The 55,426-nt window shown below is 63.8% G+C and carries 64 protein-coding genes, 3 tRNA genes and 1 pseudogene (1 of these 68 only partly in view); 64 read left to right on the forward strand and 4 right to left on the reverse strand.

Features of this window, described 5'->3' with window-relative positions; all coding sequences use genetic code 11:
- Together H5T73_04470 and H5T73_04475 are read left to right on the forward strand one after the other, a co-directional pair.
- On the forward strand, positions 1-946 hold the 3' portion of the coding sequence (locus H5T73_04470; GenBank protein MBC7247021.1) for a hypothetical protein. The gene continues 452 nt to the left of window position 1, outside the view; only the last 946 of its 1,398 coding nucleotides appear in the window; the start codon falls outside the window, past its left edge; it ends in the stop codon at positions 944-946.
- A 28-nt stretch (positions 947-974) separates the two neighbouring features.
- Positions 975-2,276, forward strand: a complete 1,302-nt coding sequence (locus tag H5T73_04475; GenBank protein ID MBC7247022.1) for a hypothetical protein — start codon at positions 975-977, stop codon at positions 2,274-2,276.
- Positions 2,277-2,361: 85 nt separating this feature from the next.
- Here H5T73_04475 and H5T73_04480 read toward each other — a convergent pair whose 3' ends face one another.
- Both H5T73_04480 and H5T73_04485 read right to left on the reverse strand, forming a co-directional pair.
- The gene (locus tag H5T73_04480) at positions 2,362-3,243 is read right to left on the reverse strand and encodes a DMT family transporter (protein MBC7247023.1); all 882 of its coding nucleotides are present in this window, start codon (positions 3,241-3,243) and stop codon (positions 2,362-2,364) included.
- 88 nt (positions 3,244-3,331) lie between these two features.
- Complete coding sequence (locus H5T73_04485; GenBank protein ID MBC7247024.1) at positions 3,332-4,789, reverse strand: CoA-binding protein; 1,458 nt, start codon at positions 4,787-4,789, stop codon at positions 3,332-3,334.
- A 549-nt stretch (positions 4,790-5,338) separates the two neighbouring features.
- On the opposite strand from H5T73_04485, the gene H5T73_04490 reads away from it, so the two are divergent.
- The 50 genes and pseudogenes from H5T73_04490 (at position 5,339) to truA (ending at position 41,765) form a co-directional block, all read left to right on the forward strand.
- On the forward strand, positions 5,339-5,917 hold the full coding sequence (locus H5T73_04490) for an SCP2 sterol-binding domain-containing protein (GenBank protein ID MBC7247025.1): 579 nt from the start codon (positions 5,339-5,341) through the stop codon (positions 5,915-5,917).
- Between the two features lie 449 nt (positions 5,918-6,366).
- Positions 6,367-6,442, forward strand: a tRNA-Thr gene (locus tag H5T73_04495).
- A 57-nt stretch (positions 6,443-6,499) separates the two neighbouring features.
- Positions 6,500-6,576: transfer RNA gene (locus H5T73_04500), tRNA-Met, on the forward strand.
- Positions 6,577-6,802: 226 nt separating this feature from the next.
- Positions 6,803-8,005 carry an elongation factor Tu gene (gene tuf, locus H5T73_04505; protein ID MBC7247026.1) on the forward strand — a complete coding sequence of 401 codons (1,203 nt, stop codon included), beginning with the start codon at positions 6,803-6,805 and terminating at the stop codon, positions 8,003-8,005.
- Between the two features lie 231 nt (positions 8,006-8,236).
- Positions 8,237-8,386: a 50S ribosomal protein L33 gene (gene rpmG / locus H5T73_04510; protein ID MBC7247027.1), complete on the forward strand. Its 150-nt coding sequence runs from the start codon at positions 8,237-8,239 to the stop codon at positions 8,384-8,386.
- Positions 8,387-8,460: 74 nt separating this feature from the next.
- Positions 8,461-8,537: transfer RNA gene (locus H5T73_04515), tRNA-Trp, on the forward strand.
- A 26-nt stretch (positions 8,538-8,563) separates the two neighbouring features.
- Positions 8,564-8,857 carry a preprotein translocase subunit SecE gene (gene secE, locus H5T73_04520; GenBank protein MBC7247028.1) on the forward strand — a complete coding sequence of 98 codons (294 nt, stop codon included), beginning with the start codon at positions 8,564-8,566 and terminating at the stop codon, positions 8,855-8,857.
- A 13-nt stretch (positions 8,858-8,870) separates the two neighbouring features.
- Positions 8,871-9,398 (forward strand): transcription termination/antitermination protein NusG, encoded by a 528-nt coding sequence (gene nusG, locus H5T73_04525; GenBank protein MBC7247029.1) that lies wholly within the window; start codon positions 8,871-8,873, stop codon positions 9,396-9,398.
- 16 nt (positions 9,399-9,414) lie between these two features.
- Positions 9,415-9,840 (forward strand): 50S ribosomal protein L11, encoded by a 426-nt coding sequence (rplK, locus tag H5T73_04530; GenBank protein ID MBC7247030.1) that lies wholly within the window; start codon positions 9,415-9,417, stop codon positions 9,838-9,840.
- A gap of 99 nt (positions 9,841-9,939) precedes the next feature.
- A complete protein-coding gene (gene rplA, locus H5T73_04535) occupies positions 9,940-10,662 on the forward strand; it encodes a 50S ribosomal protein L1 (protein MBC7247031.1) in 723 nt (240 codons plus the stop codon).
- 285 nt (positions 10,663-10,947) lie between these two features.
- A complete protein-coding gene (locus tag H5T73_04540; GenBank protein ID MBC7247032.1) occupies positions 10,948-11,445 on the forward strand; it encodes a 50S ribosomal protein L10 in 498 nt (165 codons plus the stop codon).
- 93 nt (positions 11,446-11,538) lie between these two features.
- Positions 11,539-11,925 carry a 50S ribosomal protein L7/L12 gene (gene rplL / locus H5T73_04545; GenBank protein ID MBC7247033.1) on the forward strand — a complete coding sequence of 129 codons (387 nt, stop codon included), beginning with the start codon at positions 11,539-11,541 and terminating at the stop codon, positions 11,923-11,925.
- Positions 11,926-12,921: 996 nt separating this feature from the next.
- Positions 12,922-16,245, forward strand: coding sequence for a DNA-directed RNA polymerase subunit beta (gene rpoB / locus H5T73_04550; GenBank protein ID MBC7247034.1), 3,324 nt, complete (start codon positions 12,922-12,924; stop codon positions 16,243-16,245).
- A gap of 55 nt (positions 16,246-16,300) precedes the next feature.
- A pseudogene (locus tag H5T73_04555) lies at positions 16,301-19,978 on the forward strand (DNA-directed RNA polymerase subunit beta').
- Positions 19,979-20,387: 409 nt separating this feature from the next.
- Positions 20,388-20,765, forward strand: coding sequence for a 30S ribosomal protein S12 (locus H5T73_04560; protein ID MBC7247035.1), 378 nt, complete (start codon positions 20,388-20,390; stop codon positions 20,763-20,765).
- Positions 20,766-20,795: 30 nt separating this feature from the next.
- Positions 20,796-21,266 (forward strand): 30S ribosomal protein S7, encoded by a 471-nt coding sequence (gene rpsG, locus H5T73_04565; GenBank protein ID MBC7247036.1) that lies wholly within the window; start codon positions 20,796-20,798, stop codon positions 21,264-21,266.
- Position 21,267: 1 nt separating this feature from the next.
- The gene (fusA, locus tag H5T73_04570) at positions 21,268-23,394 is read left to right on the forward strand and encodes an elongation factor G (GenBank protein MBC7247037.1); all 2,127 of its coding nucleotides are present in this window, start codon (positions 21,268-21,270) and stop codon (positions 23,392-23,394) included.
- A 170-nt stretch (positions 23,395-23,564) separates the two neighbouring features.
- On the forward strand, positions 23,565-24,767 hold the full coding sequence (tuf, locus tag H5T73_04575; protein ID MBC7247038.1) for an elongation factor Tu: 1,203 nt from the start codon (positions 23,565-23,567) through the stop codon (positions 24,765-24,767).
- A gap of 49 nt (positions 24,768-24,816) precedes the next feature.
- Positions 24,817-25,131, forward strand: a complete 315-nt coding sequence (rpsJ, locus tag H5T73_04580; GenBank protein ID MBC7247039.1) for a 30S ribosomal protein S10 — start codon at positions 24,817-24,819, stop codon at positions 25,129-25,131.
- A gap of 74 nt (positions 25,132-25,205) precedes the next feature.
- Entirely contained in the window at positions 25,206-25,868 is a 663-nt protein-coding gene (rplC, locus tag H5T73_04585; protein ID MBC7247040.1) for a 50S ribosomal protein L3, read from the forward strand.
- Between the two features lie 15 nt (positions 25,869-25,883).
- Positions 25,884-26,522 carry a 50S ribosomal protein L4 gene (gene rplD, locus H5T73_04590; GenBank protein MBC7247041.1) on the forward strand — a complete coding sequence of 213 codons (639 nt, stop codon included), beginning with the start codon at positions 25,884-25,886 and terminating at the stop codon, positions 26,520-26,522.
- Complete coding sequence (rplW, locus tag H5T73_04595) at positions 26,506-26,799, forward strand: 50S ribosomal protein L23 (protein ID MBC7247042.1); 294 nt, start codon at positions 26,506-26,508, stop codon at positions 26,797-26,799. The genes rplD and rplW overlap by 17 nt, the downstream gene beginning before the upstream one ends.
- Before the next feature lie 21 nt (positions 26,800-26,820).
- Positions 26,821-27,648: a 50S ribosomal protein L2 gene (gene rplB, locus H5T73_04600; GenBank protein ID MBC7247043.1), complete on the forward strand. Its 828-nt coding sequence runs from the start codon at positions 26,821-26,823 to the stop codon at positions 27,646-27,648.
- Between the two features lie 17 nt (positions 27,649-27,665).
- On the forward strand, positions 27,666-27,950 hold the full coding sequence (rpsS, locus tag H5T73_04605; protein ID MBC7247044.1) for a 30S ribosomal protein S19: 285 nt from the start codon (positions 27,666-27,668) through the stop codon (positions 27,948-27,950).
- 56 nt (positions 27,951-28,006) lie between these two features.
- Entirely contained in the window at positions 28,007-28,429 is a 423-nt protein-coding gene (gene rplV, locus H5T73_04610) for a 50S ribosomal protein L22 (GenBank protein MBC7247045.1), read from the forward strand.
- A gap of 7 nt (positions 28,430-28,436) precedes the next feature.
- Positions 28,437-29,234: a 30S ribosomal protein S3 gene (gene rpsC / locus H5T73_04615; protein MBC7247046.1), complete on the forward strand. Its 798-nt coding sequence runs from the start codon at positions 28,437-28,439 to the stop codon at positions 29,232-29,234.
- Positions 29,235-29,239: 5 nt separating this feature from the next.
- Positions 29,240-29,662: a 50S ribosomal protein L16 gene (rplP, locus tag H5T73_04620; protein ID MBC7247047.1), complete on the forward strand. Its 423-nt coding sequence runs from the start codon at positions 29,240-29,242 to the stop codon at positions 29,660-29,662.
- A 2-nt stretch (positions 29,663-29,664) separates the two neighbouring features.
- Complete coding sequence (gene rpmC / locus H5T73_04625) at positions 29,665-29,871, forward strand: 50S ribosomal protein L29 (GenBank protein MBC7247048.1); 207 nt, start codon at positions 29,665-29,667, stop codon at positions 29,869-29,871.
- Between the two features lie 29 nt (positions 29,872-29,900).
- The gene (gene rpsQ, locus H5T73_04630) at positions 29,901-30,161 is read left to right on the forward strand and encodes a 30S ribosomal protein S17 (GenBank protein MBC7247049.1); all 261 of its coding nucleotides are present in this window, start codon (positions 29,901-29,903) and stop codon (positions 30,159-30,161) included.
- 29 nt (positions 30,162-30,190) lie between these two features.
- Positions 30,191-30,559 carry a 50S ribosomal protein L14 gene (rplN, locus tag H5T73_04635; GenBank protein ID MBC7247050.1) on the forward strand — a complete coding sequence of 123 codons (369 nt, stop codon included), beginning with the start codon at positions 30,191-30,193 and terminating at the stop codon, positions 30,557-30,559.
- Positions 30,560-30,597: 38 nt separating this feature from the next.
- Positions 30,598-30,909 (forward strand): 50S ribosomal protein L24, encoded by a 312-nt coding sequence (locus H5T73_04640; GenBank protein ID MBC7247051.1) that lies wholly within the window; start codon positions 30,598-30,600, stop codon positions 30,907-30,909.
- 29 nt (positions 30,910-30,938) lie between these two features.
- Positions 30,939-31,484, forward strand: coding sequence for a 50S ribosomal protein L5 (gene rplE, locus H5T73_04645; protein ID MBC7247052.1), 546 nt, complete (start codon positions 30,939-30,941; stop codon positions 31,482-31,484).
- 12 nt (positions 31,485-31,496) lie between these two features.
- Positions 31,497-31,682, forward strand: coding sequence for a type Z 30S ribosomal protein S14 (locus H5T73_04650; GenBank protein ID MBC7247053.1), 186 nt, complete (start codon positions 31,497-31,499; stop codon positions 31,680-31,682).
- A gap of 15 nt (positions 31,683-31,697) precedes the next feature.
- The gene (gene rpsH / locus H5T73_04655) at positions 31,698-32,096 is read left to right on the forward strand and encodes a 30S ribosomal protein S8 (GenBank protein MBC7247054.1); all 399 of its coding nucleotides are present in this window, start codon (positions 31,698-31,700) and stop codon (positions 32,094-32,096) included.
- Between the two features lie 48 nt (positions 32,097-32,144).
- Entirely contained in the window at positions 32,145-32,681 is a 537-nt protein-coding gene (rplF, locus tag H5T73_04660) for a 50S ribosomal protein L6 (protein MBC7247055.1), read from the forward strand.
- A gap of 35 nt (positions 32,682-32,716) precedes the next feature.
- Positions 32,717-33,079: a 50S ribosomal protein L18 gene (gene rplR / locus H5T73_04665; GenBank protein ID MBC7247056.1), complete on the forward strand. Its 363-nt coding sequence runs from the start codon at positions 32,717-32,719 to the stop codon at positions 33,077-33,079.
- Positions 33,080-33,107: 28 nt separating this feature from the next.
- A complete protein-coding gene (gene rpsE, locus H5T73_04670) occupies positions 33,108-33,620 on the forward strand; it encodes a 30S ribosomal protein S5 (GenBank protein ID MBC7247057.1) in 513 nt (170 codons plus the stop codon).
- The gene (rpmD, locus tag H5T73_04675; protein MBC7247058.1) at positions 33,617-33,814 is read left to right on the forward strand and encodes a 50S ribosomal protein L30; all 198 of its coding nucleotides are present in this window, start codon (positions 33,617-33,619) and stop codon (positions 33,812-33,814) included. Before rpsE ends, rpmD begins: the two co-directional genes overlap by 4 nt.
- Positions 33,815-33,823: 9 nt before the next feature.
- Positions 33,824-34,261, forward strand: a complete 438-nt coding sequence (gene rplO, locus H5T73_04680; GenBank protein ID MBC7247059.1) for a 50S ribosomal protein L15 — start codon at positions 33,824-33,826, stop codon at positions 34,259-34,261.
- A 1-nt stretch (position 34,262) separates the two neighbouring features.
- Positions 34,263-35,540 (forward strand): preprotein translocase subunit SecY, encoded by a 1,278-nt coding sequence (gene secY, locus H5T73_04685; protein MBC7247060.1) that lies wholly within the window; start codon positions 34,263-34,265, stop codon positions 35,538-35,540.
- Positions 35,541-35,567: 27 nt separating this feature from the next.
- Positions 35,568-36,209, forward strand: coding sequence for an adenylate kinase (locus H5T73_04690; protein ID MBC7247061.1), 642 nt, complete (start codon positions 35,568-35,570; stop codon positions 36,207-36,209).
- 87 nt (positions 36,210-36,296) lie between these two features.
- Entirely contained in the window at positions 36,297-37,043 is a 747-nt protein-coding gene (map, locus tag H5T73_04695; protein MBC7247062.1) for a type I methionyl aminopeptidase, read from the forward strand.
- Between the two features lie 207 nt (positions 37,044-37,250).
- On the forward strand, positions 37,251-37,472 hold the full coding sequence (gene infA, locus H5T73_04700; protein MBC7247063.1) for a translation initiation factor IF-1: 222 nt from the start codon (positions 37,251-37,253) through the stop codon (positions 37,470-37,472).
- Between the two features lie 27 nt (positions 37,473-37,499).
- On the forward strand, positions 37,500-37,613 hold the full coding sequence (gene rpmJ / locus H5T73_04705) for a 50S ribosomal protein L36 (protein MBC7247064.1): 114 nt from the start codon (positions 37,500-37,502) through the stop codon (positions 37,611-37,613).
- A gap of 19 nt (positions 37,614-37,632) precedes the next feature.
- On the forward strand, positions 37,633-38,007 hold the full coding sequence (gene rpsM / locus H5T73_04710; GenBank protein MBC7247065.1) for a 30S ribosomal protein S13: 375 nt from the start codon (positions 37,633-37,635) through the stop codon (positions 38,005-38,007).
- Between the two features lie 78 nt (positions 38,008-38,085).
- Positions 38,086-38,484, forward strand: coding sequence for a 30S ribosomal protein S11 (rpsK, locus tag H5T73_04715; GenBank protein ID MBC7247066.1), 399 nt, complete (start codon positions 38,086-38,088; stop codon positions 38,482-38,484).
- A gap of 12 nt (positions 38,485-38,496) precedes the next feature.
- Positions 38,497-39,123, forward strand: coding sequence for a 30S ribosomal protein S4 (gene rpsD, locus H5T73_04720; GenBank protein ID MBC7247067.1), 627 nt, complete (start codon positions 38,497-38,499; stop codon positions 39,121-39,123).
- A gap of 36 nt (positions 39,124-39,159) precedes the next feature.
- The gene (locus H5T73_04725; protein MBC7247068.1) at positions 39,160-40,092 is read left to right on the forward strand and encodes a DNA-directed RNA polymerase subunit alpha; all 933 of its coding nucleotides are present in this window, start codon (positions 39,160-39,162) and stop codon (positions 40,090-40,092) included.
- A 44-nt stretch (positions 40,093-40,136) separates the two neighbouring features.
- Positions 40,137-40,487, forward strand: coding sequence for a 50S ribosomal protein L17 (rplQ, locus tag H5T73_04730; protein ID MBC7247069.1), 351 nt, complete (start codon positions 40,137-40,139; stop codon positions 40,485-40,487).
- Positions 40,488-41,021: 534 nt separating this feature from the next.
- Positions 41,022-41,765, forward strand: coding sequence for a tRNA pseudouridine(38-40) synthase TruA (gene truA, locus H5T73_04735; GenBank protein ID MBC7247070.1), 744 nt, complete (start codon positions 41,022-41,024; stop codon positions 41,763-41,765).
- Positions 41,766-41,823: 58 nt separating this feature from the next.
- Here the strand turns inward: truA and H5T73_04740 are convergent, their stop codons facing one another.
- Together H5T73_04740 and manB are read right to left on the reverse strand one after the other, a co-directional pair.
- Positions 41,824-42,531 (reverse strand): hypothetical protein, encoded by a 708-nt coding sequence (locus tag H5T73_04740; protein MBC7247071.1) that lies wholly within the window; start codon positions 42,529-42,531, stop codon positions 41,824-41,826.
- Complete coding sequence (gene manB, locus H5T73_04745; protein ID MBC7247072.1) at positions 42,528-43,871, reverse strand: phosphomannomutase/phosphoglucomutase; 1,344 nt, start codon at positions 43,869-43,871, stop codon at positions 42,528-42,530. Before manB ends, H5T73_04740 begins: the two co-directional genes overlap by 4 nt.
- A 117-nt stretch (positions 43,872-43,988) precedes the next feature.
- Here manB and H5T73_04750 point away from each other — a divergent pair, with 117 nt between their 5' ends.
- The 12 genes from H5T73_04750 to H5T73_04805 all read left to right on the forward strand — a co-directional run bounded on the left by H5T73_04750 (position 43,989) and on the right by H5T73_04805 (position 55,385).
- Positions 43,989-45,116 carry a bifunctional phosphoglucose/phosphomannose isomerase gene (locus H5T73_04750; protein ID MBC7247073.1) on the forward strand — a complete coding sequence of 376 codons (1,128 nt, stop codon included), beginning with the start codon at positions 43,989-43,991 and terminating at the stop codon, positions 45,114-45,116.
- A 79-nt stretch (positions 45,117-45,195) separates the two neighbouring features.
- Positions 45,196-46,035 (forward strand): purine-nucleoside phosphorylase, encoded by an 840-nt coding sequence (locus tag H5T73_04755; protein ID MBC7247074.1) that lies wholly within the window; start codon positions 45,196-45,198, stop codon positions 46,033-46,035.
- A gap of 68 nt (positions 46,036-46,103) precedes the next feature.
- Entirely contained in the window at positions 46,104-46,538 is a 435-nt protein-coding gene (gene rplM, locus H5T73_04760; protein MBC7247075.1) for a 50S ribosomal protein L13, read from the forward strand.
- A gap of 22 nt (positions 46,539-46,560) precedes the next feature.
- On the forward strand, positions 46,561-46,953 hold the full coding sequence (rpsI, locus tag H5T73_04765; protein MBC7247076.1) for a 30S ribosomal protein S9: 393 nt from the start codon (positions 46,561-46,563) through the stop codon (positions 46,951-46,953).
- A gap of 321 nt (positions 46,954-47,274) precedes the next feature.
- A complete protein-coding gene (locus H5T73_04770; GenBank protein MBC7247077.1) occupies positions 47,275-48,633 on the forward strand; it encodes a phosphoglucosamine mutase in 1,359 nt (452 codons plus the stop codon).
- A 1-nt stretch (position 48,634) separates the two neighbouring features.
- Entirely contained in the window at positions 48,635-50,461 is a 1,827-nt protein-coding gene (gene glmS, locus H5T73_04775; protein MBC7247078.1) for a glutamine--fructose-6-phosphate transaminase (isomerizing), read from the forward strand.
- 79 nt (positions 50,462-50,540) lie between these two features.
- Positions 50,541-50,930: a holo-ACP synthase gene (locus H5T73_04780; GenBank protein MBC7247079.1), complete on the forward strand. Its 390-nt coding sequence runs from the start codon at positions 50,541-50,543 to the stop codon at positions 50,928-50,930.
- Positions 50,924-52,486, forward strand: a complete 1,563-nt coding sequence (locus H5T73_04785) for an NAD(P)H-hydrate dehydratase (GenBank protein MBC7247080.1) — start codon at positions 50,924-50,926, stop codon at positions 52,484-52,486. Before H5T73_04780 ends, H5T73_04785 begins: the two co-directional genes overlap by 7 nt.
- Positions 52,483-52,944 (forward strand): CBS domain-containing protein, encoded by a 462-nt coding sequence (locus H5T73_04790; protein ID MBC7247081.1) that lies wholly within the window; start codon positions 52,483-52,485, stop codon positions 52,942-52,944. Before H5T73_04785 ends, H5T73_04790 begins: the two co-directional genes overlap by 4 nt.
- 129 nt (positions 52,945-53,073) lie before the next feature.
- A complete protein-coding gene (gene alr / locus H5T73_04795; GenBank protein MBC7247082.1) occupies positions 53,074-54,264 on the forward strand; it encodes an alanine racemase in 1,191 nt (396 codons plus the stop codon).
- Between the two features lie 117 nt (positions 54,265-54,381).
- On the forward strand, positions 54,382-54,966 hold the full coding sequence (locus H5T73_04800; protein MBC7247083.1) for an NTPase: 585 nt from the start codon (positions 54,382-54,384) through the stop codon (positions 54,964-54,966).
- Positions 54,963-55,385: a hypothetical protein gene (locus H5T73_04805; GenBank protein MBC7247084.1), complete on the forward strand. Its 423-nt coding sequence runs from the start codon at positions 54,963-54,965 to the stop codon at positions 55,383-55,385. The genes H5T73_04800 and H5T73_04805 overlap by 4 nt, the downstream gene beginning before the upstream one ends.
- Positions 55,386-55,426: the final 41 nt, after the last annotated feature.

Genomic DNA, 55,426 nt, shown 5'->3' on the forward strand with positions numbered 1-55,426 from the left:
CCCACATTATATGATGTATTTCGCAGAAGGATATTCTGGGCATGATGTATATATCAGCATTTTTAATACTTCTACTAGTAGCAGGAACTATGATCTAACTTTTTATGGCGAATCGGGACCAATAAGAATGGTGACAATATATGGTATTCCGCCGCAAAGAAGAGCTACAGTCAAAGCGGATGATTATATTCCTGGATATCAAGGTTTCAGCACAATAGTAAGCGATCGAGGAATGAACTCTGTATTGGTTGCGGAGAGGTCGTCTTATGTCGGTACAATCGCGATGAGTAGTAGCGGGACATATAGCCCATTTGTCATAGGTGACCCTCAATATCCATCATTTTGTGCAGAAGGATATACGGATTTTGATAACTTTATAGCGATACAAAATCTTGGGCCGCTGAGCGGAACATGGAGGGTTGAGTATAGGAAAGATTCAGGTAATGCGGAAATCCAGTATGCTCACATCCAGAAATGGTCTAGGGGTACTACATCGGAACAATATCAGAATAGCAAACCGCATACTGATATATCGGAGGTTGTATACCAGCAAACACAGTATATCGAACCTTGTTGCGATTATTCGGCAGAGAGAGCGAGCTATTTTGGATCTTGGGGAACCAGCAACGAAGCACATCATTTTTTAAGACAGCGAGAAACATGGTACTTTTCCGAGGTATATTTAGGGCACGATGTATATTTCTCAATATATAATTATAATCCGGGACGCATTAAAATATACATAAGGTATTATACGGATCTTTTCGGGCCTTTGCCCATTAAATCTATATATGTTGATGGTGGTGCAAGATATACCATTCATGTTAATAGTGAAGCTATTAATGACCTTCGATGGGGATCATTCCCTTGTAGTTGTGGTGTCAAAATTTGGACAACGCAACCCTTAGGGGGTTTCGCAGTTGAAAGAACTTCTTATTTCAATTAGGAAACCACAAAGTTGAATAGGGGGCGACATGAGAGCTAGCAATGAGAAAAATTCAAAACACAAGAATTACAGAGGTGAGCAACATAAGCAAAAATTGTTAATTGCGTTTTTTGTCTGCATTGTATGTGCTTTTATGTTAGGTTCCATAGCATACATACTTGTAGTGGATGACAATAATAAGGCAATAGCATCGGGGATAAGAAAGAATGCATTTAGCACAATGAAAGAAATAAGAAGCTATCACGTTGTTCTAAAAGAGGAAAGTTATTCAGAAAAAGATAATATATCCAAGCCTGAAGTGTTGGGAAACAGTAGTGCTTTGAGCACTTTGAGCGAAGTATGGTTTAAGGGACCAAACCGATATAGAATCAACACCAAATCATCGGGTATGGAGGAATTGGAAATCGCGCAATCTGAGGTTACTATAACGCAAAATGGACGAACAATCTTGATATATAGCCAAGAGAGCGAGGTAATAATATATAATTCGCCACCGTTCGATGATTTGTATGGGAATTTGTACTGTCCATATGATATAGCAGGCGAGTTAAATGCTTTATGTAATGAAGATGAAATATCTATTGTGGGAGAAGAAAAACACAGCTGTGGGGAAGCATATAAGGTTGAGAAAAAAATAGAAGGGGATAAATCTGTATCTTCGAATTCAGTAGATCGTGAGATATTATGGGTAGCCAAGGATTCATCGTTATGTTTAAAGAAAGAGAAGTATATTCGCGGCAAGCTAATATCCAGTCTAGACATCCTTTCCTATGAACTAAACATAGATATACCGGAAGATTTCTTTTCTATCGAAGTCGGTAATGATAAGCATATAGAGGAACGTGATGGACGATATCGTGAATTGAACATTGAGAAAGCGAATGAAACATGTGGGTTTAATCCAATAGCTCCGGGTTATTTACCCGAAGGTTATTGTCTTTCATCAACAGGATGGCGCGATCCCAGACCTGCTGGAATACCATTGGATTGTCCACCGGAATATCAGCCTTTATGGTTTAAACCTATGTATATCACGTATGATAACGGCTTTTCTGAAATCAATATATGCGAGGCGAAGAAGAATGATTTTTATGCCGTCGGTGATAAAAGGAAGATTGACAAGAGGCAGATTGAGAGGGGTTTGCTTGATGTTGATATGTCGGGTGAGAATGAAGTATGGGAAATTCGTTTAAGAGGTGGTAATAATGCGTATTATAATGCGGATACAATTACACTATCCTTTATTTATAGTGATGTAAAAGTAAGGATAAAGGCTAAATTGCCCTTGGAGGAATTGATAAAGATTGCCGAATCTTTCAAGCCCTTATAGCGCTTCAGGGATTTCTTCTCCAAGATCCTATCGCACCTGTGAGGCCTTCTCCGCCCCGCGTCTCCGGACCGGTCCGCGGGCCTTGTCAGCGCCGCCTCTCCGGCCTGATCTCGGTCACCAACATCCCCGCCAGCATGAGGGCGCACCCCAGCCATCCCCTCCAGGTAAGCCTCTCGGCCAGGAGGAGCATGCCGAAGAGCACGGAGAAGACCGGCTCCATGATGAGCACCACCGAGGTGCGCACCGGCGAGATCTCCCGCTGCGCCCAGGCCTGGATGAAGAATGCCGCGGAGGAGGCGAGGACGCCGCAGACGGCGATGGTCGTCCAGGCGTAGGCGCCGCGCGGGAGGATGAAGTCCTCACCGGCGAGGGCGGAAAGCGCCTGCAGGAGGGCGACCACTCCCATCTGCACCAGGGTGAGCAGGAGCAGGTCATGTGCCGCCACGAAGCGGTCCATGAAGATGATGTGCAGGGAATAGGTGAAGGCGCAGGCCAGGACCAGCAGGTCCCCCGAGCTCACCCTGAGCCCCGGCTGCAGGGAGAGGAAGCCCAGCCCCACCACGGCCAGGGCCACCGAGACAAGGGAAAGCAACCCGGGCCTCTTTTTCAGCACGAGGGTGGAGAGGATGGGCACGAAGACCACGAATAGCCCGGTGATGAAGCCGGCGTTTCCCGCCGAGGTCCTTTGCAGGCCCAGGGTCTGAAAGGTATAGGCTCCGTAGAGGAAGAGGCCCAGCAGGCAGCCGGCGGCCAGCGTCCGGCGATCAAGGTGCCGCAGCGAACGACCGCACGCCGGGAGCATCACCAGGAAGGCGAGGGAGAAGCGGTAGGTCATGAAGACGAAGGGGGGCAAGGTCTCCAGTGTCCGTTTCACCAGGGAGAAGGTGAGGCCCCACACCACGGTCACTGCGAGGAGCGAGAGTTCCGCCTGCCTGGCTCGCGACAGCAGGCGCTTCCCTTTTCTCATGTACGGTTCCTGTTCCTTCCCGGTTGCGGTCCGAAGCGGAAATGCGCGGGGAGCGCGGACGGCACGGTGCGCGGGCAAAAAGCCCCGCTCAGCCCCTGGTTTCCAGGAACTGCCGGTAATCGGCCATGGCGCTCGCCGCGCGGCACGCGGCCTCCACGCTTTGAAAGATGAGGGGCCGGCCGCCGTTGTCCCCGTCTTCCCCCTCCCCGACCTCCAGCGTGGTGGAGATGTAGAGGGGCACGTCCAGCTCGCGCATTACGCCGTAGAGCTCGTCGAGGTGTTCCATGAAGTACCTGTCCATCGCGGACCATACCCCGGAGATATCCATGCCCCGCTCGCTTTCGATGCCGGGGTTCTTCCGCCGCGGCGCCCCGATCCACAGGAAGATGACCGCGTCCACCTCCCCGCTCTTCATGAGGGTCTCGATGATGGGCTTGATCACCGTGAAGTCGAGGCCCGCGACCAGGTCCACCGGGTTTCCCGGCACCCACCAGGAGGGGAGCATCTTCTCCAGCGTCTCCAGGGTGCGCGGGGAGAGGCGGGCCACCTCCAGCCCTATCTCACTGCAGAAGTCGGAGGCGATGACCCCCAGGCCGCCGCCGCCGGTGATGATTCCCACCCTCTTGCCGCGCGGGAGGGGGCGGTTGACGAACGCCGCCGCGGTGATGCCGCAATCCTCGATGGACTGGGCGACGATGACCCCGGCCTGGCGGCACGCGGCCTCGAAGAGGTCCCTGCTCACCGCCATGGCCCCGGTATGGGACCTGGCCGCCGCCACGCCGGACTGCGTGCGCCCACCCTTGAGGAGGACCACGGGCTTGCGCAGGGACACCTCGCGCACGCGGCGCACGAAGTCACGCCCGTCCTGCAGGCCCTCTACGTAGGTGACGATGACCTCGGTTTCCGGGTCCTCCGCCAGGTAGGAGAGATAATCCACTATGCGGAGGTCGGCCTCGTTGCCGCTGGAGACGGCCTTGGACACCCCGAGGCCGGCGTTATCCGCGTGGGCGATGAGCATGTTGAGGATATTGCCGCTCTGCGAGACGTAGCTCAGGCTGCCGCGCGGCGGGTGGTAGAGCACGGGCATCCAGGGATAGAGACGGTTGGCGGGGCAGCAGATCCCCTGGCAGTTGGGGCCGATGAGCACCATTCCCGCCTCCCTGGCTTTTCTTACCAGCTCGCGCTCCAGGGCTTCCCCCTCCGCCCCCAGTTCCTTGAAGCCGGCCGTGATGACCAGGGCCGCCTTCACCCCCCTGGCCGCGCAGTCGTCGAGAGCCTCCATGACCTGTTGAGAGGGGACGGTGAACACCGCCAGGTCGATCTCGCCCGGGATGTCCAACACGCGGGGATAGGCCTTGATGCCCAGGACGGTCTCTCGCCCCGGGTTCACCGGGTATATCTCGCCGCGGTAGCCCCCGGTCAGCAGGTTGTTGAGGATGAGGAAGCCCCACTTGCGCAGGGATTCCGTCGCTCCCACGAAGGCGATGGAGCGGGGATTGAATGCGCGATCGAGGTTTTTAAGCCTGGCGTTGGACATCTCTGCCACTCCTCCGTGTTTCGATGATGCTTCGTTGCCGCCGAAGCTCCTCCCGTTCTCTCGGCTCCTCGCGTAGAGCCCCAAGGTCCTCGATGAAACCCCGTCTCCGGAGCTCCATGAGCCGGAAACATATCATGGCTTAAGAACCATATGATCCAGAACCATATAATAATATATGAAATGTGGTAGCGGCGGGACCTCCCGGGACCCGATGAACCGCACGGGTTCGACGCGAACGCCATGGCATCTCCTCTATGCCCTCCCCGGAACATTCACCCGGCGCCTGTCCGCCCGTCACCCATCTCCATCCTTGCCCGTCGCCCACAAGCCGGCTCCCTGCCTTCGGACCGCCTGGCCCCGGGCATTGCGTTCCTCATTCTACAAGACAGCGGCGCCGGGAATATTCGGAAAAACGGTTGACTTCCCCCGCTTCCCCGTTTATAGTAATGACATGTCAGTACTATTTAGGGTATCATGGCTGTCGGGAGCAGAAAAAGGTAGAAGAAGCAGGGAAAGAGAGCAACATACGCGTAAGGGACCTGGTAAAAGGAGGTAAGGATGGATCCGGTGAGCGAGAACGTGACCGTGAAGGAGTATTTCGAGGAATACGTGCCCAAGCTGGTGGAAGAACAACTGGCCGGCTCGCCCATCTCCGGGATGGAGGGCACCGTGTTCACGGTGGAGTTCGATATCAAGGGCGACCAGGCTTACGTCTACGGCATCACCGTGAAGGATGCCAAGGACCTCACGGTGAGCGAGGGGCCCCTGGAGAACCCACTGATAAAGGTGGAGCTCTCCGAGGATGTATGGCGCAGGGCCGTGACGGGAAAGATGGAAGGCGCCATGGACACCTTCACCGACATGGGACAGGCGGCGAGCCGCAAGAGGTACGACGCCCTGGTGTCCACCAAGGGGACCATGAACGTCGAGCTCTCCCTTCCGGACGGGTCCACCGCCGACATCAAGGTGGTCTTTAACGGGGCCGACTCCCCGGCGGTCTCCTTCAAGGCGGCACTCGAGGACTGGGCGAAGATACAGTCGGGAGAGCTTCCGGGGCCCATGGCCTTCATGCAGGGAAAGCTGAAGATCGAGGGCGACATGTCCTTCGCCATGGCCCTGGGCAACCTCATGGCGTGATACGACCGGGAGGGATTGGAAGAAAGAACCGGGAGGAAAGTTCGAGGACTTAAGGATAAGGGACTCCCTGGCGCGAAACCGCCGATATCCTGAAGGGGACGGGACTGCGGTCCCGTCCCCGCCCTGTTGCGGTGCATGAAGGAGAAGGCGAGCGCTCCGTCCTCCACCCTGTTTTTTTACGCCATCCGTCACTCCGCAGCGGCGGCAGGCCACGCCCCCGCCGTTCGTGATGAGCCTCGTGCGGTAAACCTTGCATGAAACATCAGGATCGGGAGGCGGCGGGACGAGAAAAGTACTCGATGAGGGCTTCCATGCTGAGCCCACGTGGCGGATTCCATGCGTAAGGAAGAAGGGATGACGTTACCGGAGACGGAGGCGAGAGACCACGAGATGCTGTTGATGGAGAAAAGCTCCTATAGTAACATTATGTTGCGCCGAGGCGCCCACGAGCCCGCTTAGCTCAGTTGGTAGAGCACATCCATGGTAAGGATGGGGTCAGCAGTTCGAGTCTGCTAGCGGGCTCCATTGCTTGCGAGCCGTCTTCTGGCATAATAGATATAGGCGTTAATAAACGTTACTTGCGGCGGTGTAGCTCAGATGGTCAGAGCACACGGTTCATACCCGTGGGGTCAGAGGTTCGAGTCCTCTCACCGCTACCAGGATAACCGGGGTATCCCCGTTTAACGGTCATATACGGCAGGATCGCGGATGGTGGCGAGTGCAAGGAGCCCGCTTGCGGGCTTCTCATCCATTTAGCGGAGTTGTTGCGGCGGTCAAGGTGTGCCGGTTCGGGCCGCGGGCGGCGAGGAAGCCGCCCCGCCTTGCGGGTGTGTTTCCGGCCTGAGGCGCGGGAAGCGCACGCGTGACGAGAACAGGAGGGTCAAAATGGCCAAGAAGAAGTTCGAGAGGACCAAGCCCCACGTCAACGTGGGCACCATAGGTCACGTGGACCACGGCAAGACCACCCTGACCTCGGCCATCACCAGGTGCCTGCACAACCAGGGCCTGGAGGTGGAGGAGAGGTCCTTCGACAGCATAGACAACGCCCCCGAGGAGAAGGAGCGCGGCATCACCATCGCCATCGCCCACGTGGAGTACCAGACGGAGAAGCGCCACTACGCCCACGTGGACTGCCCCGGCCACGCCGACTACATAAAGAACATGATCACCGGCGCCGCCCAGATGGACGGGGCCATCCTGGTGGTCTCGGCCGCAGACGGCCCCATGCCCCAGACGCGCGAGCACATCCTCCTGGCCCGCCAGGTGGGGGTGCCGGCCATGGTGGTCTACCTCAACAAGGCGGACATGGTGGACGACCCCGAGCTCCTGGAGCTGGTGGAGATGGAGGTGCGGGAGCTCCTCACCGAGTACGAGTTCCCCGGGGACGAGATCCCCGTGGTGGCCGGCTCCGCCCTCAAGGCCATGGAGTGCGGCTGCGGCAAGCGCGACTGCGAGAACTGCGCCTCCGTCATGGAGCTCCTGGACGCCGTGGACGAGTACATCCCCACCCCCGCCCGCGACGTGGACAAGCCCTTCCTCTTGGCCATAGAGGACGTCTTCTCCATCACCGGGCGCGGCACGGTGGTCACGGGGAGGATAGAGCGGGGCAAGATCCACACCGGCGAGGAGGTGGAGATCGTGGGCATCCGCCCCACCCAGAAGACGGTGGTCACCGGGGTGGAGATGTTCCGGAAGATCCTGGACGAGGGGCAGGCGGGCGACAACGTGGGCCTGCTTTTGCGCGGCATAGGCAGGAAGGACGTGGAGCGCGGCCAGGTGGTGGCCGCCCCCGGCTCCATCACCCCCCACGTCTCCTTCCGCGCCCAGGTCTACGTCCTCTCCAAGGAGGAGGGGGGCAGGCACACCCCCTTCTTCTCCGGCTACCGGCCCCAGTTCTACTTCCGCACCACCGACGTCACCGGCACCGTCACCCTCCCCGAGGGGGTGGAGATGGTCATGCCCGGCGACAACACGGAGATGAACGTGGAGCTCATCTCCCCCATCGCCATGGAGGAGGGCCTGCGCTTCGCCATCCGCGAGGGGGGCCGCACGGTGGGGGCCGGGAGGGTCATCGCCATCGAGAGGTAAAGAGAAGGGCCGCAGCGTAAGGGAAAACAACGGGCAGACCCCCGCCGTTTCGCGCAACGCCGTCGACGGAAGCCGTTGAGCCGCCATCCGGACGCCTCGTCGCCAGTGAAAGAGGCGCGCGGGATGGCGTGATGGACGGGGCGGGATGGCGTGGCAGGGGGCTTGTTGACACCGGGGATGGGGGGATGGTAGCTTATCTTTTCGGCACCGGAAAGGAGCATGTGATATAGAATGAGGGTTCTGGTCACGCTGGCCTGCACGGAGTGCAAGAGGCGCAACTACACGACGAAGAAGAACAAGAGCAACGATCCCGACCGGATCGAGCTCAAGAAGTACTGCCCGTGGTGCAGGGCGCACACTTTGCACCGGGAAACGCGCTGATATAATATAGGAAAAAGCGAGGAGGGTGCTTCGGACCGTGCGATGCACGAGCACCCGGCTTATGGGAAAAGCGTAGGCCTGTAGCTCCAACTGGTAGAGCGCCGGTCTCCAAAACCGGAAGTTGGGGGTTCGAGTCCCTCCAGGCCTGCCATTCTTTTTGAGGAGAAGGAGGAGAGGTTGCCGAGCCGGGAAATGCGCCGCATGCAGCAGAAGCTGGGCATGGAGAAGAAGCGTGCCCAGCTGAAGAAGGCCGCTGGCGGGCGCAAGAAGGGAGGGCCCAAGAAGGAGAGGGTGACCATCTCCCAGTTCCTTACCGAGGTCAGGGCGGAGATGAAGAAGGTGACCTGGCCCACGCGGGACGAGGTCATCTCCTACACCATCGTGGTGGTGGTGACGGTGGTGATCATGGGCGGGCTGGTCTATTTCGCGGACATCCTCTTCACCAAGCTGGTGGAGATATTCATCCTGTGAGCGGAGGAACCCCATGGTGGATGCGAAGTGGTACGTGATACACACGTATTCCGGGTATGAGAACAAGGTGAAGAGCAACCTCGAGCACCGCATAGCCTCCCTGGACATGGAGGACAGGATCTTCAAGGTGGTGGTCCCCACCGAGGATGTCATGGAGATCAAGGGGGGCAAGAAAGAGGTGGTGCAGAAGAAGATGCTCCCCGGCTATATACTGGTCCAGATGGAACTGGACGACGACAGCTGGTACGTGGTGCGCAACACGCCCGGGGTGACCGGGTTCGTGGGCTCGAGCGCCAAGCCCACCCCCCTCACCGAGGAGGAGGCCCTGAAGCTGCTCAAGCCGCCCACGACGGAGAAGCCGCGCCCCAAGACGGAGTTCGAGGAGGGCATGAGCGTGCGCGTGATCTCCGGACCCTTCGCGGACATGACGGGGACCGTCGCGGAGATCAACATCGATCAGAGCAAGCTGAAGGTCATGGTCTCCATCTTCGGCAGGGAGACGCCGGTGGAGCTGACCTTCGACCAGGTGAGCAAGTTGTAAGGAGGATGGAGGAGGCATGGCCAAGAAGGTCATCGCGAAGATAAAGCTGCAGATACCGGCCGGCCAGGCCAACCCGGCGCCGCCGGTGGGACCGGCCCTGGGCCAGCACGGCGTCAACATCATGGCGTTCTGCCAGGCGTATAACGCGCAGACCCAGTCGCAGGCGGGGACCATCATCCCGGTGGAGATAACCGTCTACGAGGACCGCAGCTTCACCTTCATCACCAAGACCCCCCCGGCGGCGGTGCTCTTGAAGCAGAAGGCGGGCCTGGAAAAGGGTTCGCCGGAGCCCAACGTGCAGAAGGTCGCCCGCCTGACGCGCAGGCAGGTACGCGAGATCGCGGAGCAGAAGATGGCCGATCTCAACACCACCGACGTGGAGGCGGCGATGCGCACCATCGAGGGAACCGCCCGCAGCATGGGCATCGTGGTGACGGAGTGAGGCGCCGCGCCGCGTTCTCGCCGCGGGCGGCATGCGATATGACGTGAGAATTAGGGCGTGGGAGGGCTGCGGCCCGCCTGGACCACGGAGGTGATCGGAGTGAAGAAGAGAAGCAAGCGCTACCGCGAGTCCCTGTCCCTGTACGACCGCCAGAAGCTCTACCATCCCGCCGAGGCCGTAAGGATCGTCAAGGCCATGCCGGCGAGCCGCTTCGACGAGACGGTGGAGGTGGCCTTCCGCCTCGGCGTGGACCCGCGCAAGGCCGACCAGATGGTGAGGGGCACCGTGAGCCTGCCCCACGGAACGGGCAAGGAGGTGCGGGTGCTGGTCATTGCGCAGGGAGACAAGGCCCGGGAAGCGGAGGCGGCGGGGGCGGACATCGTGGGAGGACCCGAACTGCTGGACAAGATCAAGGAGGGCTGGTTCGAGTTCGACGCCATGGTGGCCACCCCGGACATGATGTCGCAGGTGGGTAAGCTGGGCAAGCTACTGGGGCCCCGCGGACTGATGCCCAACCCCAAGGCGGGGACGGTGACCTTCGAGGTGGAAAAGGCGGTCAAGGATATCAAGGCGGGCAAGGTGGAGTACCGCGTGGACCGCCAGGGCAACCTCCACCTCGTGCTGGGGAAGAAGAGCTTCGATGAGCGCAAGCTACTGGAGAACTACGCCGCCGTGCTGGAGGAGATCATCCGTGCCAAGCCGGCGGCGGCCAAGGGGCGCTACCTCAAGAGCATCACCTTCTCAACCTCCATGGGGCCCGGGGTGAGGGTTGACCCCGCGGTGGTGAGGGACATCCTGGGAGAGGAGAAGGCCGCCGTCTGAGAGACCCCCGGCAAGGGGCCAGGTCTCATGGTGTGCCCGGAGCGATATGGCTTAGGCAACGGGTTGACACGGGTTTTTCCCCGTGATAGCTTGGTCGACGTCAGGCCGGAGAAGTGGGTGCCGCTAGCGGCTTAATCTTCCCGCGGAGGCCGGAGGCGAAGGTCTACGACGCGCCCCCGTGCTTCGCGGGGGCGCGTTTGACGTGAGAGGCCTTGACGAGAGGAAAGTAAGGACGCCGGGAAGAGGCGGGAGGAAACCATGCCCAGGCAGGAAAAAATTGCCAAAGTGGAGGAGATTCGCAAGAGGTTCCTCGACAACCGGTTCGTTTTTCTCACCGATTTCACCGGCTTGACGGTGGAGGAGATAAACCGGTTGCGGCAGGTGCTGCGCACGAGGGGTGCCGATTACCGGGTGCTCAAGAACACCCTCACGCTGCTTGCCATAAAGGAAACCGAATTCGAGCCACTGGAGAGACTCCTGGTGGGGCCGATCGGCGCAGCTTTCGGGGCGGATGACCCCGTCGCCGTCGCCAGGGAGCTGGTGGCCTTCGCGCGGGAGAACCCGAAACTGGAGATCAAGGGAGGGTTCCTCGACGGCAGGGTGCTCGCGGCCGAGGAGGCACGCGCCATCGCCACCCTGCCGCCGCGCGAAATCTTGCTGGCAAGGCTAACGGGTTCCTTCAAGAGCCCCCTGTATCGACTGCACGGGGTGCTCTCGGGACCTTATCGTAAGCTCGTTTACGCGCTGCAGGCGGTGGCTGACACGAAGTCGCAGGCCGCATGACCTGCAATGGACGTGGCGAGGAAGGCGGGAACATAAGCCGGAAAAAGAAGGTGAACGCGAAGGTGGAGGTGTGAAGCTTTGGCCGAGAAGAAGATCAGCAAGGAGGACATCCTGGAGGCCATCGACTCCATGACCGTGCTCGAGCTCAACGAGCTGGTAAAGGCCCTGGAGGAGAAGTACGGCGTCACTGCCGCTGCACCGGTGGCGGTGGCGGCGGTCGGGGCGGGAGCGCCCGCCGCCGGCGAGGGACCCGCGGAAGAGGCGGAGAAGACGGAGTTCGACGTCGTTCTTCTCGCGGCCGGCGACCGCAAGGTGCAGGTCATCAAGGCGGTGAAGGAGATCACGGGTATGGGTCTCAAGGAGGCGAAGGCCCTCGTGGACGAGTCTCCCAAGCCGGTCAAGGAAAAGGTTTCGCGTGACGAGGCGGAGCGCGTGGCTGAGATGCTGCGCGACGCGGGGGCGCAGGTAGAGATAAAGTAAAGGCCGGGCCGGGGCTCGTTCTCGCTCTGCGGCGCGTTTCTTTTTCCTTCTTCCGGCGGCCGGGCCGCCGGGTAACGGTCTCGCTCGCAGGCTCGCTGCGACCGACCCTGTAGTTCCCCGGGCTGGTTGGGTGGAAATCCGTCCTTTTTCCGGCGGCCGGGCCGCCGGGTAACGGTCTCGCTCGCAGGCTCGCTGCGACCGACCCGGTCGTTCCCGGCCTTGGTGGGTGGGAATCGGGAGGCCGCTTGCGATGTCCCTCGCCCGACCCCCGGACCCGGCCTTGGTGGGTGCATAATCAGTCCTTCTTCCGGCGGCCGGGCCGCCGGGTAACGGTCTCGCTCGGCGCCGCGTTCCTTTCTCGTAAATCCGAGACCTTAGGAAAGGCGTCCTCGCTGCGACCGACCCTGTAGTTCCCCGGGCTGGTTGGGTGGGAATCGGGAGGCCGCTTGCGATGTCCCTCGCCCGACCCCCGGACCCGGCCTTGGTGGGTGGTTCAGTAAAGGCTCGCTGCGACCGACCCGGTCGTTCCCGGCCTTGGTGGGTGGGAATCGGGAGGCCGCTTGCGATGTCCCTCGCCCGACCCCAGGACCCGGCCTTGGTGGGTGCATAATCAGTCCTTCTTCCGGCGGCCGGGCCGCCGGGTAACGGTCTCGCTCGCTGGCTCGCTGCGACCGACCCGGTCGTTCCCGGCCTTGGTGGGTGGGAATCGGGAGGCCGCTTGCGATGTCCCTCGCCCGACCCCCGGACCCGGCCTTGGTGGGTGGTTCAGTAAAGGCTCGCTGCGACCGACCCGGTCGTTCCCGGCCTTGGTGGTTGCTTATACGTCTTTATACCAAAAAGAAGGATGCTGTATAATCCGGCTAGATGATATGGGCAGAAACAGGGGATGCACCGTTGTTTGACAGGATTGTCACTTATATCATAGTATAGTGTTTTGCGTATATGTGAGGGTGTTTTTTGCTTCAAGCGGGAAAAGGAGTGAGTGAAACAGTGGGTGTGAACGGTGGATTGCGGGTGCGCAAGAACTTCGCCAAGATACCCGAAATACTCGATGTACCCAACCTGATCGACATCCAGAGGAAATCCTACGAGTGGTTCCGCAACGAGGGGCTGCGGGAGGTCTTCGACGACATCTCCCCCATTGAGGACTACGGCGGCAACATGGCCGTGGAGTTCGGAGAGCACAAGTGGCATGAGCCCAAGCACGACGTGGACGAGTGCAAGGAAAAGGACATGACCTACTCCTGCCCCCTCTTCGTCACCGTGCGCTTCATCAACCGCGAAACGGGCGAGATAAAGGAGCAGGAGGTCTTCATGGGGGAGTTCCCCCTAATGACGGACAAGGGCACCTTCATCATCAACGGAACGGAAAGGGTGGTGGTCTCGCAGCTGGTCCGCTCCCCCGGCGTTTACTTCAGCAAGGAGCTGGACAAGGCTACGGACAAGGAGCTCTACTTCGCCAAGATCATCCCCTCCCGCGGCGCATGGCTGGAGTTCGAGACCGACAAGCGCGACGTCATCGGGGTGAGGATCGACCGCAAGCGCCGTCAGCCCGCAACCGTGCTCCTGCGCGCCATGGGGTACGAGGACGAGGACCAGATACTCTCCCTCTTCGACGGCTCCCCCCTGATAGAGGCCACCCTGGAGAGGGACCATACCTCCAACCGCGAGGAAGCCCTCATGGACATATACCGCAAGCTGCGCCCGGGGGAGCCGCCCACCGCGGACTCGGCCTTCAGCCTGCTGGAGAACCTCTTCTTCAACCGCAAGCGTTACGACCTGGCCAGGGTGGGGCGTTACAAGCTCAATAAGAAGCTGGGCCTCGACGTCCCCCTGTCGGTGACCGTGCTCACCTTCGAGGACATCGTCGAGACCATCCGCTACCTCCTGCGCATCATGCCGGGGGACATCGAGGAAGTGGACGACATAGACCATTTCGGCAACCGTCGCGTGCGCTCTGTGGGGGAACTCATCCAGAACCAGGTGAGGATCGGGCTCTCCCGCATGGAGCGGGTGGTGAAGGAGCGCATGACCACCCAGGACGCGGAGGCCATCACCCCGCAGAACCTCATCAACATCCGTCCCGTGGTGGCGGCCATCAAGGAGTTCTTCGGGTCCAGCCAGCTCTCGCAGTTCATGGACCAGACCAACCCCCTGGCGGGCCTCACCCACAAGAGGCGCCTTTCCGCGCTGGGACCCGGGGGCCTGTCGCGGGAGAGGGCCGGCTTCGAGGTGCGTGACGTGCACCCCTCCCACTACGGGCGCATGTGTCCCATCGAGACGCCGGAAGGTCCCAACATCGGGCTCATCGGCTCCCTGGCCACCTTTGCGAGGGTCAACGAGTTCGGCTTTATCGAGACCCCCTATCGCAGGGTGGTGAAGGGAAGGGTCACCGACGAGATAGTCTATCTCACCGCCGACGAGGAGGAGAAGTACGTCATAGCCCAGGCCAACGCGCCCATCGACAAGCGGGGGCGCTTCCTGAGCCCCACCATCCTCTGCCGCACGAAGGAGGCGGTGAAGGCGGTGCACCCGGAAGAGGTGGACTACATGGACGTCTCCCCGCGGCAGATCGTCTCCGTGGCCACCGCCCTCATCCCCTTCCTGGAGCACGATGACGCCAACCGCGCCCTCATGGGCTCCAACATGCAGCGGCAGGCGGTGCCGCTGTTGCGCTCGGAAGCCCCCCTCATCGGGACCGGGATGGAGTACCGGGCCGCCAAGGACACCGGCGACGTGCTCTGCGCGCGTGCGGCTGGGATCGTGACCTACGTGGACGCCAACCGCATCGAGATCAAGCGCAAGGACGGGACGGTGGACGTCTACAAGGTGGCCAAGTTCCGCCGCTCCAACCAGGGGACCTGCGTGAACCAGAAGCCCATCGTGGACGAGGGCGACCGCGTGGAGGAAGGCCAGGTGATAGCCGACGGCCCCTGCACGGACCACGGGGAGCTGGCGCTGGGCAGGAACCTCCTGGTGGCCTTCATGCCCTGGGAGGGCTATAACTACGAGGACGCCATCATCGTCTCCGAGCGCATGGTCTACGACGACGTGCTTTCCTCCATACACATAGAGGAACACGAGACCGACGCCCGCGACACCAAGCTGGGGCCGGAGGAGATCACGCGGGATATACCCAACGTGAGCGAGGACATGCTCAAGGACCTCGACGAGAGGGGAATCATCCGGGTGGGGGCGGAGGTGAGCCCCGGCGATATCCTGGTGGGCAAGGTCACCCCCAAGGGGGAGACGGAACTCACCGCCGAGGAAAGGCTGCTGCGGGCCATCTTCGGCGAGAAGGCCAGGGAGGTGCGCAACACCTCGCTCAAGGTGCCCCACGGCGAATCGGGCAAGGTCATCGACGTCAAGGTGTTCTCGCGGGACGCCGGGGACGAGCTGCAGCCGGGCGTCAACGAGATGGTACGCGTCTACGTGGCGCAGGTGCGCAAGATATCCGACGGGGACAAGCTGGCCGGCCGCCACGGCAACAAGGGGGTCATATCCAAGATCCTCCCCGTGGAGGACATGCCCTTCCTCGCGGACGGCACCCCCGTGGACATCGTGCTCAATCCCCTGGGGGTGCCATCGCGCATGAACATCGGGCAGATACTGGAGACCCACCTGGGTTGGGCCGCCCACGAGGGATGGCCCAAGAAGGGGAAGAACAAGGCGGACGGGCCGGTATACGTGGCCACCCCGGTCTTCGACGGCGCCAGGGAGGGCGAGATCGAGGAGGCCCTGCGGGAAGCCGGCCTTCCCGAGGACGGCAAGGCCATCGTCTACGACGGCATAACCGGGGAGCCCTTCCACCAGCCCATAACCGTGGGATACATCTACATGATGAAGCTGTTGCACCTGGTGGACGACAAGATCCACGCCCGCTCCACGGGGCCCTATTCCCTGGTCACCCAGCAGCCCCTGGGCGGCAAGGCCCAGTTCGGGGGCCAGCGTTTCGGGGAGATGGAGGTCTGGGCCCTGGAGGCCTACGGGTCCGCCTACACCCTGCAGGAGCTGCTCACCGTGAAGTCCGACGACGTCATGGGCAGGGTGAAGGTCTACGAGGCCATCGTCAAGGGGGAGAACATCCCGGAGCCGGGGATACCGGAGTCCTTCAAGGTGCTGGTCAAGGAGATGCAGGCGCTCTGCCTCGACGTTGAGGTGCTCTCCGAGACGGGCGAGGAGATCGAGATCAAGGAGACGGATGAAGACCTCCTGCGCACCGCCGAGGACCTGGGCATAGACCTGCGCACGGCGTCGGCGGCGCTGCTCTCCACCCGCAGCGAGGAAGAGCTCTTCGAGGAGAGGCCCGAGGAGTTCTGAGGCGCGGTGAAGGATAGGGATGTCGGCAGGAAAGAACACGCAAGGAGGTTGACCCTTGTTGGACGTCAATGACTTCGACAAGTTGAAGATCGGCCTGGCCACCGCGGACCAGATAAGGTCCTGGTCCCACGGCGAGGTGAAGAAGCCGGAGACCATCAACTACCGCACTCTGAAGCCGGAGAAGGACGGACTCTTCTGCGAGAAGATCTTCGGCCCCACCCGCGACTGGGAGTGCTACTGCGGCAAGTACAAGCGGGTGCGCTTCAAGGGCATCATATGCGAGCGGTGCGGCGTGGAGGTCACCCGTGCCAGGGTGCGGCGCGAGAGGATGGGGCACATAGAGCTGGCGGCCCCGGTGGCGCATATCTGGTATTTCAAGGGAGTTCCCTCCCGCATGGGTTACCTGCTCGATATCACGCCAAAGGACCTGGAGAAGATACTCTATTTCGCCTCCTACATCGTCACCTTCGTGGACGAGGAGAAGAGGCAGCGTGACCTGCCCCTCCTGGAGGAGGAGCTCAATGAGGAGATAGCGGAGATAGAGGAGACGACGAGGGAGCGTATAGAGGAACTGCGCGCCGCCGCGGAAGGCGAGGAGAAGCCCGCGGAGGAGGGAGAGGAAGAGATTCCCAGGCTCAAGCCGCAGCAGCTGGAGAAGGAGATAAAGTCCCTGGAGGAGAAGGCCAAGAAGAGGATAGAGGAGCTGAAGCGCGTCTTCGAGGAGTTCAAGGCCCTTGAGTACAAGCAGCTCGTCTCCGACGAGGTCCTCTTCCGGGAGATGCGCGAGCGCTACGGGGATTATTTCCGCGGGGGCATGGGGGCCGAGGCCATCCGGGAGATGCTGGCCAACGTGGACCTGGAAGGGGAGGCGGCGGAGCTGCGGGAGATCATCCGCACCTCCAAGGGCCAGAAGAGGCAGCGGGCGACCAAGCGTCTCAAGGTGGTCTCCGCCTTCCTGAACACCGAGAACGATCCCACGGCCATGGTACTCACCTGCATACCGGTCATCCCCCCCGACCTGCGGCCAATGGTGCAACTGGACGGCGGGCGTTTCGCCACCTCCGACCTCAACGACCTCTACCGCAGGGTGATCAACCGCAACAACCGCCTGAAGAGGCTCCTGGACCTGGGGGCCCCGGAGATCATCGTCAACAACGAGAAGCGCATGCTGCAGGAAGCGGTGGACGCCCTCTTCGACAACGGCAGGCGGGGAAGGGCTGTCACGGGGCCGGGGAACCGTCCCCTGAAGTCCCTTTCGGACATGCTCAAGGGTAAGCAGGGGCGCTTCCGCCAGAACCTGCTGGGTAAGAGGGTCGACTACTCCGGGCGCTCGGTGATCGTGGTGGGGCCCAACCTCAAGCTGCACCAGTGCGGCCTTCCCAAGCAGATGGCCCTGGAGCTCTTCAAGCCCTTCGTCATGAAGCTCCTGGTGGACAAGGACTACGCCCAGAACATAAAGAGCGCCAAGAGGATGGTGGAGCGCCAGCGCCCCGAGGTATGGGACGTGCTCGACGAGGTGATCAGGGAACACCCGGTCCTCCTCAACCGCGCCCCCACCCTGCACCGCCTGGGTATCCAGGCCTTCGAGCCGGTGCTGGTCGAGGGCAAGGCCATCCAGATCCACCCCCTGGTGTGCACGGCGTTCAACGCCGACTTCGACGGCGACCAGATGGCCGTGCACCTGCCCCTCTCCAGCGAGGCGCAGGCGGAGTCGCGCGTGCTCATGCTCTCGGCCCACAACATCCTCTCGCCCGCCCACGGCAGGCCCATCACCACCCCCACCCAGGACATGGTGCTGGGCTCCTCCTACCTCACGGTGGTGAAGGAGGGGGAGCACGGCGAGGGCAAGGTCTTCTCCTCGCCGGAGGAGGCCATGATGGCCCACGAGTTCGGGGCGGTGGCGCTGCACGCGCCGGTGAAGGTGCGCATCCGCAAGAAGGGACGTCCCGCGCGCATCATCGACACTTCCGTGGGGAGGGTCATCTTCAACACCGCCTTCCCGGACGACTATCCCTACGTCAACGAGGAGGTCAACAAGTCGGTCCTGCAGCGCATCGTCACGGAGGTGGCGGAGAAGTACGATACCGTGCAGACTGCGGAGATCCTCGACAACATCAAGCGCCTCGGTTTCCATTACGCCACCAAGGCGGGGATAACCATATCCATCTCCGACATCACCGTCCCTCCCGACAAGGATAAGATCCTCGAGGACCCTGAGGCGGAGGTGGAGAGGATAGAGGAGAACTACAAGCGGGGCCTCATCACCGACGAGGAGAGGCACCAGCGGGTGGTGGAGCTGTGGACGGAGGCCACCGACCGGGTCACCGAGGCCATGGAGCAGGCCTTCGACACCTTCAACCCCATCTTCCTCATGGCCAACTCCGGGGCGCGCGGCAACATCAAGCAGATAAGGCAGCTGGCCGGCATGCGCGGCCTGGTGGCCAACCCCAAGGGGGAGATCATCGACCGGCCCATCAAGTCCAACTTCCGCGAGGGCCTCACCGTCCTGGAGTACTTCATCTCCACCCACGGCGCCCGCAAGGGACTGGCGGACACCGCCCTGCGCACCGCCGATTCGGGGTATCTCACCCGCAGGCTGGTGGACGTCTCGCAGGAGGTCATCGTGCGGGAGTACGACTGCGGGACGGACAAGGGCATCCCGGTGAAGGTGTTGACGCCCCAGGGAGAACTCAACAACTCGCTCGCGGCGCGCATCGCCATGGAGCGCGTGAAGCATCCCCGCACCAAGGAAGTGCTGCTGAAGCCCGGTGACGAGATCGACCTGGCCATGGTGGAAAAGCTTTCCAAGGCCGGCATCGAAGAGGTGAAGGTGCGCTCGGTCATGACCTGCGAGTCGCGCTACGGGGTCTGCTGCCTCTGTTACGGGACCATGCTGGCCACGGGCAGGCTGGTGGAGATTGGGGAGGCGGTGGGCATCATCGCCGCCCAGTCCATCGGCGAGCCCGGCACGCAGCTCACCATGCGCACCTTCCATACCGGGGGCGTGGCCGGCGAGGACATCACCCACGGCCTGCCCAGGGTGGTGGAGCTCTTCGAGGCGCGCAAGCCCAAGGGGCAGGCGGTCATCGCGGATATCTCCGGTAAGGTGTACATTGAGGAATCGGACCGCTCCCGCAAGATAACCGTGAAAGGATCGGGCGACAAGGAGCGCGTCTACCAGGTGCCGCGGCGCGCGCGCCTGCGCGTGCGCGACGGCCAGGAGATTTCGGCGGGAGACCAGCTCACCGAGGGATCCATCAACCCCCACGACATCCTGCGCGTGCTGGGACCCCAGGCGGCCCAGCTCTACCTGGTGCGCGAGGTGCAGGAGGTCTACAAGAGCCAGGGCGTGGACATACACGACAAGCACATCGAGCTCATCGTGCGCCAGATGATGAAGAAGGTGGAGGTCGTGGACCCCGGTGATACCGATCTCCTCCCCGGCGAGAAGGTGGACCGCAAGTTCTTCGAGGAGGTCAACGAGGCGGTGGTGGCGCAGGGAGGCGAGCCGGCCACCGCCCGCCAGATGCTCCTGGGCATCACCAAGGCCTCGCTGGCCACCGACTCTTTCCTGTCCGCTGCCTCCTTCCAGGAAACGACGCGCGTGCTCACCGACGCCGCCATCTCGGGACGCGTGGACCCCCTGCTGGGGCTCAAGGAGAACGTCATCATCGGGAAACTCATCCCTGCGGGCACGGGCATGAGCCGCTACCGCAACATAAAGGTCAAGCCCAGACACATGGGGATAAGCCTGCTCGAGGAGGTCGAATCCCTGGCGGCGGGCTCGACGAGGGTCTCCCAGGTCAGCGCGGAGGAGATCCTGGGCGTGCCGTCGGGAGAGGAGGAGAGCGCGGAGGAGATCCTGGGCGTGCCGTCGGGAGAGGAGGAGAGCGCGGGGGAGCCTCTCGAGGAGGACGGATCCGCGGCGGACCAGGCGGAGTGATCCCGGTTCGGGCGTACCCGGTGTCCCTGCCTGCGGGTCGGCGTGGGGCCGGAAGGGGCCTTGCCGGCGCGGGAAAGGGCGGGCAAGCACGTTGACAGGCGCGAAAGCCTGATGGTAAACTTGCGGCTTGGTGCCGGCAAAAAACGGCAACAGGAAGATACTGGAAGAACAATGGAAGAGCGTCCGTGAGGAGGTAGGTTTGCCGACCATCAACCAGTTGGTCCGCAAGGGCCGGCAGGAGAAGAGGAAGAAGACGAAGACCCCGGCCCTGCAGGGTTGCCCGCAACGCCGGGGCGTCTGCACGCAGGTGAAGACCACCACTCCCAAGAAGCCCAACTCCGCCCTGCGCAAGATCGCCAGGGTGAGGTTGACCAACGGGATCGAGGTGACCACCTACATCCCCGGCATCGGACACAACCTCCAGGAGCACTCCATAGTGCTGGTGAGGGGAGGCAGGGTGAAGGACCTGCCCGGGGTGCGCTACAAGATCATCCGCGGCACCCTCGACGCCGCCGGGGTCTCTGACCGCAAGCAGGCCAGGTCGCGTTACGGGACCAAGAAGAAGGCGACACTGTAAGGTTTCGCGAGGAAGGGGATGGAGTAAGCGATGCCCAGGAAGGGACCGGCACCCAAGAGGGAGATACCACCGGACACCAGGTACCACAGCGTGCTGGTGGAGCAGTATATCCGCAAGGTAATGCTGGACGGCAAGAAGAGCAAGGCGGAGAAGATCGTCTACGGTGCCCTGGATATCCTGCGGGAGAAGACGGGAAACGATCCCCTGGTGATCCTGCGCAAGGCCACCGACAACGTCCGCCCCGTCCTGGAGGTGAGGTCACGGCGGGTGGGGGGAGCGAGCTACCAGGTGCCGGTGGAGGTACGCCCCCGGCGCAGCACCAGCCTGGCCATCCGCTGGATTGTCAACTACGCCCGGCAGCGCAGGGAGAAGACCATGATGGACCGCCTGGCCAACGAGCTGCTGGATGCCGCCAACGGCGTGGGCGCTTCCATAAAGAGAAAAGAGGATCTGCACAAGATGGCGGAGGCCAACAAGGCCTTCGCCCATTACCGCTGGTGAGATGAAGGTAAAGACGACGGGAAGAGTGGAGAGACCGACCTTGCAGGAAGTGAGGTTTCCTCTCGAGAAGGTGCGCAACATCGGCATCATCTCCCACATAGATGCCGGCAAGACCACCACCACGGAGAGGATACTCTTCTATACCGGCAAGACCTACAAGATGGGCGAGGTGCACGAGGGGTCAACGGTGATGGACTGGATGGTGCAGGAGCAGGAAAGGGGCATCACCATCACCAGCGCCGCCACCACCTGCTACTGGAGGGACCATAAAATAAATATTATAGATACTCCCGGCCACGTGGACTTCACCGTAGAGGTCGAACGCTCTCTCCGCGTTCTCGACGGGGCCATCACCATCCTGGACGGGGTGGCCGGCGTGGAGCCGCAGACGGAGACGGTGTGGAGGCAGGCCGACCATTACGGCGTGCCGCGCATCTGTTACGTGAACAAGATGGACAGGCCGGGCGCCGACTTCTTCGGCAGCCTGGAGATGCTCGAGGAGAAGTTCGATACCAGGCCGGTGGCGGTGCAGGTACCCATAGGGCAGGAAGGGGGGTTCGCGGGGTGCGTGGACCTCGTCCGCATGCAGGCCCTTGTCTACCGGGATGAGCTGGGAACCGAGTGGGAGTGGGTGGAGATCCCGGAGGAACTGGCGGAAACGGCCTTCCTGTACCGCCACGCCCTCCTGGAAGCCTGCGCCCACCACGACGACGAGATGCTGGAGAAATACCTCGAGGCGGAGGAGCTGGTCACGGAGGAGGACATCCGACGCGCCCTGCGCAGGGGGACCCTCGAGTGCGAACTGGTGCCGGTGTTCTGCGGCGCTTCCTTCCGCAACAAGGGGGTGCAGCCGCTGCTGGACGGGGTGGTGGATTACCTTCCCTCGCCCCTCGACGTGCCCCCCGTGGAGGGGGTACAGATGGGCAAGGACAAGAAGGAGATCAGGCGGGCCTCGGACGACGAGCCCTTCGCTGCCCTGGCGTTCAAGGTGGTTTCCGATCCCTACGTGGGGAAGCTCGTCTATATCCGCGTCTATTCCGGGACCCTCAAGGTGGGGTCCACGGTGCTGAACAGCACCCGTCGCCGGAAGGAACGCGTGGGAAGGCTTCTCCAGATGCACGCCAACCACCGGGAGGACAGGGAGACGGTCTTCACCGGGGACATCATCGCGGCCGTGGGCTTGAAGGAGACCTACACCGGGGACACCCTCTGCTCCGCCCACAGGCCCATCCTCCTCGAGTCCATGGCCTTCCCGGAGCCCGTGATAAGCGTGGCCATCGAGCCCAGGACCAAGGCGGACCAGGACCGCCTGAGCGAGGCCATGGAGAGGATAGCCGAGGAGGATCCCACCTTCCGGGTGAAGCTGGACCCGGAGACCGGGCAGACCATCATCTCGGGCATGGGGGAGCTGCACCTGGAGATCATCGTGGACCGGCTGCTGCGGGAGTTCGGGGTGGGCGCCAACGTGGGGCGGCCGCAGGTGTCTTACCGCGAGACGGTTTCGGGCCATGCGCGGGAAGTGGAGGGCAAGTTCATACGGCAGACGGGCGGGCGGGGGCAGTACGGGCACGTGGTCATCGACCTCGACCCCCTGCCTCGCGGCGAGGGCTTCGCCTTCGAGAGCAGGGTCACCGGAAACGCCGTCCCCAGGGACTTCATCCCAGCCGTGGAGCAGGGGGTGAGGGGGGCCCTCGAATTCGGCGTCCTCGCCGGTTACCCGGTGGTGGACGTGAAAGTGACCCTCAAGGGGGGTTCGTATCACGAGGTGGATTCCTCCGAGCTGGCCTTCAAGGCGGCGGCCTCGATGGCCTTCCAGGAGGCCCTGCGCCGGGCCGACCCCATACTCCTGGAACCCATCATGGAGGTGCGTATCAGCGTCAGCGAGGAATACCTCGGGGACGTCATCTCGGATATCAACGCGCGGCGCGGCAAGGTGGAGGGCATGGAGACGAGGGGAAAGCAGCAGTCCATAGTCGCCCTCATCCCCCTGGCGGAGACCTTCGGCTACGCCACGGACCTGCGTTCCCTGAGCCAGGGAAGGGCCACTCACCACATGCAGTTCTCCCATTACAGCGAGGTGCCGCACAACCTGGCCGCGGAGATCATTAGGAGGATAAGGGGGGAATGAGCGTTACGGCATTGCGGGCGCGCCCGGGGGCGGCGGCGGAATGCGCCGCGTGGCGGAAAAAGCCCGAAATGGTGGAAAAACGGTCTTGTCTGCAGGACCTTTCATGTCTAAAATAGGGAAGTTGTGTCCGGAGAGAGACACCGCGGATCGGTGAAAAGAGGAGGGTCAAAATGGCCAAGAAGAAGTTCGAGAGGACCAAGCCCCACGTCAACGTGGGCACCATAGGTCACGTGGACCACGGCAAGACCACCCTGACCTCGGCCATCACCAGGTGCCTGCACAACCAGGGCCTGGAGGTGGAGGAGAGGTCCTTCGACAGCATAGACAACGCCCCCGAGGAGAAGGAGCGCGGCATCACCATCGCCATCGCCCACGTGGAGTACCAGACGGAGAAGCGCCACTACGCCCACGTGGACTGCCCCGGCCACGCCGACTACATAAAGAACATGATCACCGGCGCCGCCCAGATGGACGGGGCCATCCTGGTGGTCTCGGCCGCAGACGGCCCCATGCCCCAGACGCGCGAGCACATCCTCCTGGCCCGCCAGGTGGGGGTGCCGGCCATGGTGGTCTACCTCAACAAGGCGGACATGGTGGACGACCCCGAGCTCCTGGAGCTGGTGGAGATGGAGGTGCGGGAGCTCCTCACCGAGTACGAGTTCCCCGGGGACGAGATCCCCGTGGTGGCCGGCTCCGCCCTCAAGGCCATGGAGTGCGGCTGCGGCAAGCGCGACTGCGAGAACTGCGCCTCCGTCATGGAGCTCCTGGACGCCGTGGACGAGTACATCCCCACCCCCGCCCGCGACGTGGACAAGCCCTTCCTCTTGGCCATAGAGGACGTCTTCTCCATCACCGGGCGCGGCACGGTGGTCACGGGGAGGATAGAGCGGGGCAAGATCCACACCGGCGAGGAGGTGGAGATCGTGGGCATCCGCCCCACCCAGAAGACGGTGGTCACCGGGGTGGAGATGTTCCGGAAGATCCTGGACGAGGGGCAGGCGGGCGACAACGTGGGCCTGCTTTTGCGCGGCATAGGCAGGAAGGACGTGGAGCGCGGCCAGGTGGTGGCCGCCCCCGGCTCCATCACCCCCCACGTCTCCTTCCGCGCCCAGGTCTACGTCCTCTCCAAGGAGGAGGGGGGCAGGCACACCCCCTTCTTCTCCGGCTACCGGCCCCAGTTCTACTTCCGCACCACCGACGTCACCGGCACCGTCACCCTCCCCGAGGGGGTGGAGATGGTCATGCCCGGCGACAACACGGAGATGAACGTGGAGCTCATCTCCCCCATCGCCATGGAGGAGGGCCTGCGCTTCGCCATCCGCGAGGGGGGCCGCACGGTGGGGGCCGGGAGGGTCATCGCCATCGAGAGGTAGGGGGAGAACCCGCGGGGTCGACCCGCGACAACATGGACCGAGGAGTGTCATGGTCAAGCAAAGGCAGAAGATAAGGATAAGGCTCAAGGCATACGATCACGAGATCATCGACCGCTCCGCGAAGCAGATAGTGGAGACGGCGAAGCGTACGGGAGCGTCCATATCCGGGCCGGTGCCCCTGCCGACGGAGAAGCACGTCTATTGCGTCATCCGCTCCCCGCACGTGAACAAGGACTCGCGGGAGCACTTCGAGATGCGGGTGCACAAGCGCCTCATAGATATACTGGAGCCCACGCCCAAGACGGTGGACTCCCTCATGCGCCTGGACCTCCCTGCGGGAGTGGATATCGAGATCAAGCTATAGGCCATGCAGGCCGAGAGGCTGGCGGCCAAAGGTAGAGGCAATGGCCGCGGCAAGGCCGGCGAGAGGTGAATGAGTTGAAGGGAATCATAGGAAAAAAATTGGGCATGACCCAGATCTTCACCGAGGACGGGAAGATAGTACCCGTGACGGTGGTGGAGGCCGGCCCGTGCACGGTGACCCAGGTAAAGACGGTGGAAAAGGAGGGTTACGACGCCGTGCAGCTGGGATTCGGCGCGGCGCGGGAGAGGAAGGTGAACAAGCCCTTGCTCGGGCACTTCAAGGGGAAGGGGCTGCAGCCCCTCCGGCACCTGGCGGAGATAAGGGTCGATGACCCCGGGGCATACCAGGTAGGCCAGGAGGTCACGGTAGGCATGTTCTCCAGGGGAGAGCGCGTCGACGTCACCGGGCGCTCCAAGGGCAAGGGTTACGCCGGCGTGGTCAAGCGCCATGGTTTCGGGGGAGGTCCCGGCTCGCACGGTGCCCATTTCCATCGCGCGCCGGGGTCCATCGGGGCCTGCGCCACTCCTTCTCGTGTCTTCAGGGGCTCGCGCATGCCGGGGCGCATGGGAGGCGAGCGCGTGACCGCCCTCAACCTCGAGATCGTGGACGTCAAGCCGGAGCGCAACGTCCTCCTCCTGAAGGGCAGCGTGCCCGGGCCTAACGGCGGACTCCTGGTGATCAGGGAATCGGTGAAGGGACGGAAGAAGCGGAGCCGCAAGGCCCACGTGCTTGCATGATATCGGGAGATGGGAATGAAAACGGTTCCGGTCTACGACACGGAGGGGAAAAAGACGGGCGAGGCGCAGCTGAAGGACTACTTCTTCGGCTGCGAGGTGAACCTGCCCGTCATGCACCTGGTGGTGCGCCGCCAGCTGGCGGCCGCGCGCAGGGGGACCGCCTCCACCAAGGGACGCAGCGAGGTGAGGGGAGGAGGCCGCAAACCATGGCGCCAGAAGGGTACGGGAAGGGCCCGTCACGGCTCCATCCGCTCCCCGCTGTGGAGGGGCGGCGGAACCGTGCACGGCCCCAAGCCGCGCGATTTCACCTTCAAGGTCAACCGCAAGGTGCGCAGGCTGGCGTTGCGCTCCGCCCTCAGCGTGCGCGCCGGCGAGGACAGGATCATGGTACTGGAGGACTTCACCTTCACGGAGCCCAAGACCAAGCTGGCGGCGTCCATCCTGCGGGCGCTGGGGGTGGAGGACAGCGTCCTGCTGGTCCTGCCCGAGGACGACGAGAACGTGGTCAAGTCCATGCGCAACCTGCCCGGCGTCGAGGTCATCAGGGTTGATTTCCTGAACACCTACGACGTTCTCGCCAGCGACAGGGTGATCTTCACCCGCGCTTCGCTGGAAAAGCTGCAGGAAGGGGTGGAGGATGAAGGATCCGCGTGACATCATCATCCGGCCGGTGATCTCGGAGAAGAGCTACACCCTCCTGGACCATAACAAGTACACCTTCGAGGTGCACCCGAAGGCCAGGAAGACCGAGATCCGCCAGGCGGTGGAGGAGATATTCAACGTGAAGGTGACCGGGGTGAACACCATCAAGGTCCCCCCCAAGCCACGCAGGCGGGGATGGACCTCGGGGCGCACCGCCGCCCGGAAGAAGGCCGTTGTCACCCTCGCGCCCGGTTACAACATCGAGTTTTTCGAGGGACCGTTAGGTTGAGGAAAGGCGGGATGAAGGGTAATGGGCATAAAGAGATATAAGCCGACCTCGCCCGGGAGGAGGTTCACCAGCGTATCGGATTTCTCGGAGATAACCAAGAAGGAGCCCGAGAAGACCCTCCTGGCTCCCATGAACTACAAGGCGGGGCGGAACAACAAGGGGCGCATCACCACCCGCCACAAGGGAGGCAGGGTCAAGAGGCGCTACCGCATCGTGGATTTCCGGCGGGACAAGGACAACGTCCCGGCGAAGGTGGTGGCCATCGAGTATGACCCCAACCGCAGCGCGCGACTGGCCCTGCTGCATTACGAGGACGGCGAGAAGCGGTACATCCTGGCCCCCCTCAAGCTGAAGGTGGGGGACCGCGTGATGTCGGGGCCGGATGCGGACATAAAGCCCGGTAACGCTCTGCCCCTTTCCGCCATACCGGTGGGCACCACCATCCACAACATCGAGCTCAAGCCGGGAGCTGGGGGGAAGATGGTGCGCGCCGCGGGAGGGGCCGCGCAGCTGATGGCCAAGGAGGGGGACTTCGCCCACATAAGGCTTCCCTCCAGCGAGGTGCGGCTGGTGAACATAAACTGCCGCGCCACCGTCGGCCAGCTGGGCAACGTGGAGCACGAGCTGCTCAACGAGGGCAAGGCGGGGCGCGGCCGCTGGAAGGGGCGGCGACCCACGGTGCGCGGAACGGTCATGAACCCCGTGGACCACCCGCACGGCGGCGGCGAGGGCAAGTCCTCCGCGGGACGGCACCCGGTCACCCCCTGGGGGAAGCCGACCCTCGGGTACCGTACACGCAAGAAGAACAAGCCGTCGAGCAAGTATATCGTGCGTCGCAGGAAGAGCTGAGAGGTGGGGAGGTAGCCTTGGGCAGGTCTTTGAAGAAGGGCCCCTACGTGGACGAGAAGCTCTATTTCAAGATAGAGGACCTCAACCGGCGCAACGAGAAGCGCGTCATCAGGACCTGGTCCCGCCGTTCCACCATCTTCCCGGAGATGGTGGGGCACACCATAGCCGTCTACGACGGCAAGAGGCACGTGCCGGTGTACATCACCGAGAACATGGTGGGACACAAGCTGGGGGAGTTCGCGCCCACGCGGCGGCGCACCAAGCACGGGCACGCCCACGAAAGGCCCACCCGCCTGAAGTAAGGCGGCGCCTGAAGTAAGGCGGCGATGACGGCGAGAGGAAGACGAGGAGTCGCATGATGGCGGAAGCAGCGGAGGAAGGCGTAAGGGTTCGCGCCGTGGCGCGATACGTGCGGGTGTCGCCCTACAAGGCCCGCCAGGTGGCGGACCAGATAAGGGGCAAGGACGTGGAGGAAGCCCGCTATATAACGAGGTTCTCTCCCAAGGGCGCCGCCCGCCTGGTGGGCAAGGTCCTCGAGTCGGCGGTGGCCAACGCGGAGAACAACAACGGGATGCGCGCCGAGGACCTCGTGGTGGTGAACTGCTACGTGGACGAGGGCCCCACCCTGAAGAGATGGCGTCCGCGTGCCCTGGGGAGGGCCACGCGCATACGCAAGCGCACCAGCCACATAACCGTTGTCCTGGGAGAGCGGGAAGGAGAGGCGAAGGAGGGGAAGCGCCGCGCCTCGCGCAGGCGCTCCGCGTCGCGAGGGAAAGGATGAAATAAGCGTGGGTCAGAAGGTTCATCCGTACGGTTTCCGCCTGGGGATAATCTATCCCTGGAAGTCGCGGTGGTTCGCCACCCGCGACTATGCCGATCTCCTGCAGGAGGACCTCGCCATACGCCGCTACATCAGGGAGCACATGAAGCGGGCAGCCATATCGCGCGTGGAGATCGAGCGCACGAGCAAGCGGGTGAAGGTGGACATCTTCACGGCGCGACCCGGCATCGTCATCGGCCGCAGGGGGGCGGAGGTGGACCGCATAAAGCGCGACCTGGCCACCATGACCGGCAAGGACGTGCAGGTGAACATCCAGGAGATCGACTCTCCCGAGCTCGATGCCTTCCTGGTGGCGCAGAACGTGGCGGAGCAGCTGGAGGGCAGGGTTTCCTTCCGGCGCGCCATGAAGAGGGCGGTGCAGAACACCATGCGTGCCGGGGCCAAGGGGATAAAGATCTCCTGCGCGGGCCGCCTGGGCGGAGCGGAGATGGCGCGCACCGAATGGTATCGCGAGGGCCAGGTGCCCCTGCAGACGCTGCGCGCCGACATCGATTACGGGTACTGCGTGGCCCGCACCACCTTCGGGGTCATAGGCGTCAAGGTCTGGATCTACAAGGGGCTTATCGGGGAGCCGGACCGCAAGGTGCGGGAGAGGCCAGCGGAGGAACGCGGCGCGCTGTTGAGGGAGGGCGCGCCTCCTGCCGCACCGGAGGAATCGCCCGAGGAGACGGCGCCGCAGGGGGAGGAGCAGGCGGAACCCGTCGAGGAAAAGGACGAGGAACTGGCATACGAGCGGGAGGTATAAGGCAGATGCTGATGCCTCGCAAGATAAGGCACCGCAAGGTGCAGAGGGGCAGGCTCAAGGGCCGCTCCAAGGGAGGCACCGAAGTCCACTTCGGGGACTACGGCCTGCAGGCCCTGGAGCCGTCATGGGTCACGGCCCGCCAGATCGAGGCGGCCAGGGTCGCCATCACCAGGCACGTGAAGAGGAGCGGGAAGGTCTGGATAAACATCTTCCCCGACAAGCCGGTGTCCAAGAAACCCGCCGAGACGCGCATGGGAAGCGGCAAGGGAAACCCGGATCACTGGGTCGCCGTGGTCAAGCCGGGGCGGGTCATGTTCGAGCTCTCGGGCGTGCCCGAGAACGTGGCGAGGGAGGCCATGCGGAGGGCGGCCCACAAGATGCCGATGAAATGCCGTTTCGTGAAGCGGTTCGCTGCAGGTGGTGAGTGAGGATGGTAAAGGCGAGCGAGTTGCGCGGGTACTCCTACGAGGAGCTCGTGCAGAAGCTGAAGGAGGCGAAGGAGGAGCTCTTCAACCTGCGCTTCCAGGAGGCGACGGGGCAGCTTGACAACACCGCCCGCATAAAAGAGACCAAGAAGGACATAGCGCGCATCTGCACCGTCATGAGGGAATACGAGATGAGCGAGGAGGCGGGTTGAGCCTCCTGGGAAAGGAAGGAATGCCGGGTATGGCGGAGAGAACCAGCCGGAGGAAGGTACGCACGGGCACGGTGGTGTCGGACAGCATGGACAAGACCATAGTGGTGAAGGTGGAGACCCGCATGCCTCACCCGCTCTACGGGAAGATCGTCGCCCGCAGCAAGAAATACATGGCCCACGACGAGGAGAACCAGTGCCGGGTGGGGGACGTGGTGCGCATCATGGAGACCAGGCCCCTCTCCCGCAACAAGCGCTGGCGCCTGCTGGAGATAGTGGAGAGGGCCGAATAACGCCGGAGGTCGCGGTTCGGAGGTAGACGATGATACAGGCGGAATCGCGTGTGAAGATAGCCGACAACACGGGCGCCCGGGAGCTCCTGGTGATCAAGGTCCTGGGCGGTTCGGCGAGGCGCTACGCCTACGTCGGCGACATCGTGGTGGGCACGGTGAAGGTGGCGACACCGGGAGGCTCCGTGAAGAAGGGCCAGGTGGTGAAGGCTGTGGTGGTGCGCACCAAGAAGGAACGCCGGCGCAAGGACGGCTCGTACATCAAGTTCGACGAGAACGCGGTGGTCATCATCGACGAGGCCAAGGAGCCCAAGGGGACGCGCATATTCGGGCCGGTCGCCCGCGAGCTGCGCGAGAAGAAATTCATGAAGATCGTCTCCCTGGCCCCCGAGGTCCTCTGAGAGGCAAGACCACGGAGGAGTAAAGGAAAATGGCCGGATTGAAGATCAGGAAGGGCGACAGGGTAACGGTGCTCGCGGGGAAGGACCGCGGCAAGCAGGGCAAGGTGCTGCGCAGCTTCCCCGACAAGAGAAGGGTGATCGTGGAGGGGGTCAACCTGGTGAAGAGGCATTCCAGGCCCAGCAAGGAGAACCCCCAGGGGGGCATCATCAGCAAGGAGGCCCCCATACACGTGTCCAACGTCGCCCTCGTGTGCGGCTCGTGCGACCGCGTCGTGCGCGTCGCTTACCGCTTCGATGCGGAGGGCAACAAGAGGCGGTTCTGCCGCAAGTGCGGCGCGGATATCGATTGAGAGGACGGGAACGGAGCAAGGAAGGAAGCATGGTTCCAAGGTTAAAGGAGAAATACCGGGAGGAAGTGGTCCCCGCCCTCAAGGAGCGGTTCGGTTACCGCAACGACATGCAGGTACCGCGGCTGGAGAAGATCGTGATCAACATGGGAGTGGGGGAAGGCGCCCATGACCCCAAGGCCATCGACGGGGCCATGAAGGACCTGGCGAAGATAAGCGGGCAGAAGCCCAAGCTCAACCGTGCCAAGAGGTCGGTTGCCGGCTTCAAGCTGCGCACCGGGATGTCGGTGGGGTGCAAGGTCACGCTGCGGGGGGATCGCATGTACGAGTTCCTCGACCGCCTCATGTCCCTGGCCATCCCCCGCGTGCGCGACTTCAGGGGCCTGAACCCCAAGTCCTTCGACGGCAGGGGCAACTACAACATGGGGCTGGACGAGCAGCTGGTCTTCCCGGAGATAGATTATGACGACATAGACAAGGTGAGGGGCATGGACATAACCATCGTGACGACGGCCAAGACGGACGAGGAAGGGCTGGCCCTGCTCGATGCCCTGGGCATGCCCTTCCGGAGCAAGTGAGCAGGAGGCGGCATGGCCAAGAAATCCCTGGTTGCCAAGCAGAAGAGACCTCCCAAGTTCCGCACCCGCGCCTACAACCGTTGCAGGCGCTGCGGCCGGCCGCGGGGATACTTCCGCAAGTTCGAGCTGTGCCGGGTGTGCCTGCGCGAGCTGGCGCACGAGGGGGAGATCCCCGGATTGACCAAGTCGAGCTGGTAAGGAGGCGTAAGGCGGATGACCATGACGGATCCCATCGCGGATATGCTGACCCGCATCCGTAACGCGAGCGCTGCCCGACACGAAGAGGTGGAGATGCCCTCGTCGAAGATGAAGCAGGAGATCGCGGCGATACTGAAGAGGGAGGGTTTCATCGCGGATTATCAGGTGGTCAAGGGCGGCAGCTACGACACCTTGAGATTACGCCTCAAGTACGGGCCCAACCGCGAGCAACTTATAAACGGCATCAAGCGTATCAGCAAGCCGGGGCTGCGCGTGTACACGAAGAAGTCCGAGATGCCCCGCGTGCTGGGAGGGCTGGGGATAGCCATCATCTCCACCTCCAAAGGCCTTCTGACCGACAGGGAGGCGCGCGAGAAGGAAGTGGGCGGGGAGGTCATCGCCTACGTCTGGTGATGCCGGTCCGCCGGCCCACGCACGACGAGAGAGAGCTGGAGGTAGCAATTGTCGAGGATAGGAAAGGCGCCCATTCCCGTCCCCCCGGGGACGGAGGTAAGGATAGAGGGTAACCGCGTGCACGTGAAGGGTCCCCGGGGTGAGCTCACCCAGGAGTTCCACCCGGACATGATCATCGAGCTGGAGGAGGGGTCCATAAGGGTGCGGAGGCCCTCCGACTCCAACCTCCACCGCTCGCTGCACGGGCTGACTCGCTCCCTCATCGCCAACATGGTGGAGGGAGTCACCAACGGTTTCGAGAAGAACCTGGAGATACACGGGGTGGGCTACCGCGCGGTGGCCAAGGACCGTGACATCGAGCTCTCCCTGGGCTTTTCCCATCCCATCCTGGTCAAGGCTCCCGAGGGGATCGAGTTCGAGCTGGTGACGCCCACCAAGATCAGGGTGAAGGGCGTGGACAAGCAGAAGGTGGGACAGGTGGCGGCGAAGATCAGGGCGCTGCGCAAGCCCGACCCCTACAAGGGCAAGGGAGTGCGCTACGCCGGCGAGCATATAAGGCGCAAGGCCGGGAAGTCCGCCGGGTAGTAGGCGGACGGACAGGAACACGGAGTAGAGGGAACATGGACGGCGCCAAGGAGAAGAGGCTGAAGAAGGAGCGACGCAGGAAGCGCGTGCGCAAGAAGATACAGGGGTCGCCCGAAAGGCCGCGGCTCTCGGTGTTCAGGAGCAACCGCCACATCTACGCGCAGGTCATAGACGACGTGGCGGGTCACACCCTGGCCAGCGCTTCCACCATGGAAAAAGGCCTGGACCTGGCCGGCAAGAAGAAGACGGAGGCGGCCATGGAGGTGGGGCGGCTGATCGCGCGGCGGGCGCGCGAAAAGGGCGTGAGCAGGGTGGTCTTCGACCGGGGAGGAAATCTCTACCACGGCAGGGTGAAGGCGCTGGCCGAGGGCGCCCGGGAGGAAGGACTGGAGTTCTGATCCGCATGGAAGATACTGGAGGTACCGCATGCCCAAGATAGACCCGACCGTCCTCGAGCTCGAGGAGCGCGTGATACACATCAACCGCGTGGCTAAGGTGGTGAAGGGGGGCCGCCGCTTCAGCTTCACCGCCCTGGTGGTGGTGGGGGATAAGGCGGGCCTGGTCGGCTACGGCTACGGGAAGGCCCGCGAGGTGCCGCTGGCCATCCAGAAGGGCGTGGAGAGGGCCAAGCGCAGCCTTTTCAAGGTCCCCACGCGCGGCACCACCATACCCCACCAGGTGGTGGGGAAATACGAATCCTCGCGCGTGCTCCTCAAGCCGGCCAGGGAGGGGACCGGCGTGATAGCCGGGGGACCGGTGCGGGCGGTCATGGAGCTCTCGGGCATCCAGGACGTGCTGACCAAGACCTACGGGTCCCGGAACCCGGTGAACGTGGTCAAGGCCACCGTTAACGGACTCAAGGCCATCAGCAGGGCGCGCGAGGTGGCGCAGATACGGCAAGCGGAGTTGCGCAAGGTCGAGGGGGCGGTGCAGGCATGAGCGACGGAGAAGGGAAACTGCGTATCACCCTGGTCCGCAGCCTCATCGGGCGTCCCCGGGCGCAGAGGCGCACGGTGCGGGCGCTCGGGCTGAAAAGGCTGCAACACAGCGTGGTGCATAAGGACACCCCCGAGATAAAGGGGATGATCCGCAAGGTGAGCCATCTCTTGCGCGTGGAACCACTGGAGGAATGAGCGATGGCCATGAAGATACACGACCTCAAGCCGGCGCCGGGATCCACCCACGCCCCCAAGAGGGTGGGGCGCGGGCGCAGCTCGGGCCACGGGAAGACCAGCGGCCGGGGCATGAAGGGCCAGAAGGCGCGCGGCAAGACCCGCATCGGCTTCGAGGGCGGGCAGATGCCGCTGCAGCGGCGGGTCCCCAAGCTGCGCGGGTTCAAGCCCCGGGACAAGAAGGAATATCACCTGGTGAACGTGGAGAAGCTCAACCTCTTCTCCGACGGGGACGTGGTCACGCCGCAGGCGCTGGTGGAAAAGGGCATCCTGCGGAAGGTCCAGAAAGAGGTGAAGGTCCTGGGAAGGGGGACGCTGGAGCGCAGGCTCACGGTGAGGGCGCACGCCTTTACCGCCGGGGCGACGGCCAAGATCGAGGCCGCCGGGGGAAGCGTAGAGGTGGTCTGACTTGCTCCGCACCTTCCGCAACATCTACAAGGTAGTAGACCTGCGCCGCAAGATCCTTTTCACCTTCGTCATCATCCTCCTTTACCGCCTGGGTTCCTCCATCCCCTCACCGGGGGTGAACACGAGTGCTCTGACGAAGCTTGTTGAGGAGGGGGGCATCCTCGGTTTCCTCAACTTCTTCTCCGGGGGGGCGCTATCGCACCTGGCGGTGTTCGGGCTGGGCATCATGCCCTACATCACCTCCGCCATCATCATGGAGATGCTGGTGGCGGTGATACCCAAGCTCAAGGAGTGGCAGGAGGAGGGGGAGTCGGGCCGGCGCAAGATCACCCAGGTGACGCGCTACCTCACCCTGGGCCTGGCCCTCATGCAGTCCATCGGGTTGGTGTGGCAGTTCTCCCGCGCCCGTGATATCGGGGGAGAGACGGTGCGCATCATCGAGTTCACCTGGATGAAGGGCATCGTCATCGTGCTCGCACTCACCGCGGGGATGGCCCTGCTCATGTGGTTCGGGGAGCTCATCACCGAGAGGGGCATAGGGAACGGCATGTCCATCCTCATCTTCACCTCCATCATCGCCCGCGTCCCCTATGAGTTCAAGACCATGATCACCCAGACGGAGCTGCGTTACGGCAACGTGGCCTACGGCTACATCATATCGGTGGTGATGTCCCTGGCGGTGATCGTCGCCGTCATCTACCTTGACCAGGGGGAGAGGCGCATCCCCGTGCAGTACGCCAAGCAGATAAGGGGAAGGCGCATGACCATGGGGGGGTCCACCTACCTTCCCCTGAAGATCAACACCTCCGGGGTCATCCCCATCATCTTCGCCTCCTCGATCATCTTCTTCCCCACCATGCTTTCGCAGTTCATCCCTGCCCTGCAGGGGGTGGCCACCCACCTCACGCAGGGATGGCTCTACTTCGTGGTCTACACCTTTCTCATCATCTTCTTCGCCTACTTCTACACCTACATAGTCTTCGATCCCTTCACCCAGGCCGAGCACCTCAAGAAGTACGGCGCCTTCGTGCCGGGGATACGTCCGGGCACCCCCACCGCCACCTATTTCGGCAAGGTCATCAACCGCATCACCCTCCCGGGCTCCATGGCCCTGGCGGCCATCGCCCTGCTGCCGGCGGTCATGTTCTATTTCTTCGGCACCCGGGAGATACCTTTCGGCGGCGCCGCCATCATGATCATCGTCGGCGTGGCCCTGGAGACCATGAAGCAGATCGAGGCCCAGCTGCAGATGCGCCACTACGAAGGCTTCCTGCGATGAGATGATGCGGAAGGGAGGGTGAAAGCGATGAACCTGGTTCTTCTGGGCCCGCCCGGCGCGGGCAAGGGCACCCAGGCGGAGAGGATAAGCGAGGCCTACGCCATCCCCCATATCTCCACGGGGGACATCTTCAGGGAGAACCTCAAGAAGGGGACGGAGCTCGGCCTGAAGGCCAGGGAGTACATGGACCGGGGGGAACTGGTCCCCGACGAGGTGGTCATCGGCATCGTGCGCAACCGCCTGGCGGAGCCGGATTGCGAGCGGGGGTTCGTGCTGGATGGTTTTCCCAGGACGGTGGCCCAGGCCGACGCCCTGAAGGAGATGCTTGCGGGTATGGGGCGCGGCATAGACCACGTGCTGAACATAAGCGTACCCGACGACGTGGTGGTGGAGAGGCTGACGGCCCGGCGCACCTGCCGTGCCTGCGGCGCCATATACCACCTGGTTTACAGCCCGCCGCGCGAGGAGGGGAAATGCGATTCGTGCGGGGGCGAGCTCTACGTGCGGGACGACGACCGCGAGGAGACGGTGCGAGCGCGCCTGCGGGAGTACGAGGCGAAGACTCGGCCCCTCGTCGAATACTACCGCGGCGAGGGGTTGCTGCGGGACATCGACGGCGCGGCGGGGATGGAGGACGTCCTGGCGAGCATAAAGAGGGTGCTGGGTTGAACCCGGTTGGGAAAGCGGTGGCGGGTGATGGAAGGCACGTTCGGGCATGCGGTTCTTGCGCGGAGCGGCGTTACGGGTAGGGTACCCATGATCATCAGGAAATCCCGGGAGGAGATAGCGAAGATGCGCGAGGCCGGCCGCATAGTGGCCGGGGTCCTGGACATGCTCGGCGAGCATATCAAGCCCGGTGTCGCCACCGAGACGCTGAACCGCCTGGCGGACGAATATATCAGGAAGAGGAAGGCAATACCGTCGTTCCTCGGATACCGCGGTTTCCCCGCCTCCATCTGCACGTCCATCAACGACGTGGTGGTGCACGGCATCCCCGGCGGGGAAAGGCTAAGGGAGGGTGACATCATAGGCGTCGACGTGGGAGTGATCCTCGACGGCTACCAGGCGGACGCCGCGCGCACCTACGCGGTGGGCGAGGTGAGCGAGAGGGCCGCGAGATTGATGCAGGTCACCAGGGACTCCTTGCAGGCGGGCATCGACGCCTGCCGACCCGGCAAGCGCCTGGGAGACGTTTCCAACAGCATCCAGAGGGTGGTGGAGGCGGGAGGGTTCTCGGTGGTCGTGCAGTTCGTGGGCCACGGCATAGGGAGGGAGATGCACGAGGAGCCCCAGATCCCCAACTTCGGGCCCCCGGGGAGAGGCCCCCTCCTGCAGCCGGGGATGACCTTCGCCCTCGAGCCCATGGTCAACGAGGGTACCTACGAGGTTAGGGTGGATGACGACGGCTGGACGGTGCGTACCGTGGACGGCAAGCTCTCCGCCCATTTCGAGCACACGGTGGCGGTGACCGAGACCGGGCCCGTGATACTGACCCTGCCTTGAGGGAAGGAGGCGAGGCGATGAGGCCGGAAAGGCCGGTCGCAACAAGGGCGGGAAGGGACCGCGCGGCGAGTTCGCGCGGAGCGTGCAGGCGGTCCAAGGAGACCACGGCGGAATCCTGGACTATCCGGAACTTGTTTGTTAGTATATAAATTCTGGTGCGAAAAGAATTGACGCGCCCCGCGCGGGGTGGCGTTGGGAGAGTGAGGAGTGGGCAGGAAGGAAGGCTCCGTAGAGGTAGAAGGGACCGTACTGGAACCGCTGCCGAACGCCATGTTCCGGGTGGAACTGGACAACGGACACAAGTTGCTTGCTCACATATCCGGCAAGATGAGGATGCATTACATAAGGATATTACCCGGGGACAGGGTGGTGGTGGAGATCTCGCCCTACGATCTCACCCGGGGCAGGATCGTCTATCGCTACAAGTAGCGCAGCGCTGAAAGGAAGAAGCTGGAAATGAAGGTAAGGCCGTCGGTGAAGAAGATGTGCGACAAGTGCAAGGTGATACGCCGTCACGGCAAGGTCCTTGTCATCTGCCAGAACCCCCGCCACAAGCAGAGGCAGGGTTGAGTCGAGGAGGTTGGTGGTCTTGGCGCGTATAGCGGGCGTGGATCTTCCCAGGGACAAGCGCGTGGAGGTGGCCCTCACCTATATTTACGGCATAGGAAGGTCCACCTCGCTGAAGGTGCTCCATGATTGCCGGATCGACCCCAATACCAAGGTGCGCAACCTCACCGACGAGGAGGTCGTGCGGCTGCGCAGCTACATAGACCAGAACCTGAAGGTGGAGGGGGACCTGAGGCGTGAGGTGGCCCAGAACATCAAGAGGAAGATGGACATAGGGTGCTACCAGGGTTTGCGCCACCGCATGGGGTTGCCCGTGCGGGGCCAGCGAACCCACACCAATGCCCGCACCCGCAAGGGACCGCGCAAGACGGTGGGAGTGAAGCGCAAGAAGAAGTGATGCACGGCATGGACTACGCCGCGGCCTGAGCGGCTTGTCCCGGAAGACGGGAGACGGAAGAGGACAGGAGGTTGCCAGTTGGCCAGACCGGCGAGAGGAAGAGGAAGAGGAAAGAAAAGGGAAAAGAAAACGGTGTTGCACGGTGAAGCCCATATCAAGTCAACCTTCAACAACACCATCATCACCATAACCGATAAGAACGGGGACACCCTCACCTGGTGCAGCTCGGGAACGGTGGGGTTCAAGGGTTCGCGCAAGAGCACGCCCTTCGCCGCGCAGATGGCGGCGGAGAGCGTGGCCAAGAAGGCGCAGGAATTCGGGATGAAGAAGGTCGACGTCTTCGTGAAGGGGCCCGGCTCGGGTCGCGAGACGGCCATACGCACCCTGCAGGCCAACGGGCTGGAGGTGGCGAGCATCACCGACGTCACGCCCCAGCCCCACAACGGGTGCCGCCCCAAGAAGAGAAGAAGAGTGTAGGGGTGTGGGGAAATGGCCCGTAACCTGGAACCATCCTGCAAGCAGTGCCGGCGCGAGGGGCAGAAGCTCTTCCTCAAGGGCAGCCGCTGCGAGAGCGACAAGTGCGCCATGGAGAGGAGGTCTTACCCGCCCGGGGAGCACGGCCGCGGCAGGGTCAAGGAGACGGAATACCTGCTGCAGTTGCGGGAAAAGCAGAAGGCTAAGCGCATATACGGCGTGCTGGAAAGGCAGTTCAGGCGCTATTACGGCAAGGCTTCCCGCCAGCAGGGGATAACAGGCGAGAACCTGCTCTTCCTCCTGGAGACCAGGCTGGACAACGTGCTCTACCGCGGCGGCCTCGCCTCTTCACGCGGCGACGCGCGGCAACTGGTGCGCCACGGCCACGTGACGGTGAACGGCCGCAAGGTGAACATCCCTTCCTACGAGGTGAGGGTGGGGGACGTGGTGGAGTTGAAGGAGAAGAGCAGGGACCTGGTGCGGGTCATACAGGCGGTGAGGGCCGCCGAGGGCAGGCCGGTGGTACCCTGGTTGAAGGTGGACGCGGAAAGACGCCGCGTGGAGGTCGTAGCGCGCCCCCGGCGCGAGGACATCGACGTCCCGGTGAAGGAACATCTCATCGTGGAGCTCTATTCCAAGTAGGATACGGACAGGAGGGAATATACCTTGGTTCTGGAAATGCAGAAACCGCATGTCGAGGTGGATAAGCTCGAGGACTCGTACGGAAGGTTCATCGTGGAGCCCCTGGAGCGCGGGCTCGGGCATACCCTGGGCAACTCCATGCGCCGCATCCTGCTTTCCTCCATCCCGGGCGCGGCGATAACCTCCTTGCGCATCGAGGGGGTGGTGCACGAGTTCACCACCATCGAGGGCGTCAAGGAGGACACCATGGATATAATCCTCAACCTGAAGGGTGTCATCCTGCGCATACTCGACGAGGGGCAGCACACCCTCTTCATCGACGTCACCGGCCCGCGCACGGTGACCGCCGGGGATATCCAGGCCCCCTCCGAGGTGGAGATCGTCAACCCCGACCTGAAGATATGCACCATGAACGGCAAGGGCAGGCTGAAGATGGAGATGACGGCACAGAAGGGCAGGGGTTACGTGTCCTCCGAGCACCTGGGCGGAATACGGGAGGTGGCTGGCACCATCCCCCTGGACGCCATGTTCTCACCGGTGGTGCGCGTTTCCTACCAGGTGGAGGCCACCCGCGTGGGGCAGCGCACGGACTACGACAGGCTCATCCTGGAGGTGCACACCAACGGGAGCATAGACCCCAAGGAGGCCCTGGTGAGGGCAGCCCAGATCCTCGCCGGGCACATAGGGATCTTCATGGGGCTTGCCGAGGGCGAGGAAGGGGAGCTGGCGAGCATCTTCTCCGCGGAGCAGCCGCGCGCGGGGAGCAAGGAGATGCAGACCCCCATCGAGGACCTGGAACTGCCGGTGCGCGTCCTCAACTGCCTGCACCGCGGCGGCATCAATACCGTGGGCCAGTTGATTGAGAGGACGGAGGAAGACCTGCTGGCGCTGCGGAGCTTCGGGGCCAAGTCCATAGAGGACGTGAAAGAAAAGCTGGAGAAGAGGGGCCTCAGCCTGCGCACCGGCTAGCCAGCAGCCGCAGACCATCGCGACGATCACGAGAGGGACGAGTCATGCCGCAGCCAAAGAAGGGCAGGAGATTGGGAGGGAGCAGCTCCCACCAGCGCTCCATGCTGGCCAACCTGGCCAGGGAGCTGATCGAGCACGAGAGAATCAGGACCACCCAGGCCAAGGCGAAGGAAGTGCAGCCCCTGGTGGATAAGCTGGTGGGCCTGGCCAAGCGCGGGGACCTGCACGCCCGCCGGCAGGCGCTGGCCATCATCCCCGACCGCGACGTGGTGCACAAGCTCTTCGCGGAGATCGGACCGCGCTACGAGGATCGCGAAGGCGGTTACTGCCGCGTGGTGAAGACAGGGCCGCGCCAGGGCGACGCCGCCCCCATGGCGGTCATAGAGTTCGTATAAGGTAAAATCCAAGGGAGAGGGCTTCGCCCCCTCCCTTGACCCTCCCCCGTACTTCTTTCGGCGGCCGGGCCGCCGGGTAACGGTCTCGCTCGCAGGCTCGCTGCGACCGACCCGGTCGTTCCCGGCCTTGGTGGTTGCGTATCAGTCCTTCTTCCGGCCCAGGGCCTCAGGGTAACGGTCTCGCTCGGCGCCGCGCATCTTTCTCATGAATCCGAAACCCTGGGAAAGGCGTCCTCGCTGCGACCGACTCTGTAGTTCCCCGGGCTTGGTTGGTGTGTATTCATCCTTCTTCTGGCGGCCGGGCCGCCGGGTAACGGTCTCGCTCGCAGGCTCGCTGCGACCGACCCGGTCGTTCCCGGCCTTGGTGGTTGCATATCAGTTCTTCTTCCGGCCCGGGGCCGCCGGGTAACGATCTCGCTCGCAGGCTCGCTGCGACCGACCCGGTCGTTCCCGGCCTCAGTAGGGTGAAATTCAGGGGGCGATGGAAGGGGTTTCCGTGTCGCGCGGTAGGGGGAGCGAAGGTAAAATCGGGATATGGCGAACTACATGTTGAAGCTGGCGTACGACGGCACCGCTTACAAGGGTTTCCAGGTGCAACCGGGACTACCCACCGTGCAGAGGACGCTCGAGGAGGCTCTCGCGCGCGTCGCGAAGCGCTACTCGCCGCTCTACGCGGCGGGAAGGACAGACGCGGGGGTGCACGCAAGGGGACAGGTGGTGAACTTCCACGCGGAGCTGCGCGTGGAGGTCGCCAGGCTGGCACGCGCACTTAACTCCCTCCTGCCGGACGACATCGCCGTTGTCTCCTGTAGGGAGGTGAGGGAGGAATTCCACGCGCGCAGGGATGCCGTAGCGCGTTCGTACTCCTATTATTTCCATACGGGTGAACATCCTTCACCCTTTCACCGCCTTTACGCGCTGCACGTTGGCGGGTCCCTCGACGAGAAGGGGATGGGGGAGGCCCTGCGGTCCATAGTCGGCGTACACGACTTCGCTTCGTTCTGCCGACGGGAGGAGGGGAGGTCCACCATCCGCGAGGTTTACGAGTCTGAGGTCGTACGCGATGGTGAGCTCCTGCGCGTGCGCGTGAAGGCCAACGCCTTCGCATGGATGATGATGCGCATGCTCTGCGGGAGCCTTCTCGAGGTGGGGAAAGGGAGGTGGTCCCCGCAACGCTTCCGCGAGGTCCTGGAGGCTGCCGACAACTCGCTCTCCGGCCCGGTTCTGCCTCCCCACGGCCTCTTTCTCGAGGAGGTCCATTACCCGGACGGCCTCTGATCTCCGACCCGCACCGCGGCGGGAGCAGATTACGGGGGCGTGCGGTCGGGCGGTGCGCTCAGGTCGGAGGCTCGGGCCTCAGGGTGATGAGGGAACGGTAACGCTGCAGGCTCTCCTGTGGGTCGTAACCCACCAGCTCCAGGACCAGCCTGGCGGGAGGAGCGGATCCCTCGCCCACCCATACCCGGCACCTGACCTCGAAGCGCAGGTTGCTGAAATACTCCCAGGCGGGACCGGAAAGGATGTCCTGCGCGCGTGCGGAGGAAAGCTCCAGGAGGTAGACACGGAAGGTCGCGCCGCCGTCCACCTGCACTCCCTCGCTCACGGGATCGCCGTATTCGGTGAGCACCTTCGTGAAGTTGCGGGGGTCATACAGGCGGTTGGGCATGTCCCCGGGATCGATGGCCTTGGTCTCGCCGTTCTCCTTGCTGTAGACGGCGCCTTCCTGGGAAAATATGGTAAGTATCTCCTCGCCGGCTGGCGAGGAACTCAGCACGGAGAGGGAGAATTCGCCGTCTTCCAGGAAGCCCTCGCCCTTCTCGTCCCCGTAGACGGTGTAACCGGAGACGCCTATCCATGTCTGCACCTCCAGTTGGAAACGGTACGCGGCTCTCTCGTGCAGCGCGCGCAGGGAAGCCTCCACCGCCTCCCGCGCCCCTTCCGCCGGTTCGACCGGGGAGCTGCCGCAGCCTCCCGCGTACTGCACTTGCAGGAGGAGCAGGGCAGCGATGAGGGCGGGCGCTGCGGCGCGGAGCAACCGGCTCATCGGGAACGGATCACCGCCAGTATCTCGTCACGTTTCGTCTCCATGAGCTCACGCGTCCTGGCTTCCAGGTTGAGGCGCAACAGTGGTTCGGTGTTTGAAGGGCGCACGTTGAACCACCAGTCGTCGTACTCGACGGTGACGCCGTCCAGGCGGTCGATACGCGCTCCGGCGTGCAGGCGGGCGATCTCGTCCAGCTTGGCGGGGATGTCATCCACCCTGCTGTTGATCTCCCCGGAAGCGTGATACTTCTTGAAAGGCTGCAGGATCTCGGAGAGCGGCCTGCCCTCCAGGCTGACGATCTCCAGCACGAAGAGCGCGGCGATGATGCCGGAATCGGCGCGGTAATTGTCGCGGAAGTAGTAGTGACCCGAGTGCTCCCCGGCGAAGACGGCCCCCGTCTCCGCCATGGTCTGCTTGATGAAGGAATGGCCCACGCGCTCCCGTATGGGGACGCCGCCGCAGGCGCGGATGGTCTCCGGTACGATCCAGCTGTTTATGCAGTTGTAGATGATCTTTTCGCCGGGGTTCTTCTGCAGTATGCGCCTCGCTATCAGGGCGGTGGTCAGGGAGCCGCTCACCGGCTCGCACAGGTCGTCCACCAGGAAGACGCGGTCGGCATCGCCGTCGAAGGCCATGCCCAGGTCAGCCCCGGCCTCCCGTACCCAGTCCTGCAGTAGCTTTATGTTCTCGGGCTCGATGGGGCTGGGCTGGTGGTGCGGAAAGGAACCGTCGAGCTCGAAGCAGTGGGGGATGAGGTCGCATGGAAGATGTTGGAAAAGAGCGGGGAGCACCAGTCCCGCCATGCCGTTTCCGGCATCCGCCACCACCCGCAGGGGTTTGACGGCGGAGACGTCGATGAAGCCGAGGACGTGCTCTATGTAGCGGGGGAGCATGTCCCTCTCCACGACCTCGCCGCGGCTCCGGGAAGCGGGGAGGTCTCCCCCCAGGACCAGGTCCCGGATCTGGGCGATGCCGGTATCCTCGCTGATGGGCCCCGCCTTGCGGCGGCAGAGCTTGAGGCCGTTGTATTCCGCGGGGTTATGGGAGGCGGTGAACATGGCTCCCGGGAGATCGAGCTCTCCGGAGGCGTAGTAGAGCATGTCGGTGGAACAGAGGCCTATGTCCACCACGTCCGCCCCCTGCCTCGTTGCGCCCTCGATGAAGGCCCGCGAGAGGGAGGGGGAGGACAGGCGCATGTCCCTTCCCACCAGGATCCTGTCCTCCTCGAGGAAGGTGACGAAAGCCCTGCCTATAAGGGAAGCCACCTCCTCGTCTATCTCCTCGGGATAGACGCCCCTTATGTCGTATGCCTTGAAAATCGCGGGATCCACGGCTCCCATCGCCTCACCTCCTCCCGGGCATGCTAAAATTTTAGCATGGTTTAACCGCGTAGGCCCCGCGCACCGCGCGCTTTCCCACGGGCGCGGCACCGCTGCGGCACGGAAGGGGGGTATTGATTGGCCGGTACGGAGATCCTGGATGACCTGGTGTCGCTCGAGGAAGGAGACCCGGGGGGCATGCTCCCGGCCGTGGAGGCCTTTCCCCGGCAGTGCGCGGATGCCCTGCGGCTTGGCAGGGAGCTGGAGACGGTCCCCTCCGCGGAGGGGTTGGCGAGGGTCGCCTTCCTGGGGATGGGCGGGTCGGCCATCGGGGGTGACGTGCTGCGCGTCCTCCTCGAGGAGGCCACGGGACTTTCCATGAGCGTACACCGCTCCTACCGCCTGCCGGTGACGCTGGGGTCGGACACCCTGGCCGTGGTGGCCAGCTATTCCGGCAACACCGAGGAGACCATCTCCGCTTTCGAGGACGCCCTCTACCTGGGGTGCCGCGTCCTGGCGGTCACATCGGGGGGGGAGCTCCTGAAGCGGGCCCGCGTTTCCGGCCTGCCCTGCCTGGTCATCCCCGCCGGGCTGCAGCCGCGCGCCGCCCTGGGATACCTTTCGCTGGCTGCGGCGGCGGTGATGGAGCGCATGGGGCTGCTGCAGGGTTTCGTGAAGGTTGCCAGCGAAACGGTTTCTTGCCTGGAGGACAAGGCTGAAGAGTGGGGGCGCATCTCCGTTACCGGCAAGAACTTCGCCAAGCAGCTCGCCCGCCGCCTGGTGGGCAGGGTGCCCGTGGTCTACGGGACGGAAAGCCTCCTGGGGGTGGCGGCGTACCGCTGGAAATGCCAGTTCAACGAGAACGCCAAGGTGCCGGCGTTCTGCCACGTCCTTCCCGAGATGAACCACAACGAGATAGTGGGCTGGCACGAGCTGAACGACGTCACGCGCCGCGCGGAGGCCATATTCCTCCTCGAGGAGGACGACGACCCGCGTATCGCCAGGCGGGTGGAGGTCACGGCGGAGCTCCTGCGGGACAGGGTGGGAGGGGTCACCGTGATACGCGTCGGTGGGCGCACGCGCACGGAGAAGCTCTTCGGCGCCATGTACCTCGGCGATTTCGTCAGCGTCTATCTCGCCCTGCTCAACGGGGTGGACCCTACCCCGGTGGAGAGCATAGCCCTGCTCAAGGAGCGCATGGCGCGGGAGGAGCGTGGGGAACCCGGGGAGGACGGTAGCGGCATTGGCGGCGGTGAGGGGGTGTGAGGGTCATGCCCGCGGGGTGGGAGAGGGCGATGGACGGGGCGGACGGCGACCGGCCGGTGGGAAGGTCCGATGGGAAGTGATGGAAAGGCGTGAAGAGGCGGCTGTTGAACGCGTGACCTCCCTGTGCGTTGAGGCGGGGATACCCCGCTTGCGCGCGGCGGTGGTGCTGGGGAGCGGCCTGGGGGATGCCGTGCCCGGGCTCGACGGGGCCGTGGAGATACCCTTCTCGGAGATACCAGGCTGGCCCGAGGCGGGGGTGCCGGGGCACGCGGGAACGCTTCTCGCCGGCGCGTACCGGGGACGGGGCGTGCTGGTGCAGCGCGGGAGGCCGCATTATTACCAGGGTCTGGAAATGGATGAAGTCACCTTCCCGGTGCGCGTGATGGCCGGGCTCGGCGTGGAGAGGATCTTACTCTGCAACGCCGCCGGTGCCCTCAACCCCGCGTTCGAGCGCGGTTACCACATGCTGGTTAGGGACCACATCAACCTCATGGGGGTGAATCCCCTGCGGGGCATGCGGGATGCCGACGGCAACCCGGCCTTCCTCGACGTCTCCTCCCTCTACGACGCGGAGGCGGGCGACCATCTCATGGCAAGGGCCCCCTCGGCCGCCTGGCCCCTTGCGGAGGGGGTGCTGGTGGCGGTCTCCGGGCCCTCCTACGAGACGGGCGCCGAGTTACGCTTCCTGCGCCTCATCGGGGGCGACGCGGTGTCCATGAGCCTGGTCCCCGAGGCCCTGGTGGCGCGTTTCCTGGGAATGTCGGTGACGGGGGTGAGCGTCATCACCAACGCCTGGGACCTGCGCAGGCCCCATCCCATGACGCACGAGGACGTCCTGAGGACGGCGGAAGAAGCGGTTCCCGTCCTCAGGGATATCATCGCCGCCTGGCTCGACCTGCAGGGCCAGCCGTTTTCTTGACAGGGGACGAGGAGGGCCACTATCATTAGTGTTTGTCGTGCGACAAAAAGAACGAGGTCAGTGAGGCGATGAAGACCTACAGCGTGAAGCAGGCGGACATAGCACGCGACTGGTACCTGGTGGACGCCGAGGGCGTGGTCCTGGGAAGGCTGGCCAGTGAGCTGGCCAAGATCCTCAAGGGGAAGAACAAGCCCATGTACTCGCCCCACCTGGACGTGGGCGATCACGTGGTGGTGGTGAACGCGGACAAGGTCGTCCTGACCGGGGACAAGGCGGAAAAGAAGAAGTACTACCGGCATTCGGGTTACCCGGGAGGGCTGCGCGAGATCTCCTACGGCGCCCTCATGCGCGACAAACCCGAGCTGGTGGTGGAGAAAGCCGTGAGGGGTATGCTTCCCAAGAACAGGCTCGGCAGGTCCATGCTCAAGAAGCTGCACGTGTACGCGGGACCGCATCATCCCCACCAGGCGCAGAAACCGCGAAGCCTGGACCTGCGGGGCTGAAGACCGGAAGGCAGGTGGAGATTTGCCGCAACATCTGGGTTACGGGACGGGAAGGCGCAAGGAGGCCGTAGCCAGGGTATGGCTTTACCCCGGCGAGGGCGAGTTCGTGATCAACGGGCGCAGCCTGGAAGAATATTTCCCGCGCCAGACCCTGCGCGACCAGGTCATGGAGTCGCTGGGCGTGGCGGGGAGCGTGGGTAGGTACCGCGTCGTGGCCACCATCAGGGGAGGCGGTATATCCGGGCAGGCGGGAGCCCTGCGCCACGGCATCGCCAGGGCCCTGGTGGACTGCGACGACACCCTCCGTTCGGAACTGAAGAAGGCCGGGCTCCTGCGGCGCGACCCGCGCATGAAGGAGCGCAAGAAGTACGGCCTTAAGAAAGCCCGCAAGCGGCCCCAGTTCTCCAAGCGCTGATATCCTCCTGGGACGGCCGGGGATCCCTTTATCCTTTTACGGCTGGGGAAAGGTCTTTTTACGCGTCTAGCGCAGGGAAAAGGTCGAGAGGCCAGGGGCCGCGGGGAAAGGCTACGAGGCCTTGCCCACCGCAACCGGAGACGGGACTCCCGGGCCCGTGCCGTGCCCCAAACACGAGTTACCCCCGGGGTTGCTGACGCCCGTGAGGGAGTGGCCGGGGAACCGGGAGGCAGGTCGCGGGCGTCCCTGCAGCGTACTTTTCCTTGAAGCCCCGGAAGGCGGGGTGATATAGTCCATGTGAGGGGAAAGCGGGAGCACGGTATGAAGGCGAGGAAAAGAGGCGGACCCCGGCTTTTCGGCACCGACGGCGTGAGGGGGAAGGTCAACAGCGAGCTTACTCCCGAGCTGGCCTTGCGCCTGGGCTGCGCGGCCGTGCAGGTCCTCGCCAGGGAAAACCCCCGCCCCCTGCTGCTCATCGGCCGGGATACCCGCATCTCGGGCGGGATGCTGGAGGCGGCCATGGTGGCGGGCATCTGCTCCAGCGGCGGCCGGGTGGAGTTGCTGGGAGTCGTTCCCACGCCAGCCGTGGCCTGCCTGGTCAGGAGCAGGAGTGCGGACGCCGGGGTGATGATCTCGGCCTCCCACAACCCCGCCGGCGACAACGGCATCAAGTTCTTTCACCGCGATGGCTTCAAGCTCCCCGACGATGTCGAGGACGAGATGGAGCGGCTGGTGGAGGACGCACGCATCCCGGGCCGTCCCAGGGGCGACGCGGTGGGCGTTTACCGCCAGGTGCCGGAGGCGGAGGAGGAGTACCTGCGCCACCTGCTCTCCATCACCCGACCGGACCTTTCCTCCCTGCGCATCGTGGTGGACAGCGCCCACGGCGCGGCGTACCGCGTTGCACCCAGGCTGCTGGAATCCCTGGGGGCCGAGGTCATATCCATCAACGCCTCACCCGACGGCCTGAACATCAACCGGGAGTGCGGTTCCACCCACTGCGACGGGCTGCAGAGGGAGGTGGTGGAGAGAGGGGCCCACCTGGGCCTGGCGTTCGACGGCGACGCGGACAGGCTGATAGCCGTAGACGAGGAAGGCCGCGTGGTGGACGGGGACTTCATCCTGGCCATCTGCGCCCTGCGCATGAAGGACAAGGGAATACTGAAGAGAAGCGCCGTTGTGACCACGGTCATGGCCAACCTGGGCTTTCACCGCGCCATGCGAAGGGCGGGCATAGAGGTACACGTCACCGATGTCGGGGACCGCTACGTGCTGGAGAGGATGCTCGGCGAGGGGAACAACCTCGGGGGGGAACAGTCGGGCCATCTCATTTTCCTCGACCACACCACCACCGGCGACGGGCTGGTCACCGCCCTCATGCTCGCGGAAGCCCTTGTCGAGCACGGAGGGACCCTCTCCTCGCTGGCGCGCGTGATGGAGAAGGTGCCGCAGCTCCTGATCAACGTCCCGGTCAAGGAAAAGGAAGGCCTGTTGGAGAACAAGCGCATAGCGGAGGCCCTGCATGCCTGGGAAGAGAGGCTGGGGGACGAGGGCCGCGTGCTGCTGCGGCCTTCGGGAACGGAGCCCGTGGTCAGGGTCATGGTGGAAGCCCTCAGTGGGGAGACCGCGGAAAGGGCGGCCCGCGAACTGGCGGAGCTCGTGGGGAAGGAGATGGGCTGATTTGTGCGGCATAATCGGTTACGTGGGGAAGAAGCCCGTTGCGCAGACCCTTTTCCAGGGACTGCGCAGGCTGGAATACCGTGGCTATGACTCCGCGGGGATAGCGGTGTATGACCGCGGGGGGATCAGGATGCTCAAGCGCAAGGGGAACCTCGATCAGATGGAGCCCCTCCTGCCGCGGTTTCCGGACCGCGGGGGCACGGGGGTCGCCCACACGCGGTGGGCTACTCACGGCCCGCCTTCCATGGAAAACGCCCACCCCCACGTTGATTGCCGGGGAGAGATCGCCGTCGTGCACAACGGGATCATCGAGAATTACCAGGAGCTGCGCGAGGAGCTCCTCTCGCGGGGACACCAGTTCCGTTCCGGCACGGACTCGGAGATCATCGCCCACCTGGTGGAGGAACATTACGGGGGAGACCTCGTGGAGGCGGTGCGCGCGGCCGTTCCACGCCTGCAGGGCTCCTATGCCCTGGTCTTCATGAGTTCCCGGGAACCCGGGGTCCTGGTGGGCGTGCGCAAGGACAGCCCACTCCTATTGGGAGTGGGCAAAGAGGAGAATTTCCTGGCTTCCGCTACCCTGGCCTTCCTGGATCACACGCGCAGGGCCGTGGCCCTGGAGAACGGCGACGTGGTCAGGGTGACCGACAGGGGCTGGCGCCTGCTGGACGAGAGCGGCAAGGCGATCACCCGGGATTCTTACATCATTCCCTACGACGTCTCCTCGGTGGAAAAGGGCGGTTACGCAGACTTCATGCTCAAGGAGATATACGAGCAGCCGCAAGCCTGGCTGGACACGTTGCGGGGCAGGTTGACCAGGTCGGGAAGGTTACGCATTGAGGAGTTGGAGGACGTGAGCTTCGATTTCAAGGATATACGGAGGCTCATCTTCGTCTCCTGCGGGACTTCCTACCACGCCTCCCTCCTGGGTCGCTACATAATAGAGGGGTGGATGGACATCCCGGTGGAGGTGGACATCGCCTCGGAGTTCTTTTACCGGGAGCCGCGCCTGGACCCCCACTGCCTGGTGGTGGCGGTGAGCCAGTCCGGGGAGACGGCGGACACCATGAGCGCGGTGCGCTGGGCAAAGCAATGCGGTGCCCCCGCGATTTCCATCGTCAACGTGGTGGGCAGCATGATGGCCAGGGAGTCGGACGGCGTTATCTACACCCATGCCGGGCCGGAGATCGGCGTGGCGGCCACCAAGACCTTCCTGGCGCAGATCGCCGCCGTCTACCTCCTGGGTTTCTACCTGGGCCAGGAGCGGAAACTGCTGGAGGCCGACTTCGTCCGCGACAACTTCGCCAAGCTGGAATCCATGGCCGCCTGCATAGAGGAGGTCCTGCAGGACACTGAGACGGTGGAGCGTTGCGCGGACAGGTACTGCCGCTGCGAGGATTTTCTCTTCCTGGGGCGCAAGATCAATTATCCCATGGCCATGGAGGCGGCCCTGAAGATGAAGGAGATCTCCTACATCCATGCCGAGGGGTACCCGGCCGGGGAGATGAAACACGGACCCATCGCCCTGTTGCACCCCGGTTTCCCGGTGGTGGCCATCGTCCCCCGGGATTCCGTGTACGGGAAGATGCGCGGCAACATCGAGGAGGTGAAGGCAAGGGGGGCCCCGGTGATCGCCGTGGCCACGCGGGGGGACCGCGAGGTGGAGGCGTGCTGCGAGGAGACCATCTTCGTGCCCGAGGTCGAGGCATGTTTCAGCCCGGTGGTAGTCGCGCCCGCGGTGCAGCTCTTCGCCTACCACGTGGCCAAGCTGCGGGGGTGCAACGTCGATCAGCCTCGCAACCTGGCCAAGACGGTGACCGTGGAGTGAGTAAGGGAAACGGCACGCGCGCCTGCGGGGAAGGGGGGCAAGGCGTGTTAGCGGCGTTCTCGATACCGAGAAAGGAAAGATGGACATCCTGGGTATAGGCGTCGACGTGGTGGAGGTGGCCAGGATAGAACGGGCCATGGCGCGGCACGAGGGCTTCGTGCCGCGCCTTTTCACTCCCCGCGAGAGGGAGAGGTGCGAGGACTGCTCCCGACCGGCCCGGCGCTACGCGGCGTGTTTCGCCGCCAAGGAGGCGGCATACAAGGCCCTGGGCGCCGGGGCGCGCGGTTTTTCCTGGCGGGAGGTGGAGCTCCTGGCGGACGGCGAGGGGCGTCCTTTCCTGGTGCTTTCGGGAAGGACGCGGGAAACGGCCCGCCGCCTCGGGGTGGAGCGCGTGCTGGTGAGCATCTCCCATACCGGGGAGCTGGCGGTGGCCTTCGCGCAGGCGGTGGGGGAGGGGGCGTCATGTTGAGGGTGGTCTATCCGCAGGAGATGGCGGAGCTGGACCGCGCGGCCATGGAGGCGGGAACCCCCTCCCTGCAGCTCATGGAAAATGCTGGAAGGTCCGTGGCGGAGCAGGCCAGGGACATGCTGGGGGGCATCTGCAGCGGGCGCCGCATCGTGGTGGCGGCCGCGAAGGGGAACAACGGGGGGGACGGCCTGGTGGCGGCGCGCTACCTCGCCTCCTGGGGGGCCGCGGTGCGCGTCTTCCTGCTGGGCGACCCCGAAGAGCTGAGCCCCGACGCGTCCACCAACTATCGGCGTTACCGCGAGGAAGGGGGAGAGGTGACGGTAGGCGGGGCGGAGGCGCTGGCCGAGGGACTGCGCGGGGCCGACCTGGTGATAGACGCCCTCTTCGGTTTCGGCTTCCGCGGCAGCGCGAAAGGGGAGTTCGCGGCGGCCATCGAGGCGGTGAACGCGTGTCCCGCCCCCGTGCTCTCGGTGGACATCCCGTCCGGCGTGGACGCGGCCACGGGCGAGGTGAGGGGCCCCGCGGTGCAGGCACAGCGCACGGTGACCCTGGCCTGGCCCAAGGCCGGCCTCTTCCTCTACCCGGGCGCGGAGAGGGTGGGGGAGATGGTCGTGGCGGACATAGGCATACCCGCGCACCTTTTGCAGGAGGTGGTGAAGAGCGACATCCACCTGCTGGAGGAGGGCGACGTGGCGGAGATGATCCCTCCCCTTTCTCCCCACGCGCACAAGGGGCAGCGGGGGAGGGTGCTGGTGGCGGCGGGGTCGCTGGGCCTCACCGGCGCCGCCGCCCTCGCTTCGCGGGCGGCACTGAGGGCGGGGGCCGGGGTGGTCACCCTGGGCATAGCGGCGGGCCTCAATGCCGTCATGGAGGTGAAGCTGACCGAGGTTATGACCCTGCCGCTTCCCGACGAGGATGGGAAGTGCTTGAGCCGCGAGGCGGCGGCAAGGGTGCTGGAGGAAGCCGGGCGTTACGACGTCCTCGCGCTGGGGCCGGGGCTGGGAAGGGCTCCGGCCACGGCGGAGATGGTATGGGAAATATTGGAAGGATGGGGGAAGCCCCTTGTGCTCGACGCCGACGGGATAAACTGCGCGGCTGAAAGGCCGCAGTTCCTGCAGCGGAGGGAATACCCTACCGTCATCACCCCACATCCCGGGGAGTTGGGCGGATTGCTGGGAAAAGCGGCGAGCGAGGTACAGGCATCCAGGCTGGAGAGCGCCCTCGCGGCGGCGCGCGCATTCCGCTGCGTGGTGGTGCTCAAGGGCGCCGACACGGTGATCGCCGACCCCTCCGGGAAAGCCGTCTTTCACCACCTGGCGCTTCCCGAGCTGGCCACAGCGGGCAGCGGGGACGTGCTCACGGGATGCATAGCGGCGTTCTGCGCGCGGGGACTGTCTCCCCTGCAGGCGGCGCTGTGCGGCGTCTTCCTGCACGGCAGCGCGGCACGGCTCGCCTGCAGCGTGGTGGGAGGTCTGGGGATGGTGGCGGGGGACATAATCTCCCATCTCCCGCTGGCACTGGCGGGGCTGCGCAGGGGAAAGGAAGGAGGCTTGTGAGAGTGAAAGCGGCGCGGGATATCATGAACACGCGTCCCGTCACCGTGGGCCCCGAGGCCTCGGTCACGGAGATGGCGGCCCTCATGGTGGAGAAACGCATCCGTTGCCTTCCCGTGGTGGACGAGGAGGGCAGGGTGCTGGGCGTGGTGGACGAGGAGGACCTGGTGCACCAGGATGCCCGCGTCCATTTCCCGACCTTCATCCATTTCCTGGAAAGTTACATCTTCCTTCCCTCCTCCCTGAAGCGGTTCGAGAAGGAACTGCGGCAGGCGGTGGGTTCAAAGGCCCGCGAGGTGATGGAGGAGGACATCCCCGCCGTGGACCCCCTGCGGAGCGTGGAGGAGATCGCCACCCTCATGCTGGATAGGGACATGGAATACGTGCTGGTGGTGGAGGAGGGAAGGCTGCTGGGGGTGATCACGCGGGCCGACATCCTGCGCACCATCGCGGAGGGTTGAGGACGTGCGCGCCCTTGCGCCCGGTCGCCTGCGGGTGGACGCCCGCCCTGCCGGCGCCGCGCGGGTGAGGGCGGCGCCGCGGGACGGGGCAGGCGGCGCGGCGCGGGGAAGAAAGGGGGTGGCGGGCACATGAATGCGGAAGTTTTCGATACGGATGTCTTCACGCGGCCCACCCGGCTCGAGATAGACCTGGAGAACATCCGGCACAACGTGCGCGAGTACGTGCGGCTCGCCGGCCCCTCCTGCCAGGTGATGGCGGTGGTCAAGGCCGACGGCTACGGGCACGGCGCGGTGGAGGTGTCACGCGCCGCCCTGCAGGCCGGCGCCTCCCGCCTGGGGGTGGCCCTGGTCGAGGAAGGTGAGGAGTTGCGCGGGGCCGGGCTGCGCGCCCCCGTGCACCTGCTCTTCGAGCCGCCACCGGAGGCGGCGCCCAGGGTGGTCGAGCTCGAGCTCATCCCCACCGTCTACAGCGAGGAATACGCGCGGGCGCTCTCCCGGGCCTGCGCCTCGCGGGGCGCGGTACTGCCCGTTCACCTGAAGGTGGATACCGGCATGCACCGGGTGGGCGTCGCGCCCGGGGAGGCGGTCGCCCTGGCGGAAGCGCTGCGGAACATGCCCGGGCTGGAGCTGGAGGGCGTCTACACCCACCTGGCCATGGCGTCGGTGCCCGGCCACCGGTTCAACGGCGAGCAGCTCCGGGTTTTCGAGGGGGTGCTCGCGGAGCTGCGCCTGCGGGGCATAGAGGTCCCCCTGCGGCACGTGGCCGCCTCGGGCGCCGCGCTATCCCTCCCCTCCTCGCGCATGGACATGATAAGGCTGGGGATCGCCATGTACGGACTGTTGCCCGGAAAGGAATACCGGGGCAAACTGGACCTGCGTCCGGCCCTCTCCCTGCGCACGCGCATCTGCCACGTCTTCAGGGCGCGGGAGGGGGAGGGCGTGAGCTACGGCCTTACCTACCGGTGTCCCCGGGACGGCTGGCTTGCCGTGCTGCCGCTGGGCTACGCGGACGGCCTGGCGCGCGCGCTCTCCAACCGCTGGGAGGTGCTCATCGCGGGCAAGCGGTATCCGCAGGTGGGGGCCATATGCATGGACCTCTGCATGGTTTACCTGGGTGAGGACCGCTACCGGCCCGGAGAGGAGGTGACGGTCATCGGCGGTTGGGGGGAGGAGTCGGTGGGGGTGGAACGCATGGCCGAGCTCCTGGGTACCATAAACTACGAGGTGGTGTGCGACATGGGAAAGCGGGTGCCGCGCCTCTACCTGAACAGGCGGGGGATGAGCGGGAGCACGGAGGAAGATGACGGGGAAGGCGGGTGAGCGGGGAGCGCGTCCCGGGCCGCTCTTTCCCCGCCGCTCCCATGGTGCTGGAGGGTGAAAGGGCGGGAAAAAGGGGCTCGTTTACGGGTCGCGTTCCGGGGTAGGATATAGTTAGGGATGGACGAGATGACCGCCAGCATCCTGCTCAAGGGAAGGCCCGGAAGCGGCAAGACCACCCTGGTGGTCGCGCTCGCAGAGGCCCTCGCGCGCGGGGGATGGAGGGTCTGCGGTTTCGTCACCGAGGAGATCAGGGAGGGCGGGTCGCGTATCGGCTTCAGGGTGAGGGACTTCGACGGCGCAGAGGCCGTCCTCTCCCACGTGTCCTACAGGGGCATGCCCCGCGTGGGCAGGTACGGCGTGGACGTGGCGGCCTTCGAGTCGGTGGCGCTGCCTGCCCTGGAGGAGGGACGCCGGCATGCCGACCTCCTGGTGGTCGACGAGGTGGGGCGCATGGAGACCATCTCCGCCGCCTTTCGCGAGCTCTTCATGGATCTCGCGGAGGGGGAGACACCGCTTCTCGCCACCATTCCCTGCCGCGGAGACCCCTACATACTCGCACTGCTCGAGATACCCGGCGTTGACGTTTTCGAGGTCACGGCTAAAAACCGCTGCGCACTCGGGGAGGTGATTGAGGGGAGGCTTAAAGACGTCTTGAGCGCGAGGAAGTTCTCCGGAGAGCTTGAAGGAGGAATCAGGTCATGAAAATCTGTCCTTCCTGCTACGCCGTCTGCGTGGACCAGAAATGGGCTTTCGACGAGGCGAAGCGCGAGAAAGCCATGAAAGGGAACGGTTGGGAGAAACAACTGTGCCCGGGCTGCGATCGGGTGGCCAGGGGCAAGGTGGACGGCGTGGTTTACCTTAGGGGGGACTTCCTGAAGGTGCACAGGGATGAGGCGAAGAACCTCATCCGTAGCGTGGCGGAGAAGAAGCTGCGCAAGAACATCGCCGCCCGCATCTACCATATCGAGGAGAAGGGCGACGAGATAATCATCGAGACCACCGACAGGGCCCTGGCGGAGCGGCTGGGCAAGGAGTTCGAGCGGGCCTATTCGGGACACCTGGACATCCAGTGGCAGCCGGGCAGCGCTTTCGCGCGCGTCTACTGGACGCGCGACCACTGAGGGCGCCCGCCGGCGTGATGCGGGCGTCTCCGCGGCGCCGC

This window comes from Actinomycetota bacterium, assembly GCA_014360655.1.
Taxonomy (GTDB): Bacteria; Actinomycetota; Geothermincolia; order Geothermincolales; family RBG-13-55-18; genus JACIXC01.

Excerpts from the sequence above, each read along its gene's own strand:
- H5T73_04475 (MBC7247022.1), top strand. The coding sequence starts at position 975 with ATGAGAGCTAGCAATGAGAAAAATTCAAAACACAAGAATTACAGAGGT.
- H5T73_04480 (MBC7247023.1), bottom strand. The coding sequence starts at position 3,243 with ATGAGAAAAGGGAAGCGCCTGCTGTCGCGAGCCAGGCAGGCGGAACTC.
- H5T73_04490 (MBC7247025.1), top strand. The coding sequence starts at position 5,339 with ATGGATCCGGTGAGCGAGAACGTGACCGTGAAGGAGTATTTCGAGGAA.
- tuf (MBC7247026.1), top strand. The coding sequence starts at position 6,803 with ATGGCCAAGAAGAAGTTCGAGAGGACCAAGCCCCACGTCAACGTGGGC.
- rpmG (MBC7247027.1), top strand. The coding sequence starts at position 8,237 with ATGAGGGTTCTGGTCACGCTGGCCTGCACGGAGTGCAAGAGGCGCAAC.
- nusG (MBC7247029.1), top strand. The coding sequence starts at position 8,871 with ATGGTGGATGCGAAGTGGTACGTGATACACACGTATTCCGGGTATGAG.
- rplK (MBC7247030.1), top strand. The coding sequence starts at position 9,415 with ATGGCCAAGAAGGTCATCGCGAAGATAAAGCTGCAGATACCGGCCGGC.
- rpsG (MBC7247036.1), top strand. The coding sequence starts at position 20,796 with ATGCCCAGGAAGGGACCGGCACCCAAGAGGGAGATACCACCGGACACC.
- fusA (MBC7247037.1), top strand. The coding sequence starts at position 21,268 with ATGAAGGTAAAGACGACGGGAAGAGTGGAGAGACCGACCTTGCAGGAA.
- tuf (MBC7247038.1), top strand. The coding sequence starts at position 23,565 with ATGGCCAAGAAGAAGTTCGAGAGGACCAAGCCCCACGTCAACGTGGGC.
- rpsJ (MBC7247039.1), top strand. The coding sequence starts at position 24,817 with ATGGTCAAGCAAAGGCAGAAGATAAGGATAAGGCTCAAGGCATACGAT.
- rplD (MBC7247041.1), top strand. The coding sequence starts at position 25,884 with ATGAAAACGGTTCCGGTCTACGACACGGAGGGGAAAAAGACGGGCGAG.
- rplW (MBC7247042.1), top strand. The coding sequence starts at position 26,506 with ATGAAGGATCCGCGTGACATCATCATCCGGCCGGTGATCTCGGAGAAG.
- rplB (MBC7247043.1), top strand. The coding sequence starts at position 26,821 with ATGGGCATAAAGAGATATAAGCCGACCTCGCCCGGGAGGAGGTTCACC.
- rplV (MBC7247045.1), top strand. The coding sequence starts at position 28,007 with ATGGCGGAAGCAGCGGAGGAAGGCGTAAGGGTTCGCGCCGTGGCGCGA.
- rplP (MBC7247047.1), top strand. The coding sequence starts at position 29,240 with ATGCTGATGCCTCGCAAGATAAGGCACCGCAAGGTGCAGAGGGGCAGG.
- rpmC (MBC7247048.1), top strand. The coding sequence starts at position 29,665 with ATGGTAAAGGCGAGCGAGTTGCGCGGGTACTCCTACGAGGAGCTCGTG.
- rpsQ (MBC7247049.1), top strand. The coding sequence starts at position 29,901 with ATGGCGGAGAGAACCAGCCGGAGGAAGGTACGCACGGGCACGGTGGTG.
- rplN (MBC7247050.1), top strand. The coding sequence starts at position 30,191 with ATGATACAGGCGGAATCGCGTGTGAAGATAGCCGACAACACGGGCGCC.
- rplE (MBC7247052.1), top strand. The coding sequence starts at position 30,939 with ATGGTTCCAAGGTTAAAGGAGAAATACCGGGAGGAAGTGGTCCCCGCC.
- H5T73_04650 (MBC7247053.1), top strand. The coding sequence starts at position 31,497 with ATGGCCAAGAAATCCCTGGTTGCCAAGCAGAAGAGACCTCCCAAGTTC.
- rpsH (MBC7247054.1), top strand. The coding sequence starts at position 31,698 with ATGACCATGACGGATCCCATCGCGGATATGCTGACCCGCATCCGTAAC.
- rplR (MBC7247056.1), top strand. The coding sequence starts at position 32,717 with ATGGACGGCGCCAAGGAGAAGAGGCTGAAGAAGGAGCGACGCAGGAAG.
- rpsE (MBC7247057.1), top strand. The coding sequence starts at position 33,108 with ATGCCCAAGATAGACCCGACCGTCCTCGAGCTCGAGGAGCGCGTGATA.
- rpmD (MBC7247058.1), top strand. The coding sequence starts at position 33,617 with ATGAGCGACGGAGAAGGGAAACTGCGTATCACCCTGGTCCGCAGCCTC.
- rplO (MBC7247059.1), top strand. The coding sequence starts at position 33,824 with ATGAAGATACACGACCTCAAGCCGGCGCCGGGATCCACCCACGCCCCC.
- H5T73_04690 (MBC7247061.1), top strand. The coding sequence starts at position 35,568 with ATGAACCTGGTTCTTCTGGGCCCGCCCGGCGCGGGCAAGGGCACCCAG.
- map (MBC7247062.1), top strand. The coding sequence starts at position 36,297 with ATGATCATCAGGAAATCCCGGGAGGAGATAGCGAAGATGCGCGAGGCC.
- rpmJ (MBC7247064.1), top strand. The coding sequence starts at position 37,500 with ATGAAGGTAAGGCCGTCGGTGAAGAAGATGTGCGACAAGTGCAAGGTG.
- rpsD (MBC7247067.1), top strand. The coding sequence starts at position 38,497 with ATGGCCCGTAACCTGGAACCATCCTGCAAGCAGTGCCGGCGCGAGGGG.
- H5T73_04725 (MBC7247068.1), top strand. The coding sequence starts at position 39,160 with ATGCAGAAACCGCATGTCGAGGTGGATAAGCTCGAGGACTCGTACGGA.
- rplQ (MBC7247069.1), top strand. The coding sequence starts at position 40,137 with ATGCCGCAGCCAAAGAAGGGCAGGAGATTGGGAGGGAGCAGCTCCCAC.
- truA (MBC7247070.1), top strand. The coding sequence starts at position 41,022 with ATGGCGAACTACATGTTGAAGCTGGCGTACGACGGCACCGCTTACAAG.
- H5T73_04740 (MBC7247071.1), bottom strand. The coding sequence starts at position 42,531 with ATGAGCCGGTTGCTCCGCGCCGCAGCGCCCGCCCTCATCGCTGCCCTG.
- manB (MBC7247072.1), bottom strand. The coding sequence starts at position 43,871 with ATGGGAGCCGTGGATCCCGCGATTTTCAAGGCATACGACATAAGGGGC.
- H5T73_04755 (MBC7247074.1), top strand. The coding sequence starts at position 45,196 with ATGGAAAGGCGTGAAGAGGCGGCTGTTGAACGCGTGACCTCCCTGTGC.
- rplM (MBC7247075.1), top strand. The coding sequence starts at position 46,104 with ATGAAGACCTACAGCGTGAAGCAGGCGGACATAGCACGCGACTGGTAC.
- H5T73_04770 (MBC7247077.1), top strand. The coding sequence starts at position 47,275 with ATGAAGGCGAGGAAAAGAGGCGGACCCCGGCTTTTCGGCACCGACGGC.
- H5T73_04780 (MBC7247079.1), top strand. The coding sequence starts at position 50,541 with ATGGACATCCTGGGTATAGGCGTCGACGTGGTGGAGGTGGCCAGGATA.
- H5T73_04785 (MBC7247080.1), top strand. The coding sequence starts at position 50,924 with ATGTTGAGGGTGGTCTATCCGCAGGAGATGGCGGAGCTGGACCGCGCG.
- alr (MBC7247082.1), top strand. The coding sequence starts at position 53,074 with ATGAATGCGGAAGTTTTCGATACGGATGTCTTCACGCGGCCCACCCGG.
- H5T73_04800 (MBC7247083.1), top strand. The coding sequence starts at position 54,382 with ATGGACGAGATGACCGCCAGCATCCTGCTCAAGGGAAGGCCCGGAAGC.
- H5T73_04805 (MBC7247084.1), top strand. The coding sequence starts at position 54,963 with ATGAAAATCTGTCCTTCCTGCTACGCCGTCTGCGTGGACCAGAAATGG.